This window comes from Microbacterium sp. ARD31, assembly GCF_031844425.1.
Window position 1 is genome coordinate 1 of the sequence record NZ_JAUZVE010000008.1, and the last position, 56,087, is coordinate 56,087.

General features: G+C 68.6%; 55 protein-coding genes and 3 tRNA genes (1 of these 58 running past the window's edge). 23 read left to right on the forward strand and 35 right to left on the reverse strand.

Annotated elements, in window-relative coordinates:
- A partial coding sequence (locus Q9S36_RS20310) for a GNAT family N-acetyltransferase (RefSeq protein ID WP_311286690.1) occupies positions 1-447 on the reverse strand: 447 nt, incomplete at its 3' end.
- A gap of 98 nt (positions 448-545) precedes the next feature.
- Between Q9S36_RS20310 and Q9S36_RS20315 the strand changes: the two genes are divergently transcribed.
- Positions 546-1,244, forward strand: a complete 699-nt coding sequence (locus Q9S36_RS20315) for a Type 1 glutamine amidotransferase-like domain-containing protein (protein WP_311286691.1) — start codon at positions 546-548, stop codon at positions 1,242-1,244.
- A 33-nt stretch (positions 1,245-1,277) separates the two neighbouring features.
- On the opposite strand, the gene Q9S36_RS20320 is transcribed toward Q9S36_RS20315, so the two are convergent.
- Both Q9S36_RS20320 and dnaB read right to left on the reverse strand, forming a co-directional pair.
- Positions 1,278-1,850, reverse strand: coding sequence for a YdeI/OmpD-associated family protein (locus Q9S36_RS20320; protein ID WP_311286692.1), 573 nt, complete (start codon positions 1,848-1,850; stop codon positions 1,278-1,280).
- 230 nt (positions 1,851-2,080) lie between these two features.
- A complete protein-coding gene (gene dnaB, locus Q9S36_RS20325; protein ID WP_251454989.1) occupies positions 2,081-3,445 on the reverse strand; it encodes a replicative DNA helicase in 1,365 nt (454 codons plus the stop codon).
- Positions 3,446-3,885: 440 nt separating this feature from the next.
- Here dnaB and Q9S36_RS20330 point away from each other — a divergent pair, with 440 nt between their 5' ends.
- Both Q9S36_RS20330 and Q9S36_RS20335 read left to right on the forward strand, forming a co-directional pair.
- On the forward strand, positions 3,886-4,917 hold the full coding sequence (locus tag Q9S36_RS20330; protein WP_311286693.1) for a hypothetical protein: 1,032 nt from the start codon (positions 3,886-3,888) through the stop codon (positions 4,915-4,917).
- 92 nt (positions 4,918-5,009) lie between these two features.
- Complete coding sequence (locus Q9S36_RS20335; protein WP_311286694.1) at positions 5,010-6,647, forward strand: chaplin family protein; 1,638 nt, start codon at positions 5,010-5,012, stop codon at positions 6,645-6,647.
- 391 nt (positions 6,648-7,038) lie between these two features.
- Here the strand turns inward: Q9S36_RS20335 and rplI are convergent, their stop codons facing one another.
- Genes rplI through rpsF form a run of 4 tightly spaced genes read right to left on the reverse strand, consistent with a single transcriptional unit; the run spans position 7,039 to position 8,660 of the window.
- On the reverse strand, positions 7,039-7,491 hold the full coding sequence (rplI, locus tag Q9S36_RS20340) for a 50S ribosomal protein L9 (RefSeq protein ID WP_251455008.1): 453 nt from the start codon (positions 7,489-7,491) through the stop codon (positions 7,039-7,041).
- A gap of 11 nt (positions 7,492-7,502) precedes the next feature.
- Positions 7,503-7,757, reverse strand: a complete 255-nt coding sequence (gene rpsR / locus Q9S36_RS20345; RefSeq protein WP_071641238.1) for a 30S ribosomal protein S18 — start codon at positions 7,755-7,757, stop codon at positions 7,503-7,505.
- A gap of 23 nt (positions 7,758-7,780) precedes the next feature.
- Positions 7,781-8,287 carry a single-stranded DNA-binding protein gene (locus Q9S36_RS20350; RefSeq protein WP_311286695.1) on the reverse strand — a complete coding sequence of 169 codons (507 nt, stop codon included), beginning with the start codon at positions 8,285-8,287 and terminating at the stop codon, positions 7,781-7,783.
- Positions 8,288-8,291: 4 nt separating this feature from the next.
- Entirely contained in the window at positions 8,292-8,660 is a 369-nt protein-coding gene (gene rpsF, locus Q9S36_RS20355) for a 30S ribosomal protein S6 (protein ID WP_251455012.1), read from the reverse strand.
- Between the two features lie 219 nt (positions 8,661-8,879).
- On the opposite strand from rpsF, the gene Q9S36_RS20360 reads away from it, so the two are divergent.
- Positions 8,880-10,058 (forward strand): hypothetical protein, encoded by a 1,179-nt coding sequence (locus tag Q9S36_RS20360; protein WP_311286696.1) that lies wholly within the window; start codon positions 8,880-8,882, stop codon positions 10,056-10,058.
- 18 nt (positions 10,059-10,076) lie between these two features.
- Here the strand turns inward: Q9S36_RS20360 and Q9S36_RS20365 are convergent, their stop codons facing one another.
- The 4 genes from Q9S36_RS20365 to Q9S36_RS20380 form a co-directional block, all read right to left on the reverse strand.
- On the reverse strand, positions 10,077-10,475 hold the full coding sequence (locus Q9S36_RS20365) for a DUF779 domain-containing protein (protein ID WP_311286697.1): 399 nt from the start codon (positions 10,473-10,475) through the stop codon (positions 10,077-10,079).
- A gap of 6 nt (positions 10,476-10,481) precedes the next feature.
- Positions 10,482-12,032 carry an aldehyde dehydrogenase family protein gene (locus tag Q9S36_RS20370; RefSeq protein WP_311286698.1) on the reverse strand — a complete coding sequence of 517 codons (1,551 nt, stop codon included), beginning with the start codon at positions 12,030-12,032 and terminating at the stop codon, positions 10,482-10,484.
- 143 nt (positions 12,033-12,175) lie between these two features.
- Positions 12,176-12,412, reverse strand: coding sequence for a hypothetical protein (locus tag Q9S36_RS20375; RefSeq protein WP_311286699.1), 237 nt, complete (start codon positions 12,410-12,412; stop codon positions 12,176-12,178).
- 110 nt (positions 12,413-12,522) lie between these two features.
- Positions 12,523-13,866 carry a GAF domain-containing protein gene (locus Q9S36_RS20380; RefSeq protein ID WP_311286700.1) on the reverse strand — a complete coding sequence of 448 codons (1,344 nt, stop codon included), beginning with the start codon at positions 13,864-13,866 and terminating at the stop codon, positions 12,523-12,525.
- 143 nt (positions 13,867-14,009) lie between these two features.
- On the opposite strand from Q9S36_RS20380, the gene Q9S36_RS20385 reads away from it, so the two are divergent.
- On the forward strand, positions 14,010-15,044 hold the full coding sequence (locus Q9S36_RS20385; RefSeq protein WP_311286701.1) for an NAD(P)-dependent alcohol dehydrogenase: 1,035 nt from the start codon (positions 14,010-14,012) through the stop codon (positions 15,042-15,044).
- Positions 15,045-15,208: 164 nt separating this feature from the next.
- Here the strand turns inward: Q9S36_RS20385 and Q9S36_RS20390 are convergent, their stop codons facing one another.
- Entirely contained in the window at positions 15,209-16,660 is a 1,452-nt protein-coding gene (locus tag Q9S36_RS20390; protein WP_311286702.1) for a CCA tRNA nucleotidyltransferase, read from the reverse strand.
- A gap of 52 nt (positions 16,661-16,712) precedes the next feature.
- On the reverse strand, positions 16,713-18,236 hold the full coding sequence (locus tag Q9S36_RS20395; protein ID WP_311286703.1) for a class I SAM-dependent methyltransferase: 1,524 nt from the start codon (positions 18,234-18,236) through the stop codon (positions 16,713-16,715).
- Between the two features lie 108 nt (positions 18,237-18,344).
- Between Q9S36_RS20395 and Q9S36_RS20400 the strand changes: the two genes are divergently transcribed.
- From Q9S36_RS20400 to trxA, 3 genes are all read left to right on the forward strand, one after another.
- Positions 18,345-20,576: a DUF6049 family protein gene (locus tag Q9S36_RS20400; RefSeq protein ID WP_311286704.1), complete on the forward strand. Its 2,232-nt coding sequence runs from the start codon at positions 18,345-18,347 to the stop codon at positions 20,574-20,576.
- 82 nt (positions 20,577-20,658) lie between these two features.
- Positions 20,659-21,645, forward strand: coding sequence for a thioredoxin-disulfide reductase (gene trxB, locus Q9S36_RS20405; protein WP_311286705.1), 987 nt, complete (start codon positions 20,659-20,661; stop codon positions 21,643-21,645).
- Between the two features lie 93 nt (positions 21,646-21,738).
- Entirely contained in the window at positions 21,739-22,062 is a 324-nt protein-coding gene (gene trxA / locus Q9S36_RS20410; protein ID WP_311286706.1) for a thioredoxin, read from the forward strand.
- Positions 22,063-22,131: 69 nt separating this feature from the next.
- Here trxA and Q9S36_RS20415 read toward each other — a convergent pair whose 3' ends face one another.
- The 9 genes from Q9S36_RS20415 to rpmH all read right to left on the reverse strand — a co-directional run bounded on the left by Q9S36_RS20415 (position 22,132) and on the right by rpmH (position 30,083).
- On the reverse strand, positions 22,132-22,479 hold the full coding sequence (locus tag Q9S36_RS20415) for a tryptophan synthase subunit alpha (protein WP_251455044.1): 348 nt from the start codon (positions 22,477-22,479) through the stop codon (positions 22,132-22,134).
- Between the two features lie 70 nt (positions 22,480-22,549).
- The gene (locus Q9S36_RS20420) at positions 22,550-23,644 is read right to left on the reverse strand and encodes a ParB/RepB/Spo0J family partition protein (RefSeq protein WP_311286707.1); all 1,095 of its coding nucleotides are present in this window, start codon (positions 23,642-23,644) and stop codon (positions 22,550-22,552) included.
- On the reverse strand, positions 23,644-24,582 hold the full coding sequence (locus Q9S36_RS20425) for a ParA family protein (RefSeq protein WP_311286708.1): 939 nt from the start codon (positions 24,580-24,582) through the stop codon (positions 23,644-23,646). The genes Q9S36_RS20420 and Q9S36_RS20425 overlap by 1 nt, the downstream gene beginning before the upstream one ends.
- A 2,389-nt stretch (positions 24,583-26,971) precedes the next feature.
- On the reverse strand, positions 26,972-27,595 hold the full coding sequence (rsmG, locus tag Q9S36_RS20430) for a 16S rRNA (guanine(527)-N(7))-methyltransferase RsmG (protein ID WP_311286709.1): 624 nt from the start codon (positions 27,593-27,595) through the stop codon (positions 26,972-26,974).
- A gap of 21 nt (positions 27,596-27,616) precedes the next feature.
- A complete protein-coding gene (locus tag Q9S36_RS20435; RefSeq protein WP_311286710.1) occupies positions 27,617-28,138 on the reverse strand; it encodes a R3H domain-containing nucleic acid-binding protein in 522 nt (173 codons plus the stop codon).
- 31 nt (positions 28,139-28,169) lie between these two features.
- The gene (yidC, locus tag Q9S36_RS20440) at positions 28,170-29,240 is read right to left on the reverse strand and encodes a membrane protein insertase YidC (protein WP_311286711.1); all 1,071 of its coding nucleotides are present in this window, start codon (positions 29,238-29,240) and stop codon (positions 28,170-28,172) included.
- 8 nt (positions 29,241-29,248) lie between these two features.
- Positions 29,249-29,605 (reverse strand): membrane protein insertion efficiency factor YidD, encoded by a 357-nt coding sequence (gene yidD, locus Q9S36_RS20445; RefSeq protein WP_311286712.1) that lies wholly within the window; start codon positions 29,603-29,605, stop codon positions 29,249-29,251.
- Positions 29,602-29,937 carry a ribonuclease P protein component gene (gene rnpA, locus Q9S36_RS20450; protein ID WP_251455063.1) on the reverse strand — a complete coding sequence of 112 codons (336 nt, stop codon included), beginning with the start codon at positions 29,935-29,937 and terminating at the stop codon, positions 29,602-29,604. Before rnpA ends, yidD begins: the two co-directional genes overlap by 4 nt.
- A gap of 8 nt (positions 29,938-29,945) precedes the next feature.
- Positions 29,946-30,083, reverse strand: a complete 138-nt coding sequence (gene rpmH, locus Q9S36_RS20455) for a 50S ribosomal protein L34 (RefSeq protein ID WP_053546712.1) — start codon at positions 30,081-30,083, stop codon at positions 29,946-29,948.
- Between the two features lie 427 nt (positions 30,084-30,510).
- Here rpmH and dnaA point away from each other — a divergent pair, with 427 nt between their 5' ends.
- The 7 genes from dnaA to Q9S36_RS20490 all read left to right on the forward strand — a co-directional run bounded on the left by dnaA (position 30,511) and on the right by Q9S36_RS20490 (position 40,400).
- Complete coding sequence (dnaA, locus tag Q9S36_RS20460) at positions 30,511-31,857, forward strand: chromosomal replication initiator protein DnaA (RefSeq protein WP_396653808.1); 1,347 nt, start codon at positions 30,511-30,513, stop codon at positions 31,855-31,857.
- 416 nt (positions 31,858-32,273) lie between these two features.
- Complete coding sequence (gene dnaN / locus Q9S36_RS20465; RefSeq protein WP_311286715.1) at positions 32,274-33,425, forward strand: DNA polymerase III subunit beta; 1,152 nt, start codon at positions 32,274-32,276, stop codon at positions 33,423-33,425.
- A gap of 67 nt (positions 33,426-33,492) precedes the next feature.
- The gene (gene recF / locus Q9S36_RS20470; protein ID WP_311286716.1) at positions 33,493-34,677 is read left to right on the forward strand and encodes a DNA replication/repair protein RecF; all 1,185 of its coding nucleotides are present in this window, start codon (positions 33,493-33,495) and stop codon (positions 34,675-34,677) included.
- A complete protein-coding gene (locus Q9S36_RS20475) occupies positions 34,670-35,194 on the forward strand; it encodes a DciA family protein (RefSeq protein WP_311286717.1) in 525 nt (174 codons plus the stop codon). Before recF ends, Q9S36_RS20475 begins: the two co-directional genes overlap by 8 nt.
- Before the next feature lie 122 nt (positions 35,195-35,316).
- Positions 35,317-37,353, forward strand: coding sequence for a DNA topoisomerase (ATP-hydrolyzing) subunit B (gyrB, locus tag Q9S36_RS20480; RefSeq protein ID WP_311286718.1), 2,037 nt, complete (start codon positions 35,317-35,319; stop codon positions 37,351-37,353).
- A gap of 90 nt (positions 37,354-37,443) precedes the next feature.
- Complete coding sequence (gyrA, locus tag Q9S36_RS20485) at positions 37,444-39,999, forward strand: DNA gyrase subunit A (RefSeq protein ID WP_251455086.1); 2,556 nt, start codon at positions 37,444-37,446, stop codon at positions 39,997-39,999.
- Complete coding sequence (locus tag Q9S36_RS20490; RefSeq protein WP_251455089.1) at positions 39,996-40,400, forward strand: DUF3566 domain-containing protein; 405 nt, start codon at positions 39,996-39,998, stop codon at positions 40,398-40,400. The genes gyrA and Q9S36_RS20490 overlap by 4 nt, the downstream gene beginning before the upstream one ends.
- A gap of 27 nt (positions 40,401-40,427) precedes the next feature.
- On the opposite strand, the gene Q9S36_RS20495 is transcribed toward Q9S36_RS20490, so the two are convergent.
- Positions 40,428-41,141 carry a VIT family protein gene (locus Q9S36_RS20495; RefSeq protein ID WP_311286719.1) on the reverse strand — a complete coding sequence of 238 codons (714 nt, stop codon included), beginning with the start codon at positions 41,139-41,141 and terminating at the stop codon, positions 40,428-40,430.
- Positions 41,142-41,247: 106 nt separating this feature from the next.
- Between Q9S36_RS20495 and Q9S36_RS20500 the strand changes: the two genes are divergently transcribed.
- Together Q9S36_RS20500 and Q9S36_RS20505 are read left to right on the forward strand one after the other, a co-directional pair.
- A tRNA-Ile gene (locus Q9S36_RS20500) sits at positions 41,248-41,321 on the forward strand.
- A 12-nt stretch (positions 41,322-41,333) separates the two neighbouring features.
- Positions 41,334-41,406: transfer RNA gene (locus tag Q9S36_RS20505), tRNA-Ala, on the forward strand.
- Between the two features lie 14 nt (positions 41,407-41,420).
- On the opposite strand, the gene Q9S36_RS20510 is transcribed toward Q9S36_RS20505, so the two are convergent.
- Together Q9S36_RS20510 and Q9S36_RS20515 are read right to left on the reverse strand one after the other, a co-directional pair.
- Positions 41,421-41,894, reverse strand: a complete 474-nt coding sequence (locus tag Q9S36_RS20510) for a YbaK/EbsC family protein (RefSeq protein WP_311286720.1) — start codon at positions 41,892-41,894, stop codon at positions 41,421-41,423.
- Positions 41,887-42,465 (reverse strand): DNA helicase, encoded by a 579-nt coding sequence (locus Q9S36_RS20515; RefSeq protein WP_251455095.1) that lies wholly within the window; start codon positions 42,463-42,465, stop codon positions 41,887-41,889. The genes Q9S36_RS20510 and Q9S36_RS20515 overlap by 8 nt, the downstream gene beginning before the upstream one ends.
- A gap of 96 nt (positions 42,466-42,561) precedes the next feature.
- Here Q9S36_RS20515 and Q9S36_RS20520 point away from each other — a divergent pair, with 96 nt between their 5' ends.
- Positions 42,562-43,134 (forward strand): peptidylprolyl isomerase, encoded by a 573-nt coding sequence (locus Q9S36_RS20520; protein ID WP_251455097.1) that lies wholly within the window; start codon positions 42,562-42,564, stop codon positions 43,132-43,134.
- Positions 43,135-43,148: 14 nt separating this feature from the next.
- Complete coding sequence (locus Q9S36_RS20525) at positions 43,149-44,030, forward strand: rhomboid family intramembrane serine protease (RefSeq protein WP_311286721.1); 882 nt, start codon at positions 43,149-43,151, stop codon at positions 44,028-44,030.
- 124 nt (positions 44,031-44,154) lie between these two features.
- Here Q9S36_RS20525 and Q9S36_RS20530 read toward each other — a convergent pair whose 3' ends face one another.
- Positions 44,155-44,391, reverse strand: a complete 237-nt coding sequence (locus Q9S36_RS20530; protein ID WP_251455101.1) for a cell division protein CrgA — start codon at positions 44,389-44,391, stop codon at positions 44,155-44,157.
- A 55-nt stretch (positions 44,392-44,446) separates the two neighbouring features.
- On the opposite strand from Q9S36_RS20530, the gene Q9S36_RS20535 reads away from it, so the two are divergent.
- Genes Q9S36_RS20535 through Q9S36_RS20545 form a run of 3 tightly spaced genes read left to right on the forward strand, consistent with a single transcriptional unit; the run spans position 44,447 to position 46,031 of the window.
- The gene (locus Q9S36_RS20535; RefSeq protein ID WP_311286722.1) at positions 44,447-45,250 is read left to right on the forward strand and encodes a class E sortase; all 804 of its coding nucleotides are present in this window, start codon (positions 44,447-44,449) and stop codon (positions 45,248-45,250) included.
- Positions 45,250-45,405 (forward strand): hypothetical protein, encoded by a 156-nt coding sequence (locus Q9S36_RS20540; protein ID WP_251455105.1) that lies wholly within the window; start codon positions 45,250-45,252, stop codon positions 45,403-45,405. Before Q9S36_RS20535 ends, Q9S36_RS20540 begins: the two co-directional genes overlap by 1 nt.
- Positions 45,402-46,031 (forward strand): glutamine amidotransferase-related protein, encoded by a 630-nt coding sequence (locus Q9S36_RS20545; RefSeq protein WP_311286723.1) that lies wholly within the window; start codon positions 45,402-45,404, stop codon positions 46,029-46,031. Before Q9S36_RS20540 ends, Q9S36_RS20545 begins: the two co-directional genes overlap by 4 nt.
- A 3-nt stretch (positions 46,032-46,034) precedes the next feature.
- Here the strand turns inward: Q9S36_RS20545 and pknB are convergent, their stop codons facing one another.
- The 8 genes from pknB to Q9S36_RS20585 all read right to left on the reverse strand — a co-directional run bounded on the left by pknB (position 46,035) and on the right by Q9S36_RS20585 (position 55,577).
- Positions 46,035-47,729 carry a Stk1 family PASTA domain-containing Ser/Thr kinase gene (gene pknB, locus Q9S36_RS20550; RefSeq protein WP_285814611.1) on the reverse strand — a complete coding sequence of 565 codons (1,695 nt, stop codon included), beginning with the start codon at positions 47,727-47,729 and terminating at the stop codon, positions 46,035-46,037.
- 101 nt (positions 47,730-47,830) lie between these two features.
- Entirely contained in the window at positions 47,831-48,415 is a 585-nt protein-coding gene (locus Q9S36_RS20555; protein WP_311286724.1) for a DUF1349 domain-containing protein, read from the reverse strand.
- A 17-nt stretch (positions 48,416-48,432) separates the two neighbouring features.
- On the reverse strand, positions 48,433-50,226 hold the full coding sequence (locus tag Q9S36_RS20560; protein ID WP_311286725.1) for a serine/threonine protein kinase: 1,794 nt from the start codon (positions 50,224-50,226) through the stop codon (positions 48,433-48,435).
- Positions 50,223-51,677: a penicillin-binding transpeptidase domain-containing protein gene (locus Q9S36_RS20565; protein WP_311286726.1), complete on the reverse strand. Its 1,455-nt coding sequence runs from the start codon at positions 51,675-51,677 to the stop codon at positions 50,223-50,225. Before Q9S36_RS20565 ends, Q9S36_RS20560 begins: the two co-directional genes overlap by 4 nt.
- Positions 51,674-53,059: an FtsW/RodA/SpoVE family cell cycle protein gene (locus Q9S36_RS20570; RefSeq protein WP_311286727.1), complete on the reverse strand. Its 1,386-nt coding sequence runs from the start codon at positions 53,057-53,059 to the stop codon at positions 51,674-51,676. Before Q9S36_RS20570 ends, Q9S36_RS20565 begins: the two co-directional genes overlap by 4 nt.
- Positions 53,059-54,294, reverse strand: coding sequence for a Stp1/IreP family PP2C-type Ser/Thr phosphatase (locus tag Q9S36_RS20575; RefSeq protein WP_311286728.1), 1,236 nt, complete (start codon positions 54,292-54,294; stop codon positions 53,059-53,061). Before Q9S36_RS20575 ends, Q9S36_RS20570 begins: the two co-directional genes overlap by 1 nt.
- A gap of 18 nt (positions 54,295-54,312) precedes the next feature.
- Positions 54,313-54,843: an FHA domain-containing protein gene (locus tag Q9S36_RS20580; protein WP_311286729.1), complete on the reverse strand. Its 531-nt coding sequence runs from the start codon at positions 54,841-54,843 to the stop codon at positions 54,313-54,315.
- Positions 54,840-55,577: a DUF3662 and FHA domain-containing protein gene (locus Q9S36_RS20585; protein ID WP_311286730.1), complete on the reverse strand. Its 738-nt coding sequence runs from the start codon at positions 55,575-55,577 to the stop codon at positions 54,840-54,842. The genes Q9S36_RS20580 and Q9S36_RS20585 overlap by 4 nt, the downstream gene beginning before the upstream one ends.
- A 153-nt stretch (positions 55,578-55,730) precedes the next feature.
- On the opposite strand from Q9S36_RS20585, the gene Q9S36_RS20590 reads away from it, so the two are divergent.
- A tRNA-Leu gene (locus Q9S36_RS20590) sits at positions 55,731-55,814 on the forward strand.
- Between the two features lie 61 nt (positions 55,815-55,875).
- On the opposite strand, the gene Q9S36_RS20595 is transcribed toward Q9S36_RS20590, so the two are convergent.
- Positions 55,876-56,087, reverse strand: the end of a protein-coding gene (locus Q9S36_RS20595; protein WP_251455118.1) for a GNAT family N-acetyltransferase. 280 nt of this gene lie beyond the right edge of the window; only the last 212 of its 492 coding nucleotides appear in the window; the start codon falls outside the window, past its right edge; its stop codon occupies positions 55,876-55,878.

Below are 56,087 nucleotides of genomic sequence, written 5' to 3' on the forward strand. Positions count from 1 at the left end.
AGACGGGGAGATCGGGTTCGGCGCGTAGCCCTTGCCCCATCGCAGCATCCATGAATCCGGGTCCGTGAGCCGCTGGAAACCGTACTGCTCGTACAGTCCGTGGGCATCCTCGGTGAACAGGGCTGTGCGCTTCAGCCCGAGTGGTTCGAGGTCGTCGATGATGCCCGCCATGATGCGCTTGCCGATGCCTCGACCACGCGCAATCGGATCGACGAAGACATCGGCGATCCACGCGAACGTCGCACCGTCGGTGATGGCACGGGCATACGCGACCTGCTGCCCTGTGACCGCGTCGAAGACGCCGTAGTTGCGAGAGCCCGCCATGGCAGCCTCATGGGCCTCGCGCGTCCGTCCGCGGGCCCAGTAGGACTCCTCTGCGAGCCAGCGATGCACGCGCTCGACATCCATGGCCGATGCGTCGGCGGAGAAGATCAGATCCTGGACCATGCCCTGATCCAACCAGCCACGGATCGGCCGCCGACAAGGCTGCTTGCGATCAAGTGGACCGACTGCCGAGAGGGGCCTGCCTCCTCTAGCCTTGGCCGATGCGGATGCTGCTCACGTCCAACGGGATCGCGAACCCCCTCATCCACGATGCGCTCGTCGATCTGCTCGGCAAGCCGATCGCGGACTCCCGGATCGTGGTGGTCATCGACGCCATCCTCGGTTTTCCCGGCGACAGCTCCACCCTCGTCGAGCATCTCGAGGGGCTGCGTTCGCTGGGCTGGGCCGAGTTCGACGTGGCGTCGCTGTTCGCCGGACCTCCGACGCTGGTCGAGTCGCGGCTGCGGTCGGCCGATGTGATCCTCGGCTACGGCGGCAGCAACCTGTGGGCGGCGCACGCCTGGCACGCGACCGGCCTTGCGCCGGTGCTCGCGCAGCTTCTCGAAGAGAAGGTGTACGTCGGGTGGAGCGCGGGCTCGATGATCTTCGCGCGCTCGCTGGGCCGCTGGCCGGAAGACTTCGACGATCAGGAGGAGCTCGAGATGTTCGGGCTCGACTCGATCGCCCCTGCCGTTCCGCTCTTCGACTGGTTCTTCATGGGTCATCGCGGCGCGGACTGGATGCCGACGGATGCCGACGCGTGGGCGGCGCGCGGCGCCGGGCGATCACGACAGCCGGTTTGGTTCCTCGACGACGACTCCGCGCTGCTCGTGCGCGACTCCGCGGCTGACCCGGTCGTCGTCTCGTCGGGCCACTGGCGCCGATTCGGTCCCGACGGGTCGGTGGTGGATTCGCGCTGACGCTCGCGCGCACACTCTGCTGTGCAGATCGGCTCAGTGGAGCGTTTCGCCACGCCGAAGCATGGCGACGTACTGGTCGACACGGGCCGCGCGCGTTTCCGGCCGCTTCAAGCTGCTCACCCGGAACGCCATCGCGAAGCGGTTCTGCGCCGATTGCGCAGCGAACGCGGCGGCGAGTGCTGGGTCGGCGTCGAGTGCCGCCTGCAGTTCGGGTGGGACCTCGCCGTCGCTTTGACGATATGCGGCGTCCCACCACCCGTCCGCTTTCGCCCGTTCGATCTCGCGGAGTCCGGCTGGCCGCATCCGACCCGCCTCGATGAGACGGGCGACGTGCTCCCGGTTGACCTTCGACCACAGCCCGCGGGGCCGGCGCGGCGTGAACACCTGCAGGAAGTAGTCCGCGTCCAACGACAGTCTCTGCCCGTCGATCCATCCGAAGCACAGGGCGACGTCCAACGCATCCGCATAGGTGATGCCGGGCCGCTTCGACGGCGCTTTGCGAAGCCGAAGCCTCACCCCGGCGGGATCGGGATCGGACTCCAGCCAGCGCTCCCACTCGCCGACGGTGTCGACATGCAGCTCGGGCTTGGCGGATGCGGCGACCATCTTCGCACCGTAGACCTTGCCCCCGACGTTTTGCTCGGCGGAGTCGCCACCGTCCCGATCAGTCGGGACAGTACTCGACCGCTCGCCCGATACGACGTCTGACGAGTGCGAACTGCGCGATCGATCACGGTGTCTTCTTCCGGTGAGGTCCGGTTCCGTTTCTATCGCGCCGCGGACGCGCTAGCCACGCCTTGCCGATCCACCCCTCCGGTTCGGGCGCCGGTGTGGGATCAGAGGCCGACGGCCATGTCGGCGAAGCGCGAGAAGTGGCCCTGGAACGCGATCTCGAGCGTCGCGGTCGGACCGTTTCTGTGCTTCGCCACGATGAGGTCGGCCTCGCCGGGGCGGACATCCTTGTCGTAGACCGAGTCACGGTGCAGCAGCACGACCATGTCGGCGTCCTGCTCGATCGAGCCCGACTCACGCAGGTCGCTGACCGCGGGGCGCTTGTCGGTGCGCTGCTCAGGACCACGGTTCAGCTGCGACAGCGCGATGACCGGCACCTGCAGTTCCTTCGCCAGGAGCTTGAGGGCACGCGAGAACTCGCTGACCTCCTGCTGACGCGACTCGACCTTCTTGCCGCTCGTCATCAGCTGCAGGTAGTCGATGATGACCATCTTGAGCCCGGCGCGCTGCTTGAGTCGACGGCACTTCGCCCGGATCTCGACGAGCGTCATGTTGGGGCTGTCATCGATGTAGAGCGGAGCATCGTTGATGCGGCCGCGGGTCGAGGCGATCGTCGTCCAGTCGCGCGAGTCGAGCGTGCCCTTTCGCATGTTCTGCAGCGGCACCGACCCCTCGGCGCTCATGAGTCGCATCGCGATCTCGCTGCGCCCCATCTCGAGCGAGAAGAAGATGGTGGGCATCTTGTGCTTGATGGCCGCAGCGCGGGCGAAGTCGAGCGCCAGTGTCGACTTACCCATGGCGGGTCGTGCGGCGACGACGATCATCTGACCGGGGTGCAGACCGTTGGTGAGTTCGTCGAACTGCTGGAAGCCGGTGGGGATGCCGGTCATCTGACCGTCGCGGCCGCGGGCGGCCTCGATCTCGTCGATCGCGGCGCCGACGGCGACCTCGAGCGGCACGTAGTCCTCGACGGTCTCGGCGCCCGTGACACCGTAGATCTCGGCCTGGGCGTTGTTGACCAGATCGACCGCGTCACCCTGACCGGCGTACCCCATCTGCACGATGCGCGTTCCCGCGTCGACCAGGCGACGAAGCAGGGCACGCTCGGCGACGATCGACCCGTAGTAGCCGGCGTTGGCCGCGGTCGGCACGATCGACGTGAGCGAGTGCAGGTAGTCGGCGCCGCCGGCGCGCTGCAGTTCACCGGTCTTGATCAGCTCGTCGGTGACGGCCACCACGTCGGTCGGCTCACCGTGCGAGTAGAGGGAGAGGATCGCTTCGAAGATGAGCTCGTGCTTGGGGATGTAGAAGTCCGAGCCGCGCAAGCCTTCGATGACGTCGGCGACGGCATCCTTCGACAGCAGCATTCCGCCCAGGGCGCTCTGCTCGGCGAGGATGTCGTGCGGAGGGGTGCGCTCGTGCTCGCGGGGTGGGCCAAGTCGTTCTTGCGAGATGTCAGCGATCGACATGACGTACGGAGCCTCCTGACAAGACGAAGTCCTCATCCCCCGATGAGACGAAGTACACGCTATGAAGGGCCTCCGACACCTGCAACACGGCCTGTGGATAAGTGTGTGGAGAGATTGCGTGAAACGCCGTGGCGCATGTGGAGAACCCCTGTGGAGAACCTTCCTAGTTCGGCGAGTTTTTGTCACATAAATAGCCATTGACCGGCGCTTTGTGTTTCCACACTCTGTGGACAAACACGGGCTTGAAGTGCCCATTGAAGGTTGCGCACGAGGGGTTGAGTTATGCACAGATGAGCCTCCCGCGCAACTCGAAAAAATCCCGGGCATTTCGGATCGAGGGGTAGACACCCGATATACCAGTACGCTAGCGTCACTGTTCCAGGCACCCTCAAGGACGATCTTCGCGGATCGAAAGACGCTCTTCGTCGTGGGAGGTGAACGTGGTACCAACAGCAGACAGCCCCATCGAGCGGCTGCGCACTCTGGCCCTGACGGGCGTCGGCATCGCGTTCGCCTGGGTCGCGGTTTCGGTCTTCTTCGGACTGGGATCATCGGACGCCCTCGCGAATGACGATGAGGGTGCCGGCGGACTTCTCGGCGGCGTGACGTCGGTCGTGGATGAGACCGTGTCGACGACCACGGATGCCGTGACCTCGGCCGTCGCAACCGTATCCGAGCCCGTCGCGAAGGTCGTCGAGACCGTGCAGACCACGGCTCCGGCCCCGGTGGCCGAGCCTGTGAAGGACGTCGTGAAGGTCGTCGAGACGGTCGCCGAGACCGTGACCGCACCGGTGGACGAGATCGTGTCGAACGACGTCGTCTCCGCCGTCGTCACGCCTGTCGTCGACGTCGTAGAGAGCGTCCCGGTCGTCGGCGGAATCGTCGAGCAGACCGGCGCGGGCGACGCCGTGAAGGACGTCGCCGAATCCACCGACAAGGCACTGGGCTCGGTGTCCGACTCGACCACCGAGGTCGTCGAGGTGATCGACGGAACCATCGATGTTCCGCCCCTCCCCACAGCACCCGCAGCGCCGTCGACGCCCGTCATTCCCACCGTCCCCGACCTCGATGTGGACGCGGTGACCGGTGAGGGCGCCGGCATCGACGTCGGCGCCGTCAACCACGCGGTCGCCGACCTGAGTTCGCAAGCCGGTACGGCGGAGCTTTCCGCGACCGCCGACGCGGCATCCTTTTCCGGCTTCACCGGTGCGCCGGGCGTAGCCGTCAACGGCGCCACCGCCGTGATCTCGGGCTTCTCGGTCCTTTTCGGTACGACGCTCACCCTGCCTTCCATGGGTGAGCTCTGCCCTGCACAGCTTTCCGCGGGATCCAACGGTGCGGGTCCCGGCGCCTGGGCGTTCCTCGCCCTCTTCCCGTTCGCCGCACACCGTGCCTGGGTGCGCCGACGCGGAGCAGGGGACGACGACGTGCCGCCGGCGCCCTTCTTCGGCACCGACGTCTCTCCCGACTGACGACAGCTGCGTCGCCGATCTTCGGCGACAGAAGCTCATCGACGCGCACTCGCGCGTCCTTCAATCAGTCAATTCAATGGGGAGAACCAATCATGCGTACGTTCATCACGCGAGCCCTGTTGGGCACGCTCGTCGCCGGCGGCATAACGCTGTTCGGCGCAACGGCCGCCAATGCGGCCGAGACCACGGGGGAGGACGGTCTGCTCTCGGGCACCCAGGCCCTCATCGAAGTCGACCTGCCCGTGACGATCGGCGGCAACGCCGTCTCGGGCATCGGCGACTCGAGCAGCGAGTCGTCCACTGTCGAGGTGGCACCGGCGGCGCAGCCCGCTCCGGCACCCGCTCCGGCTCCGGCTCCGGCCCCGGCAGCCGAGCCGGTCGCAACGACAAGCGGTGAGGATGCCGCGGGCTCAGGCTCGCAGGCCATCGTCACCGTCGAGGCGCCCGTGACCGTGAGCGGCAACGCCGTCTCGGTCGTCGGCGACAGCTCGTCGTCCGACAGCGCGACGCACGTCGAGACCGCTCCGGCGGACTCGGGCGACGCCGGGCAGGCCGAGACCACGGGCGAGGACGGGATCCTCTCCGGAACCCAGGGCATCGTCTCGGTCAACGCGCCGGTGACGGTCAGCGGCAACGCCGTGTCGGTTGTGGGCGACAGCCACAGTGAGGGCTCCGACACCGCGGTCGCCTCCGGCAGCGGCGAGGGCGAAGGCACCTCCGGGTCCACCACCGGCGAGGACGGGATCCTCGGCGGCACCCAGGTCGTTGCACCCGTGGAGGCACCGGTCACCATCGGCGGCAACGCCATCTCGGTCATCGGCGACAGCCACACGGAGGGCTCGATGACCGGCGTCATCACCGGCAACGGCGACGGCGCCAGCGGATCCACCACCGGCGAGGACGGCGTTCTCGGCGGCACCCAGATCGTCGCACCCGTGGAGGCACCGGTCACCGTCGGCGGCAACGCCATCTCGGTCATCGGCGACAGCCACACCGAGGGCTCAACGACCGGCGTCATCACCGGCAACGGCGACGGCGCCAGCGGATCCACCACCGGCGAGGACGGCGTTCTCGGCGGCACCCAGGTCCTGGCACCCGTCACCGCACCCGTCACGATCGGCGGCAACGCCATCTCGGTCATCGGCGACAGCCACAGCGAGGACTCGATGACCGGCGTCATCGCCGGCAACGGCGGCACCACCGGATCGACGAACGGCGAGGACGGGATCCTCGGCGGCACGCAGGTCCTCGCGCCCATCACGGCACCGATCACCATCGGCGGCAACGCCATCTCGGTGATCGGCGACAGCACGACCGAGAACTCGACGGTCATCGTGACGCCGACCGACCCCACCGTCCCGACGGATCCGACCGACCCGGTCGACCCGACGGACCCGACCGACCCGGTCGACCCGACGGACCCGGTCGACCCGACGGACCCGGTCGACCCCACGGACCCGACGGACCCCACCACCCCGGTGAACCCGACGGACCCGACCAACCCCACCACCCCGGTGAACCCGACCGACCCGATGATGCCCGCCAACCCGGGCTCGAACGGCGGAAGCTCCACCGGTACTGACGGCATGACCGGTTCGCCGGCTGCCACCACCGCCACGGCCCTGGCGATGACCGGAGGCAACGACGGTCTCGCAGCGCTCTTCAGCGGTGTGCTGATGCTCCTCGCAGGAATCGGAGGCCTGCTCTTCGCGCGCCGCCGCACCGCCTGACGCGTGACGTCGGGCGTACCGTGCCTGGACGCCCGACCACCACGTGAGGGAACTCACGGATGCCGCGGCCTTCCGCTCCACCGGAGGGGAGGTCGCGGCATCCGTCGTGCACGCTTGGCGCTGGATGCGGGTATCTGCGCGGGTGGCAGCAGACTGCGACGAGCTCCCGCGAGCAACGGCGGCTCGGTTGGCGCCATGTGCGGTCACCGAGGAGGATGAGCGCAGACAGCGTCAAGTTAGAGGGCGCCGCGCGGAACTCGTCCCCGTGCTACCGCTGCGCGGGGTACTCGATCACCCCGATTCCGGCCGCCCGAGACCCACGCGAAACGACGGATGCCGCGCCCCCTACTCCCGAGGGAGCAGAGGACGCGGCATCCGCGGGTGTCGGGCCTTACTTGGCGGCGACGACCTGAAGGTTGATCACAGCGGTGAGGTCGTCGCGCAGACGGACCGTCGCCTCGTGCTCGCCGACCGACTTGATCGGCGACGTGATGTGGATCTTGCGCTTGTCGAGCTCGCCCAGACCGGCAGCCTTGACGGCGTCGGCCACATCGACGGTCTTGACCGAACCGAAGAGGCGTCCTTCGTTGCCGGCCTTGACCGACAGACGAACGGTGTTCGACTCGAGCTTGTTCTTGAGGGCCACGGCCTCTTCGTGGTCGTGGATCGCGCGCGACTCGCGAGCGGCGCGGATGGACGCCACCTGCTTCTCGCCGCCGCGGCTCCACGCCACTGCGAAGCCCTGGGGGATGAGGTAGTTACGGGCGTACCCGTTCTTGACCTCGACCACGTCACCGGCGCTACCGAGCCCGGTGACCTCGTTCGTGAGGATCAGCTTTGCCATTCCGGTGCTCCTTAGCGGCCAGCGCCGGCGTAGGGCAGGAGCGCCATCTCGCGTGCGTTCTTGATCGCCTTGGCGATCAGACGCTGCTCCTGAACCGAAACTCCGGTGATACGACGGGCGCGGATCTTCCCGCGCTCCGAGATGAACTTGCGAAGCGTGGCGACGTCCTTGTAATCAATGACGCCGACCCGGATCGACTTCGCGGGAGCGGTGGGCTTGCCACCCTTCCGCGGCTTGCGGCGGTCGCCGCTCGACTTTCCAGCCATGGTGATTCCTTAAAAAGATGTGTTCAGAACGGGGTGTCGTCGCCGTAGGCGCCGGGGGCGCTCCACGCGTCGGCGTTGGCGTTGGTGTTCGAGGAACCGGGGGTCGACCACGGCTCGTCGGCGACCTGCGCCTGCTGACGGGGCGCTCCGCCACCGCCGCCGCCACCCGCTGCACGGGTGACCTGCGCGGTCGCGTAACGCAGCGACGGGCCGATCTCGTCGACCTCGAGCTCGATCGCGGTGCGGTTGTTGCCCTCGCGGTCCTGGTAGGAGCGCTGCTTCAGGCGGCCGGTCGCGACGACCCGCATGCCCTTGGTCAGCGAACCCGCCACGTGCTCGGCGAACTCGCGCCACACGCTCGCGCGGAGGAACAGCGCTTCGCCGTCCTTCCACTCGTTCGCCTGACGGTCGAAGTTGCGCGGCGTCGACGCGATCGTGAAGTTCGCGACGGGCAGGCCGTTCTGCGTGTAACGCAGTTCGGGATCAGCCGTGAGGTTGCCCACGACGGTGATGATCGTTTCGCCTGCCATCAGCTCAAGCCTTCGCAGCCTTGGCGGACTTGCGAGCAGCCTTCTCTTCCGAGCGCTTCGCCTCAGCAGCGACCATCGCCTGCGCCTCTTCGGCACGGAGGACCTTGGTGCGCATGATCTGCTCGCTCAGCTTCAGCTGGCGGTCGAGCTCCTGCGTGGCCTCGGCGGTCGCGGTGAAGTTGACGACGGCGTAGATGCCCTCGGTCTTCTTCTGGATCTCGTAGGCGAGACGGCGGCGACCCCAGATGTCGACGTTGTCGATCGAGCCACCATCATTCGTGATGACCTTCAAGAACTTGTCGAGGTTCGGGGCGACCTGGCGCTCGTCGATCTCGGGGCTCAGAATGACCATGAGTTCGTACTGGTGCGTCACTAACCCACCTCCTTCGGACTAGAACGGCTCCCGGGCATTTCCCGGAAGCAGGAGGGTGTGGTGCACGTCATCCGACTTCTCGCGCACATGGGCGCGTGCGGACAACCCTCCTATGGTACCGGACGCCAGGTCAGCCGCCGAATCCGAGACTCTGGGGGATCCCCGACACCCGCGCCGCCGGTCGAGAGACCACACGCCGGCCGCAGGTAGGTTGGCGGCATGGCTGCTGCTCCCGCACCGTTCGACGCGCGCCCGCTGACCGAGCCGGTGGACAAACAGGCGGTGCGCGCCTTCGCCCACGAGATGAAGCGGACGGGCCGTGCGCCGTCGACCAGCCCGCTCTCGATCGTGATCATCTCGATCGCGGGAGTGTTCTTCCTGTCGGTGTTCGGGTCGGTCTTCGCGTCGATCTTCGGCGCGTTCATCGTCGCCGGAGACAGCGGACCGCGGGCGATGTTCGCCGTCATCCCGTTCATCCTCATCCTCGCGGTGATCGCCATGGTCGCCGTCGCGATCGTGCGCGGCTTCGGCGGGCAGAGCGAGCGCTGGTACCGCCTCGACCGCTTCGCGCGCGCGAATGCGATGTCCTACGTGCCGGCCTTCACGAATCCCGATCTGCCGGGGATGATCTTCAGCATCGGCAGCAGCCGCCGCTCATCCGACCTCGTCCGCGGCGAGCGCCCCCGGTTCGTCGAGTTCGGCAACTACCGGTACACGACCGGATCGGGCAAGAACCGCACGACCCACAAGTGGGGATACGTCGCGGTCAAGCTCGATGTGCCCCTGCCCCACATCGTGCTGGACGCCACAGGCAACAACGGCCTGTTCGGCTCGAACCTGCCGGCCACCTTCCAAAAGGACCAGCGGCTGAGCCTCGAGGGCGACTTCGACCGCTACTTCGCGCTGTACTGCCCCGCCGGCTACGAACGCGACGCGCTCTACCTCTTCACGCCCGACATCATGGCGCGCTTCATCGACAACGCCGCCGCCCTCGACGTCGAGATCGTCGACGACTGGCTCTTCCTGTACGCCAAGCGCGACTTCTCGACCCTCGACCCCCGCACGTGGGCGTGGCTGTTCTCGGTCGTCGGGGCCCTCCTCGACAAGCTCGCCCAGTGGGCGCGGTGGCGCGACGACCGTCTGCGGGCGGATGCCGCGCGAGCAGCATCCGCGTCCGTACACGGCGCCGAGGTCGCACCCGCCGCCCAGGCCGGGCATGATTCGGTGCCGTTCACCCCACCGCTCGAGCAGCTGCGGCCTCCGCCCGGCGTCGCCACGCCGGGGCGCCGACTGCAGAAGGGCGTGCCGTGGGTGGCGATCGTCATCGGCGTCGTCGTGGTCGGCGTGTGGCTGCTGCAGTTCTTCGGCGGCTTCGTCAGCATGCTCTTCGACCGCTGAGCCCGCCGCGGGCGTTCGTCAGGGGGATGCCGCGAGACCGAAGTGCGCGAGCTCGGACTCGTCCAGCATCCGGGAGCGGATGAGGAAGCGAAGGCCCGTCGGCGACTCGACACTGAACCCGGCGCCGCGGCCCGGGACGACGTCGATGGTGAGGTGCGTGTACTTCCAGTACTCGAACTGGGCTGCCGACATCCACACGTCGATCGGCTCGGGCAGGCCCGCGTCGACGACGCCGAGGTGGACGTCGCCGGGCCCGGTCTGGAACATGCCGACGGGGAAGCACATCGGGGCGCTGCCGTCGCAGCATCCGCCCGACTGGTGGAACATCAGCGGGCCGTGCTGCGCTGCGAGGTCGCGCAGCAGGGCGGCCGCAGCGTCGGTCACGGCCACCCTGCTGTACGTCGTGGTGTGGGACATCGGGGATCAGAAGAAGCCCATCGAACCCTCGGCGTACGACACCAGGAGGTTCTTGGTCTGCTGGTAGTGGTCGAGCATCTTCAGGTGATTCTCGCGGCCGATGCCCGACTGCTTGTACCCGCCGAACGCCGCGTGCGCGGGGTACTGGTGGTACGTGTTCGTCCACACGCGTCCGGCTTCGATGGCGCGTCCGGCGCGGTAGGCGGTGTCGCCGGAGCGGCTCCAGACGCCCGCGCCCAGACCGTAGAGGGTGTCGTTGGCGATCGAGATGGCGTCGTCGAAGTCCTGGAACGACGTCACCGAGACGACCGGCCCGAAGATCTCCTCCTGGAAGATGCGCATGTCGTTCGTGCCCTCGAACACCGTGGGCGCGATGTAGAAGCCGTCCGACAGGTCGCCGCCGAGGTCGACCCGCTCGCCTCCGGTGAGCAGCTTCGCCCCGCCTGCCTTGCCGATGTCGATGTAGCTGAGGATCTTCTCGAGCTGATCGTTGGACGCCTGGGCGCCGATCATCGTCTCGGGGTCGAGCGGGTTGCCCTGCCGGATCCTCGACACCCGCTCGAGGCCGTCGCCGAGGAACCGGTCGTAGATCGAGCGCTGGATGAGCGCGCGCGACGGGCACGTGCAGACCTCGCCCTGGTTGAGCGCGAAGAAGCTGAAGCCCTCGAGCGCCTTGTCGTAGTACGCATCCGACGTGTCGCGGGCGACGTCGTCGAAGAACACGTTGGCGCTCTTCCCGCCGAGTTCGAGCGTGACGGGGATGAGGTTCTGCGAGGCGTACTGCATGATGAGGCGGCCCGTGGTGGTCTCACCGGTGAACGCGACCTTGCGGATGCGCTTGTGCTGAGCGAGCGGGGCACCGGCCTCGATGCCGAACCCGTTGACGATGTTCACCACACCGGCCGGCAGCAGGTCGCCGATGATCTCGAAGAGGAACAGGATCGACGCGGGCGTCTGCTCTGCGGGCTTGAGAACGACGCAGTTGCCGGCGGCGAGGGCCGGGGCGAGCTTCCATGTGGCCATGAGGATCGGGAAGTTCCACGGGATGATCTGGCCGACCACGCCGAGCGGCTCGTGGAAGTGGTACGCGACGGTGTCGTCGTCGAGCTGGCTGAGCGAGCCCTCCTGCGCCCGCAGCACACCGGCGAAGTACCGGAAGTGGTCGACGGCCAGGGGGATGTCGGCGGCGAGCGTCTCGCGGACCGGCTTGCCGTTCTCCCAGGTCTCGGCGACCGCGATCTTCTCGAGGTTCTGCTCGATGCGGTCGGCGATCCTGTTGAGGATGACGGCGCGCTCGGCAGGGGTCGTCCGCTTCCACGACGCGAACGCCTGCCATGCGACCTCGACGGCCCGGTCGACGTCTTCGACGGTGCCGCGGCCGACCTCGCAGAACGGCTTGCCGTTGACCGGCGAGATGTTCTCGAAGTACTGGCCTTTGATCGGCTCGACGAACTCGCCGCCGATGTAGTGGCCGTAGCGGGGGCGGTAGTCCGCGACCGATCCGCGCTGGCCCGGGGCTGCGTAGACGCTCGAGACGCCTTCTTCGACGATGGTCATGTGCTGTCTCCTTCGACGTGCTCGCGACGGTCCTCGTCGCGTGTGGTCGAAGGTAGAGGGCGCAACGTTGCAGAACGTTGCGCCCTCCGTGGGCCCAGGGGGCAGGCCCGGATGCGGGCTCTGGGGGATTGCCCGCGAGACGGTCAGCTGCAGCCGTGGGCTGCGGCGAGTCCGCTGTCGACGAAGTTCATCGCCCCGCTCACGGAACCGGTCACGTGACCGATGGCGCGGGCGCCGGAGACGAGCTGGCCGTAGCTGGCGCCGCATCCGTCGTTGATCTGCTTGCCGTAGCCGGAGGCGTTCGCCGCGGTCGGAACCGCCACGGATGCCATCGCGGCGATCGTCAACGCCGTCAGCGTCATCACGATCTTCCTGCGCATGTCATTCTCCTTCGAATCACAAACGAGCACTCGGGTGTGCTCGCTCTCACGGTACTCCGGATTTCGCTAGCCCGGCTAGGAATCCGGATGCCGCTGCACGAGAGCGCGCGTCAGCCGGACTCGTCGGCTTCCCACCGCTCGAGCCGCGCCACGAGAGCGGCGCGCCTCGGCGACCGAGGCGGGAGCATCTGCAGGCACAGCCGCCAGAGATCGGGGTCCTCGGCCGCGGCATCCGTCTCGGCATACGCCAGAAGGACCTCGACTGACGCCTCGGACATCAGCGCCTCGCGCAGGGTCGTTCGCATGGTGTCGCGCAGCTCGTCAACCCCGGGTGCGATCGAGTCGGGCAGCACGTCGCCGCGGTAGGCCGCGAGCGCGACGCGATGGGCCCCGCGGTCCAGCAGCGACAGCACCTGCTGCGCGTCGGTCTCGAGGTCGGCGGTGAGGCGGTAGGGGCGGGATGCCGGGACGAGCGCGGGCGCGGACTTCGCCAGTGCCCGGCGCAGCCGCACCATCTCGGGGCGGAGCGTGTCCGCGGCATCCGGATCGCCGTAGACGAGTTCGCCGAGCCGTTCGGCGGACAGGCCCTGGCGATGTGTGGCGAGCATGAGCAGGATCTCGGCGTGGCGGGTGGTCAGTTCGATGGTGGTGGCGGGGGATCCGTCGGCGGCGCCGGCGAGTTCGAGCAGGCCCCGGTCGCGCCCGAGCACGCGCAGCGTCGCACGGTCGGTCTCGACCCGCGGTGCGTTTCGGCGCGGGCGGGAGCGGCTCTGGGCACGTTCGCGCAGCCGGGCGACCATGAGCTCCCCCTCGATCGCCCGAGCGGTGGCGTCGACGAGCAGCTGCGCCTGGGGGCTGACCGCCTCGGTGCCGCCCGTGACGTCGATGACCCCGAGGATGCGGCGCGTCTCGGGATCATGGACGGGAGCCGCGGTGCACGACCAGGGCTGGACCAGCCGGTTGAAGTGTTCGGCGCCGTGGATCTGCACCGACCGGTCGAGCCGTAGGGCGGTGCCCGGAGCCGCAGTGCCCACGGCGTCTTCCGACCAGTTGGCACCCTCGACGAAGCCCATGTCCCCGGTGAGTGCGCGGATGGAGCGGTCGCCCTCGACCCACAGCAGCCGGCCGGCCGCGTCGCCGACGGCCACCACGACGCCGGACCGGCTCGCCTCGCCCGGCAGCAGCAGCCCGCGCACCATGTCGATCACACCGGCCAGCGGGTGAGCCCGCCGGTACTCGTCGAGTTCGTCGGCCGAGAGGTCGAGCGGCGGAAGGGCCTCGGCGCCGACCAGCTGCGCGAGCGCGCGACGCCACGAATCCCGTACGAGTGGCCGGACGTCGAGCAGACGCCGGTCGGCGTCGTTGCCGGCGAGGATCTCTTCGTGCGCACGCTCGATGAGCAGACGGGAGGTCTCGGGCGACACCTCGCGTCGGGGCGACCACGGCGATGACATGCGGCTCCGATCGGCGTCGGTGGAGCGTGCGTCAAGTGTAGGGGGCGGATGCCGCAGGGTAGGCGGCCGGACGACGGGACGGAAGACCCTGTCCGCGCGGACTGCGGAATGTGAGTCTGAAGGCACCCACGAAAGGAGTCGCCATGAAGGCTGTGCAGTACCGAGAGATCGGCAAGGGACCCGAGGTCGTCGAGGTCGACGTGCCCGAACCCGGTCCGGGACAGATCCGACTCAAGGTGACCGCCGCAGGGCTCTGCCACTCCGACTGGTTCGTCATGGACCTCCCCGAGGAGCAGTACATCTACGGCCTGCCGCTCACCCTCGGCCACGAGGGCGCCGGCATCGTCGACAAGCTCGGCGAGGGCGTCGAGGGCATCGAGGTCGGCGGCTCCTACGCCGTCTACGGACCCTGGGGCTGCGGACTCTGCCACGCCTGCTCGCGCGGCGCCGAGAACTACTGCTCGCACGCGGCGGAGCTGGGCATCGCCCCTCCGGGACTCGGCGCGCCGGGAGCCATGGCCGAGTACCTGATCGTCGACGACAAGCGCCACCTCATCCCCCTGGGGGACCTCGATCCGGTCGAGACGGTGTCGCTGACGGATGCCGGACTGACGCCGTACCACGCCATCAAGAACGCGCTCCCGAAACTCGTCCCCGGATCCACCGCCGTCGTGATCGGGGTCGGCGGGCTCGGCCACGTCGGCGTGCAGATCATCCGCGCCATCAGCCAGGCGCGCGTGATCGCGCTGGACCTCAGCGACGAGAAGCTCGCCCTGGCCCGCGAAGTCGGCGCTCACGACATCGTCGTGTCGGGGCCGGATGCCGCGGAACGGGTCCGCGACCTCACGAACGGCCTCGGCGCCGACGTCGTGTTCGACTTCGTTGGCGCACAGCCCACCCTCGACACTGCTCGCGCCGTCGTCGCGGTGGACGGACACATCGAGATCGTCGGCATCGGCGGCGGACTGCTGCCGACCGGGTTCTTCTCGACGCCGTTCGGGGCCTCGGCCCGCGCGCCCTACTGGGGCACGCGCTCGGAGCTGATGGAAGTGATCGACCTCGCCCGGTCGGGTGCCGTGTCGGTGCACGTGGAACAGTTCGGCATCGACGACGCCGTCGCCGCGTACGGCAAGCTGCACGACGGAACGGTCCGCGGCCGCGCGGTGATCGTGCCGTAACGGCGTTTCGTCTCGCTTCGCTCGCTCAACGTCCGGGGCGGCGGCGGTCGTGCCGTGCCGGCGTTTCGTCTCGCTTCGCTCGCTCAACGTCCGGGGGCGGCTTCCCGCTCAGCGCGGGTTCCGGACGTTGAGCGAGGGAGCGGAGCGACCGAGACGAAACGCGCTCAGTCCCCGGAACTCCGGCCCGCCCACCAGGCGCGGAGCCGCTCCTCAGCGGCCTCGGGCCCGATGATGCCCTCGTCGAGCCGGATGTCGAGCAGGTACCGGTACGCCTCGCCGACCTCGCGGCCGGGGCGGATGCCCAGCACCTCCTGGATGCGGTTGCCGTCCAGTTCGGGCCGCATGGCCTCGAGCTCCTCCTGCGCGGCGAGCTCGTCGATGCGGCGCTCGATGTCGTCGTAAGCGGTGCGCAGCCGGGTCGCCTTGCGCTTGTTGCGCGTGGTGACGTCGGCGCGCGTGAGGATGTGCAGGCGCTCCAGGTCGCCCTCCGCATCCCGCACGTAGCGCCGGACGGCCGAATCGGTCCACGCGCCCTCGGCGTAGCCGAAGAAGCGCAGGTGCAGCTCGATCAGGTGCGTCACGGCGCGGATCGTCTCGGAGTCGAAGCGCAGCGCGTTCAGCCGCTTCTTCGCCAGCCGGGCGCCCTTGATGTCGTGGTGGTGGAAGGTGACCCCACCTCCGGGTTCGAGCCGCCGCGTCGCCGGCTTGCCGATGTCGTGCAGCAGGGCCGCCAGGCGCAGGGGGACGTCGGGCGCGGTATCCGGATGCCGGGTCTGCTCGAGCGCGATCGCCTGACGCAGCACCGTGAGCGAGTGCTCGTACACGTCTTTGTGGTGGTGGTGCTCGTCGACCTCGAGCCGCAGCGCGGGGATCTCGGGGAGGAACTCGTCCATGAGGCCGGTGTCGACCATGAGCCGGATGCCGCGGACCGGGTCGGCCGTCTGCAGCAGTCGCACGAGCTCGCCCTGGATGCGCTCGGGGCTGACGATCGACAGTGTCTGACGCAGCCGCGCCATGGCCTCGACGGTGCCATCGTCGACGTCGAACTCGAGCTGCGACGCGAAGCGCGCGGCCCGCAGCATCCGCAGGGGGTCGTCGCCGAAGCTCACGCCGGGGTCGGCGGGGGTCCGCAGCCGTCGGGCGATGAGATCCTCGACACCGCCGGTCGGGTCGACGAGCGCCTTGGCGGGCACGCGCAGCGCCATCGCGTTGACGGTGAAGTCGCGCCGCACGAGGTCGCCCTCGAGGGTGTCGCCGAACTCGACGGTCGGCTTGCGCGTGGTGCCGTCGTAGCTGTCGGCGCGGAACGTCGTGATCTCGACCTGCTCGGTGCGTCCGCCGGTCGAGCGCACGCGGGCGCCGATCGTGCCGAACGCGCGCCCGATGTCCCACTGGGCGGTCGAGATCGGCGTGACGATCCGCAGGATGTCGTCGGGGCGGGCGTCGGTGGTGAAATCGAGGTCGTGCGTCTCGCGGCCGAGCAGCGCGTCACGCACCGGCCCTCCGACGATCGCGAGATCGAAGCCGGCATCGGCGAAGGCCGCAGCGACCGTCGCGACGATCGGCGACTCGGCGAGCGCGCCGAGGCGCGCGACACCCTCGGCCATGTTGAGCATGGCTTCCAGCCTACCGAGGCCCCGCGCCGGGCTCCTGCCGACACCGGGGCGGTCAGTCCTGCGCGAACGTGAGGATGCCGGTCACCAGCAGGTCGCGCACGCGTGGCAGCAGCTCGCGGCGGAGCCTCGGCGCATCGGCGTCGAGCAGCTGCGCGATGGCGTCGATCAGCACGCCCAGGGCGAGGTCGCCGTCGCAGGCGCCGACGAGTGCGGCCAGGCCCGGGTCGACCGAAAGGGTGCGGGCGAAGCCGCCGCCCTGCCGGAGTTCGATGACGGTGGGATCGGCCTCACCGGGCATGTGGTGCCGCGCTTCGGTCACATCGGGAGCGACCGCCAGCACCGCCGCGGCGAGCGCCTCGTCCGACATCGCCGCCGCCCGGTCGTGTGCGGCCAGCGCAGCCGCGAGGTGCGCGCCGAGTCCGTCGGCGACGGGATGCGACAGAGCCTCGTATCGGGCGAGCGTCGGCACACCCGACACCGGTCGGCGCAGCAGCAGGTAGCCGAAGCCGACGGCGGTGACGCCGCGCTCTTCGAAGTCCACCAGCCACGCATCCAGCATCCGGGCATGTTCGGGCGTGCCGGGAACGGTGCCGCCGTCGCGCACCCACAGCTGCGCGTACGCGAGCGGGTCGAGCGACTCGCGCTCGACGATCCACGCGTCCAGCGGCACGTCCGAGGACTCGACCCACGCACGCACCCGATCGAGCCCGGCACGCCCCTCGCGCGACTCCCAGTTGCCCAGCAGCTGCGCCACCCCGCCCGGCGCGAGGTGCGCCCCGACGCCGCGGACGACGGCGGCCACCAGGTCATCGCCGTCCATGCCGCCGTCACGGTATTCGTACCTCGGCACACCGGCCACGCGCGGGGTGATCACGAACGGCGGGTTCGACACGATCCGGTCGAACACCTCGCCCGCAACCGGCTCGAACAGACTGCCCTCGCGCACGTCGATATCGTCCACACCGTTCAGCAGGGCGTTCAGCCGCGTGAAGCGCAGCGCGCGCCGTGAGATGTCGGTCGCGATCACCTCGTCGACATCGCGTCGCGCCCGCAGCGATTGGATGCCGCAGCCGGCGCCGAGATCCAGCGCGCGGTGCGCCGCGGTCGGCAGCTGGAGCCCCGCGAGCGTCAACGAAGCCCCTCCCACTCCGAGCACATGGTCCTCGGCGATCGGCCCGCCGAGCGCGGCCTCATCGAGGTCGCTCGCGACCCACCATTGTCCGGCGCCCCGCTCATCGGCGAACGACTGCGGCCGAAGGAGCGCGGTGGGAACGCACTCGTCGTCCTCCCGTCGCGCGAGTCCCAGGCGGACCAGGCCCGCGGTGCGCGTGCGGGGAAGGGCGCGATCGACGGATGCCGCGGGTTGCGGCATCCCGAGCATGAGGGTGCGGGCGAGAACGGCAAGCGCGTCGTCGCGGTCGGCGATGGCGCGCAGGGCGGGTTCGCGGAGTCCGCGGGCGATGGCGTCGTCGGCGAGAGGCCCCCACGCGGTGCGCACCGCTTCGGAGTGGTAGCCGGCGGCGGCGAGGTCGGCGGCGAGCGCGGCGCACCGGTCGGCGTCTGGTTCGGGGAGCACGAATCCATTCAACCGCGCCGGGCCTCGGAAGGCTCGGAGGAAGCGTTCCGTAGAATCGCACCTGATCGTGCGGTCCGGTCCGGATTTCGCACAGAAGCGAACCTGGTCATGACCGTCACCCTCCCTCTTTATCGCCGCGCCGCGCGCCGGGCTCTGGCGACGCTCGCGGTGGTGACGGCTCTCGTGCTGGCGCCCGTCGTCACGGGGCCGGCGGCAGCGGGGGGCGCAGCCACTGCCGGAGCGGCGACCTCGGCCGACACGGCCACGGCGACCCCGGTTCCCGCCCCGACACCGTCGATCGCCGCGACTCCCGGCGCCACCCCGACGCCGACTCCGACACCGACCGCCGAGCTCTCCGCCGACGCCGTCGCGTTCACACTCGCCCCCGTCGGCAACGGCATCCTCGAGGCCGGGCAGAACCTCACCGCGTCGGTGAGCCTCACGAACGAGGCGAGCGTCGCCGTCGCCGGAACCGACGTCGCCCTGTTCCTCGGCACCCGCCCGCTGGCGGATCGCGCGGCCCTGGCATCGTGGCTGGGCGGCGAGACGAGCCGCGTGGCCACGCGCGAGGTCGCCGAGACCGTCTTCGAGCCGCTCCTGGCCGGCGAGGCCGTAGTGCGTGGACTCACGGTCGAGGCCGACGACCCCGCGCTGCGGGGCCTCGATCCCGGCGTGTACCCGCTCGTCGCCTCGTTCACCGCCGGCGACGAGGTGGTGTCGTCGACGAGCGTCATCACCGTGCCCGACCCCGAGGCGGAGGCCGTCGACGTCGGCCTTGTCGTGCCCCTGACCGCCGGCGCCCTCACCGAGGGGTTGCTGACCGCCGAAGAGCTCGAGACCCTCACTGCTCCCGGTGGCGCACTCGCCGACCAGCTCGACGCGGTCGACGGTTCGGACGCCATCCTCGCGGTCGACCCGGCGATCGCCGCGGCCATCCGCGTCCTCGGCATCGCCGCTCCCGAGACCGCCCGCGAGTGGCTCACCCGGCTCGAGGCGCTCCCGAACCCCCGCTTCGCGCTGCAGTTCGGCGATGCCGATGTCGCGGTGCAGCTCGCGGCCGGAACCGGCACTCCCTTGCAGCCCCGCGCGCTCACCGCCTACATCGACCCCGAGAACTTCGTCGGCGGGCCCGAGCCGACTGCCCTCCCGACGCCCACCCCCACGCCGACGTCCGACCCCGAGACGCCCGCGGTTCCCGATCTGGACGCCCTCCTCGCCGTCGGCGAGGCGCGAGACGACGTGTACTGGCCGGCGCGCGGCATCGCCCCCGACAGCGTCGTGGCCGAGCTCGGCGATCTGGGCGACGACGAGACCGCCTCGCTCACGCTGCTGAACTCCCGTGCGACCCGTCAGGGCGTCGATGGCCGAACCGTGCCCGCTCGGGGTTCGGCGGGCGATGCCGCCGTGGTCGTCTACGACGCCGACATCTCGGCCGCGCTCACCGAGGCTGCGGCGCTCGACGAGACCCTGCCGCGCGGCGCCGCCCTCACGGCCGCCACGGCCCACCTGGCGTTCGCCGCCGACGAGGCGGGCGGGCGACCTGTGGCCATCGCGCTCGACAGGTCCACCGAGAGGTCGCGTGTGGGGCTCGGCACCGCCATAAGCGCGATCACGCAGGCGCCCGGCGTGCGCGCCGTAGACCTCGACACGCTCACGGATGCCGCACCCCGTCCGGTTGCGATCGCCGACAGCGACACCGACGAGGAACGCCGCGCTGCGGCATCCGCTCTCTTAGCCGCGGAAGAGGACCTCGCCCGCTTCGCGACCATCCTCGACGACTCGAGCCTGCTGACCGGTCCCGAACGGGCCGAGATCCTGCAGCTGCTGGGCACCGCGTGGCTGAGCCAGCCGTTCGCGTTCGACGTCGCCGTCGCCGAGCACCGCCTCGCCACCCGGGCGACGATCGGATCGGTCGAGCTGCTGCCCACGAGCGACATCACCCTCGCCGGCTCGACCGCCGACCTGCGGTTCTGGGTGCGCAACGACCTGCCCTATCCGGTCGAGCTGGTGCTGTACGCCTCGCCCGACGACCTGCGCCTGAATGTGCAGCGCGCGACGCCGATCATCGCGACCGCGCAGAGCAACACCCGCGTCGTGGTGCCGGTGCAGGCCCGACTGGGCAGCGGTGACGTCGCGCTCGATCTGCAGCTGCGGAGCCCGTCGGCCATCGCCGTCGGCTCGGCCGAGCGCGTGAACGTCAACGTGCGCGCCGAGTGGGAGGGCGTCGGGATCGTCGCGCTGAGCGTCATCGTCGGAGTGATGCTGGTGCTCGGCGCCATCCGCACGGTGCTGCGGGTGCGCGCGCGACGGGCACGCCGGGCTGAGGTTACGCGCGCCTGACCATCCGGTGACGCACAGGGGATGCGGAATGCCCCGCCGTTACCATGTGTTGAGCACTGGGTACCAAGCGAAAGGGGCGCACGTGCGTCAGGTCATCATCATCGGATCAGGCCCCGCGGGCTACACCGCGGCGATCTACGCAGCGCGCGCCAATCTGTCGCCGCTCGTCGTGGCCAGCTCGGTCGAAGCCGGCGGTGAGCTGATGAACACCACCGAGGTCGAGAACTTCCCCGGATTCCCCGAGGGCATCCAGGGACCGGACCTCATGGCGAAGATGCAGGAGCAGGCCGAGAAGTTCGGCGCCGAGGTGCTCTACGACGACGTCGTGTCGCTCGACATCGACGGGCCTGTCAAGAAGGTCTCACTCGGCAGCGGCGCGTCGCACGAAGCCGACGCGATCGTGTTCGCCACCGGCTCGGCCCCTCGCAAGATCGGCATCGAGGGCGAGACCCGCCTCTCCGGCCGTGGCGTGTCGTACTGCGCCACGTGCGACGGCTTCTTCTTCCGCGAGCGCGTCATCGCCGTCGTCGGTGGCGGGGATTCGGCCATGGAAGAGGCGACGTTCCTGACGAAGTTCGCGTCGAAGGTGTACGTCATCCACCGCCGCGACGAGTTGCGCGCATCCAAGATCATGCAGGAGCGGGCGTTCAAGAACGACAAGATCGAGTTCGTCTGGAACAGCGAGGTCGTCGACATCCTCGGTGAGGACGCCGTCAGCGGTCTCGTGCTCGAGAACACCGTCGACGGCACGCGTCGCGAGCTGCCCCTCGACGGCGTCTTCGTCGCGATCGGCTACGACCCGCGCACCCACCTCGTGCACGGCAAGCTCGACCTGACCCCCGAGGGCACCATCGCCGTCGAGGGACGCTCCTCGCGCACCTCGGTGCCCGGTGTCTTCGCCGCCGGCGACGTCATCGACCCCACGTACCGTCAGGCCGTCACCGCGGCCGGCAGCGGCACCGTGGCGGCACTCGACCTCGAGCACTACCTCGCCGGACTCGGCGAGGCAGGCGAGCCGGCACCCCACGCCGACCCCATCGAAGGCCTCCCCGAGGTCACCACCGTCTGATCCGGCATCCGGGCCCGCCGAGGGTCGCGGAACAATCGGGAGCGACGGTGCGTTCCACCCACCGAGAATCGTTCCTCACGAAGGAGTAAACCCATGACCGCCAAGGCAACGTCTTCCTCCACTTGGGACCAGGACGTCCTGAACGCCGACGGGCCCGTGCTCGTCGACTTCTGGGCAGCGTGGTGCGGTCCGTGCCGCATGGTCGCGCCCGTCCTCGACGAGATCCAGAGGGAGCACCCTGACAAGATCACGGTGCTCAAGCTCAACGTCGACGAGAACCCCGACCTCGCGATGAAGTACCAGATCACGTCGATCCCGGCGATGAAGGTCTTCAACAAGGGCCAGGTCGAGACGACCATCATCGGCGCCAAGCCGAAGTTCGCTCTCGAGCAGGACCTCGCCGCCTACATCGGCTGATCCGACATCTTCGAGCCCCGGTGGCTGCCCGTGAGGGCGGTCGCCGGGGCTTCGTCGTGCGGGCCGGGGTCAGGGAACGTCCGCGCGGACCGTCGCGTCCCATCGGCGATGCGTGTTGGCGTCCCCCAGCAGGCGCCAGACCGCGGGGGTCAGCGCCGGGTAGTCCAGAGCGATCTGCCGAAGGACCCGGTAGTGCCGGGACGCACCCGGGCGGACCCCGCCGTTCGCGGCGATGTTCTCGGCCCGCAGCATGAAGACGACGAGTTCGTCGACGCTGGGCAGGTCCTCCATGAAGTCCCACGGATCCTCGCCGCCCCGGAGCCTCTCGGCGATGAGCGCCGAAAGCTCGTCACCCGCCTCCGCACGCAGGAGCTCGAGACTCGCGCGTCGCGCGGGGGTCTGGTCCGAATTCGCCACCAATCCAGGGTACGACGGGTCGTCGCGATGAGGCGCGGCGACTGTTCGCCTGTGGAGGATCCGGGCGGGGTCAGGCGGACCCGTACCCTGATTCGCCGAGCTCCTCGAGGATCCGGTTGAGGTCCTGGATGCTTGCGAATTCAATGCTGACCTGGCCTTTTCGTGCACCCAGTGCGACTCGGACCCGCGTGTTGAGGCGGTCACCGAGCCTGTCGGCCACCTCGTTCAGGTAGGCGCGGCGAGCCCCGGCCTGCGGTTTCGGGGAGCGCTGCGTCCCGGCATCCGACATCTTGGCGGCAGCCTCGGCCGCTCGCACCGAGAGGTCTTCGTTGACGATCTTGTCGGCCAGGCGCTGCATGTCCTCGGCCTCGGTCAGCGACAAGATGGCGCGCGCGTGGCCCGCGCTCAGCACACCGGCGGCGACGCGCTGCTGCACCGGCACGGGGAGCTTCAGCAGGCGGATGGTGTTGCTGATCTGCGGCCGGGATCGCCCGATGCGCGTCGCCAGCTCTTCCTGCGTGATGCCGAAGTCCTCGAGCAGCTGCTGGTAGGCGGACGCCTCTTCGAGCGGGTTCAGCTCGGAGCGGTGGAGATTCTCGAGCAGTGCATCGCGCAGCAGGTGCTCGTCGGCAGTCTCGCGGATGATCGCCGGGATCGACGTCAGGCCCGCCTCGCGGGCGGCTCGCGTGCGACGCTCCCCCATGATGAGCTCGTACTCGCCGTCGTCGTTCGCGCGGACGACCACGGGCTGCAGGACGCCGAACTCGCGGACACTGTGGATGAGCTCGGCGAGGTCGTCCTGGTCGAAGTGGGTTCGCGGCTGACGGGGGTTGGGGACGATCGCGTGCGGGTCGATGTGCTCGAGCCGGGCTCCCGGGACAGCCAGCAGTTCGGTCTCGGCGGCGTCCTCGTCCACCGAAGTCTCCGCTGACCCGGGGCTATCGTCCTGGCGCTTCGGCGTCGAACCGTCCGCAGCACTGTCGTCAGCGGCGTTCTGGTCGGCGGTCGGGTCATCGGCGGCGGTCGCCGTCGTCGAAACCCCGTCGCCGGCGCGGTCCGTCTCGGTAGAACGGGGGAAGAAGACATCGGCCGGACGGGATTCCGTCGGCTCGCTCGTGGGGATGAGCGCCCCGATTCCCCGGCCCAGGCCTGTGCGCTTGGCCATCAGGACTCCTCTGTGGTGGTGGTGTGCGCGTGGTCGCGCTGGATGATCTCGACTGCTGCTTCTTTGTAAGCGATCGCACCGGCTGACTGCCCGTCGTATGCGATGACGGTCTGCCCGAAGCTCGGCGCCTCCGACACCCGGACCGAGCGCGGGATGACGGTGCGCAGGACTTCCTTGGGGAAGTGCTGGCGCACTTCGTCTGCCACCTGCTGGGCGAGTCGGGTGCGACCGTCGTACATGGTGAGCATGATCGTCGACAGACGCAGGCTCGGGTTGAGGTGCTTCTGGATCATGCGCACTGTACCGAGCAACTGGCTGAGCCCCTCGAGCGCGTAGTACTCGCACTGGATGGGGATGAGCAGCTCGTCGGCAGCGGTGAAGGCGTTGATCGTGAGCAGGCCCAGGGACGGAGGGCAATCGATGATCACGAAGTCCACGTGCTCGGCATCTTCCCGCCCCACCCAATCCTCGAGCGCGGTGCGTAGGCGATGTTCCCGAGCGACCTGCGAAACCAGCTCGATCTCGGCGCCCGCGAGGTGGATGGTGCTCGGTGCACACAGCAGATTCGGCGACTCGGGGCTGGCCTGAATGACCTCAGCCAGAGGGAACTCGTCGATGAGCACGTCGTAGACGCTCGGCGTCTCCGCCGTATGCGGCACCCCGAGCGCCGTCGAGGCATTTCCCTGCGGATCCAGGTCGATGACGAGAACCCGAGCACCCACAGCGACCAGCGCGGCGGCCAGATTGACCGCACTCGTGGTCTTTCCGACGCCGCCCTTCTGGTTCGACACCGTCAGGATGCGGGTGCGGCCGGTGAGTTCGACGTCCACCTTGTCGAGCGCGCGGCGTCGGGCGGAAAGGTCAGCCAGTTCGCGGGCAAGAGGTGTGTCTTCGAACGAGAATGCGCCGCCGGAGCCGGTCTCGTCGGATTGTTTCACGTGAAACGCGCTCCCTTTCCCGGCGAACAACAACGTCCTCCACTCTAGTCGCCGCATCCGACTCCCCCTTCCCGCCTCGCCCACTGCGCGGACGTGTTCACGCCGCACGCTCGAGTCCCGTGTCGGCGGTCGACCGAGCGGGTGATACGGGTTGGCCGATCTGCGCCGCGGAGCGTGAGCCCGAGCCAGCGACCAGTCCGTCCACATCCTTCGCCAGCGGATGCAGCGGTGCGGTGAACCATGATGTTTCACGTGAAACTGCGGGGGAAAATGCTCCACGTGAACCGCCGGCGCACTATTGGGGATGCTGCTCTAGTAGATTGGACCCGCGCGACCACACGAATGTTCCGGTGAAATGACAGGCTTGGTGCTGTACCCACGAGTCCTGAGCGAATCCGCAGTGTGTTTCACGTGAAACGGCGCGGGGTTGCGCGGTTCCGCGGTCATGCGGGCGTGCACCTGCTCGGCGTGACCAGCGTGCCGGGTACGCTCACGGCATTCGGTGGCCGCTCACGTCACGTTTGTCGTTCAGGCTCGACTCGAGCAGCATCTCGGCATAGCCCTGTAGAACTTCCCGATGGAGAGCACCGCTTCGTGGTGAGACCGGACCCCGGGTATCGCGCACCTGCGCCGTGGTGGCGCACCGGAGCCCGCACTCGAGGGCCCCTTACCCACCACGTGCGGAAACCGGTCCTCCTTCCCGAGCATGAACATGCAGCCATGAGGCAAGCAAGCGCCGTTCATGACGCGCCACCGACTCGAGGCACGGCCCTGCGTCCGCGCCCGCAGCCGACGCCTCTGTACGAAGGAGCATCCGTGACCTACGCGACCGCCATCTTTCTGGCCGCGACGCCCGGAGGCCGAGCAGACAAGCAACAGTCTGCGGGCTGAGTGGGGCTTAGCACGAACCCGTTTCACGTGAAACATCTGCGCACGCCCGCCGGCAGCATCGTCTACCACTTCGACGTTCGCGCGGCGGAAGCCGACGCGTTCGCGGCACAGCGCTTCCCTGAGGAACCGGTCATGGTCCGTGACACGAGTCATCCACGGGCCCGGTTTCACGTGAAACATTGAGTCCGTCCGTGTGGGACCACGTTGGCACCTGCGCTGCCCGCCAGGCCGTCATCCCGCACGCCCGCGCGACAGCGGCCCCCTGACCGGCCGCTGGATCCCATCTGACTCGCGTTTGAAGCTCCACGATCCGGTTTCACGTGAAACATCTGGCTGGCGCACCCCGTATGGCCTACGGACGACTGCACGTGCGGAGCGGGTCGCGACCGACAGGACAGACGGGCGGCAACGTTCTGCGCCGCTGCCTTCACGCACGCGCAACGGCCGGTCTCACGTGAAGAGTTGCTTGCTGCGCACGAGGATGACGGACGGTAGGCCACGCACGTCGGGGCGATAGTCACGTCGGTCGGTTCGGTACGTCAAGAGAGGCCTGCATTTACTCGGCCCAGAGGAGCGGCGAACGCTCTGTTTCACGTGAATCATCGGGTACGCGAGGATCGGATAACACCATGCAGCCCGTGAGCGTCGCAGGCGGCCCGTATATGTAGCCGCCGACCTGAGATTGCACCCGCCCGACCCCAGCGTCGGGTCAGCAGATGCACCTCTTGTCCGCGGAGCGCGGCGTTTCACGTAAAACGGCGGTTGAGAGGATCAGCTGAGACGCCGGCGGCGCCGTTTCCGCGGGATCCGCCCTCGATATCGTCCGTTGCGCTGCAAGATGCCGACCGTGGGGCGGACATCCGTCAGTGGTGCCGGCGCTTCCGCACCACTGATTGACAGCCAATACCGTCACGTGCGTTCGACTCTTGATGTTTCCGGGCGCTCGAGACTTGATGCTGCCGGGGTGGCACGCCCGGTAGACGAATCACCCGCCGACAGACCTGGCGTCCGGGACAGAGCTAATCCAGCGGCAGCCCGGCCACGGTCTGACTGCCCCCGCGCAGCCCGAAGGGACCTCGGGCGCTTACGCGATAAGCCGGGTTCCCTGTGCCCTGCGGCTAACCCCCGGACCCGGGAATCCGTACGCACAGCTATGTCATCCGCAACGACACCCCGACGGGAGTTCTGGTTCGTGTACAGAGCCTCATACGCACTCACCGGTGCAGGCGGGTGTCGCCGGTCCTCACAACGGGCGCAGAGCGTTGTTTCACGTGAAACGACATGCAGACACTCGCCACGTCCGCCTTCACGCGCCGCCGTCACCTGGATTGCACACACGGCACCCTCGGCGTCGGGCCGCACCAGAAGCCCGCCCGTCAGCAGGAAATGCACCGATGGCATTCCGTTTCACGTGAAACACTGAAGCGAGCTCCATCGGATGCCCGCCGGTGGCGCTACCTGACCTTCGCGCCGAAGCGGTACTCGATGATCGCGCTGATCAGCGCACGGTCGCCCGGAGGACCCGAGTCGGCTCGTCGAGGACACCCTCACCGAGGATCTCAACACGCGCGTTGCTGACCTTGTACTTACGGAGTTGCTTCTCAGCCGCTTCGATCTCGTTCGCCACGGAAGCCCCCTTGAGCAGAATGAGCTCACCGCCGTCACGCACCAGGGGAGCGGTGATCGGCACAAGGGTGCGCAAGGCGCTCACCGCGCGTGCGGTCACTGCATCCAGTACCCGACCTCGCCGCCAGTCCTCCGCGCGTGCGCGCAGCACCTCCACGTTGTCGAGACCGAGCTCAGCGACCTGCTCGTTCAGCCACGTGACCCGACGCTCCATGGGCTCGATCAAGACCCACTGAACGTCAGGCCGGGCAATCGCGAGCACGAGCCCGGGCAGCCCCGCACCAGACCCGACGTCCCCCACCACTCCGGAGAAGAGCGGTGCGGCGATCGCGCTGTTCAGGATGTGCCGGCTCCACAGCCGCGGCGGCTCGAGCGGGCCGATGAGACCGCGCTCCTCACCCTGCGCCCCCAGTGTCGCGGTGAATCGACGCGCGAGGTCGATCCGGTCGCCGAAGATGGATGCCGCTGCGGCCGGTTCCTGCTCGAGTTCGGTCATCGATGTTTCACGTGAAACGGTTCAGCCGCGGCGCACGACGGTGTGACGTGCCGCACCTTCACCGTACGACTCGGAGATGAAGCCCCGCTCGCTCACGATGTCGTGCACCAGCTTGCGCTCATAGCTCGACATAGCCGGCAGCGAGGCCTGCGAAGCACCCTCGTCCAGCTTCACGATCGCACGGTCCACCAGGTCGGCAAGCTCCTGCTGCCGGGCATCCCGCGAACCACCGATGTCGAGGATCAGCCGCGAGAAGCGGCCTGTCTTGTTCTGCACCGCGATGCGCGTGATCTCCTGCAGAGCCTGCACGGTGTCGGGATCTGCGATGTTAGCCACCGCGGCCGCGTCGTCGGCTTCGACGGACACGTACGCGCGACCGGCGCGTACGTCGAGCGCCAGGTCACCGTCGATGTCGGCGATGTCGAGCAGACCCTCGATGAAGTCCGCGGCGATGTCGCCTTCTTCTTCGAGCTGCTCCACCGTCGCCGGCGTGCGGTCGTGGCGGGCCGAGTCTTCGGAGGCGTACTCAGGGGTAGCGGTCATTGAGGTTCCAAACCGGGTGAAGTGACGGAAATCAGGATGCCGAGCCGGGCGAGCCTTCGGCGGCGTCGGCCGGCCGCGGCGTGGACCCGGGCTTCTTCTGCGCCTGCTTCTTGGCGCGCTGCTTGCTCACCGGCTGCTGGCGCTTCGGAGCGGCAAGGCGTGCCTTCTCGGCCTCCTCGAACAGTCGCTGCTGCTCGGCCACGTACTTGTCCATGGGGACGACCTTGCCCTGCGCGTCGATCGCCTTGCCCTTGCGAGCGAGGCGCTCTTCGCGGGCCTTCGCCGCATCCGACCCGGGAGTGGGCATCTCGCGGATGACGAGGAACTGCTGGCCCATGGTCCACAGGTTCGACACGAACCAGTAGATGACGACACCGAGCGGGAAGAACACACCCGAGAAGACGAACGCGAAAGGCAGGACGTACAGCATGATCTTCTGCATCTGGTACGCCTGGCCGGTCTTGGCCTCGGGGGACAGGTTCTTGGAGATGATCTGCAGCTGCGTGAAGAACTGCGAAGCGATCATGAGCACGACGAGGATGAGCAGGATGACGATCGCAACGGTGTTGTTGCTCTCGATCGCATTGATCAGGGTCTCGTGGAGCGAGGCGACACCAAACAGTTTGGCGTCGTAGAACTGCTGGGTGAGCTCATTGTTGAGAAGCCCCACACCACTGAAGTCCGGATCGGCGCCGATCTTCTGGACATCGTTCAGCACGCTGAAGAGCGCGAAGAAGATCGGCATCTGCACGAGCAGCGGCAGGCAGCTCGAGACCGGCGTGGTGCCGTGCTTCTTGTACAGCGCCATGGTCTCGCGACTCATCGCCTCGCGCGACAGCTGGTCGCGCTTGCCCTTGTACTTCTCCTGAACTTTTCGCAGTTCAGGGGCGATTTCCATCATCTTGCGCTGGCTCTTGATCTGCCGCACGAACAGCGGGATCAGCGCCGCGCGAACCACGATCACCAGACCGACGATGGCGAAGACCCAGGTGAACCCGTCAGCCGGCGGAAGGCCGACGGCGGTGAAGAACCAGTGCCACGCGACGAGCACGGCCTCGACCGCCCATTTGAGCGGCCAGAGGATGATGCCGATGAGATCCATGGGGTGGATCAGTCCTTTCCGGTGGTACCCGGCACGACGAACCCGTGACGGGTGAGTTCATGGCGGAAGCGAGGGTGGAGCGGAACATCGTCGACGCCGCCCTCCGCCCAGGGGTGGCAGCGAGCAAGCCGAGCGGCGGTCAGCGCCACGCCCTTCGCGAGTCCGTGCTGCTGTACCGCGCCGACGGCGTAGGCGGAGCACGACGGATAGTACTTGCAGACGTCGCCGTAGGTGTGCGAGATCGTGGCGCGGTAACCGTGCAGGAGCGCGAGCCCGGCGTTCCTCGGCATGAGCGGCAGCGCGCGGACGACATCCGCCGGCTCGAGGTGCCCCTCACCGAAGGCGTACGCGGGGAGCACGCTCATGCGGCCCTCCGGGCAAGACAGCGAACGACCTCGTCGCGCAGATCACCGAAAGATGCGGATGCCGCGCTCGGCAGCGCACGGATGACGACGTCGCTGCCGGGCCGAACCCCGGGCAGCGACTGTGCACAGACGGCTTTGAGCCGCCGGCGCACGGTGTTGCGTACGACGGCCGATCCGACCTGACGGCTCACGATGAATCCGAAACGCGACGTCGTCCCCTCATCAGAGGAGACGACGTAGGTCACCGTGTGCGCGCCCGCGCAACGACGACCCCGGCGGACGACGGCCTTGTAATCCGATCCGCGGGTGATTCGGTTCGGCCTCGCGAGCACCGCTCGGCTCAGGCCGAGAGCTCGGTGCGACCCTTGGAACGGCGGGCCGCCAGGATCGAACGGCCGGCGCGGGTGCGCATGCGGGCACGGAAGCCGTGCTTCTTGGCGCGACGGCGGTTGTTGGGCTGGAAGGTGCGCTTGCTCATTGGGGATCACTTCCGGATCAGGTGTCACCGGGACGCTCAGACCGGGGACGACGTACACAGGGGACTGCCACGAGGGCATAAGTCAACCGATTAAGGCTACGTCGAGTCGGCCGATAACTCAAACCGAGAACCACCCGCGGCATTATCCGCATCCCGAGCATTGGCCCTGGCAATGACACGCGGGGCGGTTCTACAGTGGAGTTTGCTCCGGACAGGCCCGCTGACTAGCGTTGCTCCGGCAGTTATCCACAGGTCGCGTGAACACTCCGCCTCGCCTGTGACGCACACATTCACCGGGGGGCCCATGTCATCGCACGAGATTCCAGATGTACCCGTCTGGACGGCCGTGCTGCGCGAGCTCGACGGCGATGACCGCATCAGCCCGCAGTTGCAGGGATTCCTCAATCTCGCCGTCCCGCAAGGGGTCATGGGCGGAACCCTCTACCTCGACGTGCCCAACGACCTCACGGCCGCGCAGTTCACCAAGCGCATGCGGAACTCGATCATGGAGGCCCTGTCGCAGGTCGAGGACCAGGTCGCAGAACCCGCGAGCACGTTCCGCGTGGTCGTGAATCCCGAGCTCGTCGACGCGCAGCTGCATCGGGCATCCACAACGTCATCCACAGCTTCATCCACAGTCGACGCCTCGCCCGCGGCGGCCTCGGTTCCGTCGATCGGCCAGACGATCGGCCGCGTCGGCCTCGACGACGCCCCGGATGCCGCTCCCTCCGGGTCCCGCAGCGATACGCGACTGAATCCCAAGTACACCTTCGACAACTTCGTCATCGGCCAGTCCAACCGCTTCGCCCACGCCGCTGCCGTGGCCGTCGCCGAAGCGCCGGCCAAGGCGTATAACCCGCTGTTCATCTACGGCGACTCGGGCCTGGGCAAGACACACCTCCTGCACGCCATCGGCGATTACGCGATGAGTCTGTACTCCGGCATCCGCGTGAGGTACGTCTCGAGCGAGGAGTTCACGAACGACTTCATCAACTCGATCGCCAACAACCGCGGCTCGGCTTTCCAGGCGCGGTATCGCGACGTGGACATCCTCCTGATCGACGACATCCAGTTCCTGCAGGGGCGTGCCGAGACGCAGGAGGCGTTCTTCCACACCTTCAACACGCTCCACGATCACGACAAGCAGGTCGTGATCACCAGCGATGTCCCCCCGAAGCACCTCACCGGCTTCGAAGACCGCATGCGCAGCCGGTTCGAATGGGGCCTCATCACCGATGTGCAGGCGCCGGACCTCGAGACGCGCATAGCGATCCTGCGCAAGAAGGCGCAGAGCGAGCGCCTCCACATCCCCGACGAGGTGCTGGAATACATCGCCACCGTCGTCTCGTCGAACATCCGCGAGCTCGAGGGCGCGCTCATCCGGGTGTCGGCCTTCGCGAGTCTCAACCGCTCCACCCTGGACATGTCGCTCGCGCAGACGGTGCTGCGCGACATCGTCGACCAGGACGACGCCAACGTCATCTCACCGACCGACATCATCAGCGCGACCGCGCAGTACTTCAAACTCACCGTCGACGACCTCTACGGCTCGAGCCGTTCGCAATCCGTCGCCACCGCGCGACAGATCGCCATGTACCTGTGCCGCGAACGCACGAGCCTTTCGCTGCCCAAGATCGGCCAGCTCTTCGGCAACCGCGACCACACCACGGTGATGTACGCCTACAAGAAGATCAGCGACCTCATGAAAGAGCGCCGCTCGATCTACAACCAGGTCTCCGAGATCACCACGCAGCTCGGCCGCAACGGGCGCTGACGACGCGCCGGCATTCCGGAACCGGCACTTGACAGTGCTCGTCGCCGAGGCCATCATGCGCGGTTCTACACAGTGTGGAAAACCTGTGGATAACTTGCCGCGCATGCGGACAAGATGTGAGCGGCCGGCGGACAACCTGTGGACGAGAGGGGGACGGGCGCCGATCGCGTCGAGGTCCTCCCCGGGTGAATCCGCAGGCGTTCCACAACTCACAACTTTGTAGTTCCCGTGTCCGCGCTGGGATCCACCGACTTATCCACAGTTTCCACACCTGTTAACAAGATGACAGAGAGAAACATGAAGAGAGAGATCCGATCACCTTGACGGCGGTGGAGGACTTCGGATGCCGCGGCTCTGGCGTCGCGGGTTCGTACCACTAGCATGAGAGGGCCCAACCCGCTGCCGAGGGAGCATCTGTGAAGTTCCACGTCAATCGCGATGTGTTCAGCGAAGCCGTGTCGTTCGTCGTCAAGCTGCTGCCTCAGCGCAATCCGCAGCCGATCCTGGCCGGCGTCCTGATCGAGGCTTCGCAGGACGGTCTGTCGCTGGCCGCCTTCGACTACGAAGCATCGGCGCGCACGACCATCGAGGCGACGGTGGACGAGCCCGGCACGATCCTCGTCCATGGGCGACTGCTTTCCGACATCGCGAGCCGGCTTCCCAACGCGCCCATCCAGATCGAGGTGGATGCCGACGGCGGCATCCTGCTCTCCTGCGGTTCCGCACGCTTCACGCTCGCGTCGATGCCGGTGCAGGAGTATCCCGCGATCCCGGAGGTCAGCGGCGGTTCGGGCGTTGTTCCGGCAGAGGATTTCGCCACGGCCATCGCGCAGGTCGCCTTCGCAGCTTCGCGCGATGACGTGACCCCGGTCCTGACCGGCGTGCAGCTGGAAGCATCCGGAACCCAGCTCAGCCTGGTCGCGACCGACCGTTACCGCGTCGCGCTGCGCGAGATCCCGTGGGACGGCGGCGCGGACGCGCAGGATGAGCCGACGACCGCCCTCGTGCCGGCGCGGACGCTGACCGAGGTGGGAAAGACCTTCGCCCACTCCGGTGACATCTCGATCGCCTTCTCGGGTTCGGGTGACCGCGAGATCATCGCCTTCACCGCCGGCAACAAGACCGTGACGTCGCTGCTCATCAAGGGCAACTTCCCGCCGGTGCGGCGCCTCTTCCCCGAGCAGAACGAGCACCACGCGGTGGTGAACACCGCAGAGCTCGCCGAGGCGGTGCGTCGTGTGTCGCTGGTCCTCGACCGTTCGGCGCCGCTGCGCTTCACGTTCACGACCGACAGCGTCTCGATGGACGCCTCGGGCACCGAGCAGGCCCGGGCGACCGAGTCCGTCGACGCCCACCTCGTCGGCGACGACGTCACCCTCGGTCTGAACCCGCAGTATCTGCTCGAGTCGCTGGGCGCGGTCAAGAGCGAATTCGCCCGCATCACCTTCACTTCGAGCGACAACGCGAACAAGCTGAGCCCGGTGCTCATCACGCCGCAGACGTCGGTGGACACCTCCGGCGAGCAGTCGTTCAAGTACCTGTTGCAGCCCAACCTGCTGCTGCGGTGACCCGGCGCTGCGGCCCCCGCCCGAGCCCGGGCGGCACAAGGTCGCAGCCGCCACGTAAGGTGTTCCGGTGATCGTGGAGCAGCTCAGCCTCGTCGACTTCCGCAACTATGCGGTGGCCGATGTCGCGCTCCACCCCGGGCCCAACATCTTCGTCGGAAGCAACGGCCAGGGAAAGACGAACCTGGCCGAGGCGATCGCCTACTTCGCGACGCTGGGTTCGCACCGGGTCACCAATGACGCCCCGATGGTGCGAGACGGCGCGGATGCCGCGATCATCCGTGCCCGACTCGCACACGGCGAGCGACGGGTGCTCCTCGAGATGCAGCTCAACCGGCAGGGCGCGAACAAGGCGCGGGTCAACGGCGCGCCGGTGAAGCCCGCAGAGCTTCCGCGCTATGCGCAGGTCGTGCTCTTCGCACCGGAGGACCTGCAGATCGTCCGCGGAGACCCGTCCGCCCGTCGCCGGTTCGTCGACCAGCTGCTGATCCAGCGTGCACCGCGCCTGGCCGGCGTCCTCGCCGACTACGACCGGGTGCTCAAACAGCGGACCGCGCTGCTGAAGTCCGCGCGGGCGCGTGGGCTCCGCGGCGACGCGCTGCCCACGCTCGACGTGTGGGACGACAAGCTCATCGCCCTCGGCACCGAGGTGATCCGCGCCCGCCTGTCCCTGACCGCCGAGCTCGCCGACCCGGTCTCGCACGCGTACACCGCGATCGCCGGGGCCGACCACCGGCCCGAGCTCGACTGGTCACTGTCGGTCGCCGGTGCCGGAGACCCCGGCGACCCGCTCGACGCCGACGACGAAGCGTCCGGTCCGGCATCCTCGCCCCTGGACCCTGCGCGCATCGAGGAGCTCTTCCGGCGCGCGCTCGCCGACCGCCGCGCCGCGGAGTTCGATCGCGGCATCACCCTGGTCGGCCCCCATCGCGATGACCTGCGGCTCTCGGTGCGCGGACTGCCCGTCAAGGGATACGCCTCGCACGGCGAATCGTGGTCGGTGGCCCTCTCCCTGCGCCTGGCCTCGGCGGAGCTGCTTCGCGCCGAGTCGCGGCTCGGTGACCCCGTGCTCATCCTCGACGACGTGTTCGCCGAACTCGACGCCGATCGTCGTCTGCGGCTGTCGCAGCTGGTCGCCGGATTCGAACAGGTCATCGTGACGGCGGCCGTCGAGGCGGACGTGCCCGACCCGCTGCGTGCCCGCATGGTGCGTGTCGAGGCGGGCACGATCCAGGGTGGAGTCGACGATGACTGACGGCGTCGACCCTCCGGTGCTCCCGGCATCCGTCCCCGATCGCATTCCCGAGACGGTCGCGACGTACCTCCGCCTGCGCGGACTCGATCCCTCGCCGCGCGCGTACCGCAAGCGCCGGCGCCGCAGGGGGGAAGACGACGAGAACCAGCCGTTCACGCCGGGCCGCGACCCGCACGGGATCGGCGACGTGCTCTCGGCCCTCACTCGCGAGTCCGGCTGGGAACCGCAGCTCGCGCGGGAGGACGTCGTCCGGGCGTGGGACGAGGTCGCCGGTGCCGACACCGCCAAGCGCACCCGCCCGGTCGCCTTCGCCGACGGTGTGCTCACGGTTCAGGCGGACTCGACGGCATGGGCCAAGCAGCTCCAGCTCATGCGCGCGCAGATCCTCTCCGAGATCGTCCGCCGGTACCCTGAGGCCGGGGTGGACTCGATCAGATTCCTGGGCCCGGACGTCCCCTCCTGGAAATGGGGTCCCAGAACGATTCCAGGCAGGGGCCCGCGCGATACCTACGGGTGACGTACGTCCGGGATCGTTCCGGCTGATTTCCTCGCTCCAGAGGGCCTCAGAGCGTGGATTAGCGGGTCCCGCTTGTTAGACTGTGGGGGAATCCCTCTCGAAGATGTGGAGCGCCTGATCGTATGACGTCCGTTAACCCCGACAGCGTTCCCGAGGAACCCGAAACGCCTCCCACCGAGAAGGCTCCCAACGCATACGGGGCAGACGAGATCCAGGTGCTCGAGGGTCTCGAGGCCGTCCGCAAGCGCCCGGGCATGTACATCGGCTCGACCGGTGAGCGCGGGCTGCACCACCTCGTGTACGAGATCGTCGACAATTCCGTCGACGAGGCCCTCGCCGGCTACTGCGACGCGATCCAGGTGACGATCCTCGCCGACGGCGCGGTCCGCGTGGTCGACAACGGCCGCGGCATCCCCGTCGACATGCACCGCACCGAGGGCAAGTCGACCGTCGAGGTCGTCCTCACCGTCCTCCATGCCGGCGGCAAGTTCGGCGGCGGCGGGTACGCGGTCTCGGGCGGTCTCCACGGCGTCGGATCCTCCGTCGTGAACGCGCTGTCGAGCCGGCTCGACGTCGAGGTCCGCCGACAGGGTCACGTGTGGCGGCAGTCGTACCGCGACGGCGGAGTGCCCCAGGCACCGCTGGCCCAGGGCGAAGAGAGCAGCGAGACCGGCACGACGATCACGTTCTGGCCGGATGAGTCCATCTTCGACACGGTCGACTTCGACTACGACACGCTGCGCACGCGCTTCCAGCAGATGGCGTTCCTGAACAAGGGTCTGCGCATCGACCTGCGCGACGAACGGGCCGAAGAGGTCATCGACGACGTGGATGCCGTCGACGCCGAGCCGCAGGCGCGGCACGACAGCTTCCTGTACGAGCGGGGCCTCGTCGACTACGTCGAGTACCTCAACCGCGTGCGCCACGCCGACGTCGTCAACGACGAGATCATCGAAGTGGAATCCGAGGACACCGACCGCCGCATCGCCATGGAGATGGCCATGCAGTGGACGACGAACTACACCGAGAACGTCTTCACCTTCGCCAACACCATCAACACCCACGAGGGCGGCACGCACGAAGAGGGTTTCCGTGCGGCACTCACCGCGCTGGTGAACCGGTACGCCCGGGCGAACAACATCCTCAAGGAGAAGGAGGAGAACCTCACCGGAGAGGACATCCGCGAGGGTCTCACCGCGGTCATCTCTGTGAAGCTGTCCGAGCCGCAGTTCGAGGGGCAGACCAAGACCAAGCTCGGCAACACCGAGGCGAAGGCGTTCGTGCAGAAGGTCGTGGGCGATCAGCTGGGCGACTGGTTCGACCGCAACCCCGCCCAGGCGAAGAACGTGATCCGCAAGGCGATCGATGCCGCGACCGCGCGCCTGGCCGCGCGCAAGGCCCGTGAGACAGCCCGCCGCAAGAGCGTCTTCGAGTCGGCGGCGATGCCCGACAAGCTCAAGGACTGCACGAGCAAGGACCCGTCGATCAGCGAGATCTTCCTCGTCGAGGGAGACTCCGCCGGCGGCTCGGCCGTGCAGGGCCGCGACCCGCACACGCAGGCGATCCTGGCCCTGCGCGGAAAGATCCTCAACGTCGAGCGCGCCAGGCTCGACAAGGCCCTCGCCAACAAAGAGGTCCAGGCGATGATCCAGGCCTTCGGCACGGGCATCGGCGAGGACTTCGACATCGACAAGGCGCGGTATCACAAGATCGTGCTGATGGCCGATGCCGACGTCGACGGCCAGCACATCACGACCCTGCTCCTGACGCTGCTCTTCCGCTACATGCGCGGCCTCATCGAAGCCGGATTCGTGTACCTCGCCCAGCCGCCGCTGTATCGCATCAAGTGGTCCAACGCCGCGCACGAGTACGCCTACAGCGACCGTGAGCGCGACGCGCTCATCGTCGAGGGGCAGGCCCAGGGCCGCCGAATCCCCAAGGACAACGCGATCCAGCGCTACAAGGGTCTCGGTGAGATGAACGACCACGAGCTGTGGGAGACGACCATGAATCCGCAGTCGCGGACTCTGCGTCAGGTGACGATCGACGATGCGGCCGCCGCCGACGAGATCTTCACCATCCTCATGGGTGAGGACGTCGAGTCCCGCCGCGGCTTCATTCAGCGCAACGCCAAGGACGTTCGCTTCCTCGACATCTGATGCTTCGTCTCGGCGGCGATGCCGCCTCGCTCAGCAACCGGTCCCTGAGCGGGAGAATCGAGACGAAGGGCCGACAGAAAGTCCGAAGACATGGCTGACGAAGAACGCCCCGTTACCCCGCACGATCACGGCAAGATCGATCAGGTCGATCTGCAGCTCGAGATGCAGCGCAGCTACCTCGACTACGCGATGAGCGTCATCATCGGGCGCGCGCTGCCCGACGTGCGCGACGGTCTCAAGCCCGTGCACCGCCGTGTGCTGTACGGCATGTACGACGGCGGGTTCCGTCCCGACAAGTCGTTCTCGAAGTGCTCCCGCGTCGTCGGCGAGGTGATGGGTCAGTACCACCCGCACGGCGACACCGCGATCTACGACGCCCTGGTGCGCCTGGTCCAGCCGTGGTCGCTGCGCTACCCCCTCGCGCAGGGGCAGGGCAACTTCGGATCGCCCGGAAACCAGGGTGCGGCCGCCCCCCGGTACACCGAGACCAAGATGTCGCAGCTCGCCCTCGAGATGGTGCGCGACATCGAAGAGGAGACGGTCGACTTCCAGGACAACTACGACGGCCAGACGCAGGAGCCGACGGTCCTGCCGGCGCGCTTCCCCAACCTGCTCGTCAACGGCTCGGTCGGCATCGCCGTCGGCATGGCCACCAACATCCCCCCGCACAACCTCCGCGAGGTCTCATCCGGTGCGCTGTGGGCCCTCGAACATCCCGAGGCCACGCGCGAGGAGCTGCTCGAGGCGCTGATGGAGCGCATCCCCGGCCCCGACTTCCCCACGGCGGCGCAGATCCTCGGCACCCGCGGCATCCGAGAGGCCTATCGCACCGGGCGCGGGTCGATCACGATGCGCGCCGTCGTCAACGTCGAAGAGATCCAGGGCCGCACGTGCCTGGTCATCACCGAGCTGCCGTACCAGGTCAACCCCGACAACGTCGCGGTGAAGATCAGCGACCTCGCCCGTGAGGGGAAGATCACCGGCATCGCCGACATCCGCGACGAAACGTCGGGTCGCACCGGACAGCGCCTGGTCATCGTGCTCAAACGGGATGCCGTCGCGAAGGTCGTGCTCAACAACCTGTACAAGCACACGCAGCTGCAGGAGAACTTCGGCGCCAACATGCTGGCGATCGTCGACGGCGTGCCGCGGACCCTCCCGCTGGACGGGTTCATCTCGCTGTGGATCGACCACCAGGTCGAGGTCATCGTCCGCCGCACGCGATACCGCCTGCGCAAGGCGGAGGAGCGCATGCACATCCTGCGCGGCTACCTCAAGGCGCTGGATGCGCTGGACGAGGTCATCGCGCTCATCCGCCGGTCGCCGACCGTGCAGGATGCCAACGAGGGCCTGCAGAAGCTCCTCGACATCGACGACATCCAGGCGCAGGCGATCCTCGACATGCAGCTGCGCCGCCTGGCCGCGCTGGAACGGCAGAAGATCGTCGACGAGGCGACCGAGCTCGAAGCCCGGATCGCCGACTACAACGACATCCTCGGCGACCCGGCCCGGCAGCGGATCATCATCCGCGACGAGCTGACCGGCATCGTCGAGCGCTTCGGCGACGACCGCCGCACCCACATCCTCCACGGGTTCGACGGCGACATGTCGATGGAAGACCTCATCCCCGAAGAAGAGATGGTGGTCACCGTCACGCGCGACGGCTACATCAAGCGCACGCGCAGCGACAACTATCGGCAGCAGCACCGCGGCGGCAAGGGTGTCAAGGGCGCCCAGCTGCGCGCCGACGACGTCGTCGAGCACTTCTTCGTCACGACGACCCACCACTGGCTGCTGTACTTCACCACGAAGGGGCGCGTCTACCGGACGAAGGCGTACGAGGTCCCCGAGGCCGGCCGCGATGCCAAGGGCCAGCACGTGGCGAACCTCCTCGCCCTGCAGCCCGATGAGGAGATCGCGCAGATCCTCGACATCCGCGACTACTCCGTCAGCACCTACCTGGTGCTCGCGACCCGCAGCGGACTGGTCAAGAAGACCCGTCTGACCGAGTACGACACCAACCGCCAGGGCGGCGTGATCGCGATCCGTCTGCGCGAGGGCGACGAGGTCGTCAGCGCGATGCTCGTCGACGAGGGCGACGAGATCCTCCTCATCAGCCGGCAGGGCATGTCGCTGCGCTTCACCGCCACCGACGAGGCCCTGCGTCCGATGGGCCGCTCCACCGAGGGCGTCAAGGGCATGTCGTTCCGCGAGCGCGACAGTCTGCTCTCTGCATCGGTCGCCCGGGACGACGGGTTCGTGTTCGTCGTCACCGAGGGCGGGTACGCCAAGCGCACTGCGGTCGACCAGTACCGCACCCAGAGCCGAGGCGGACTCGGCATCAAGGTGGCGCGTCTGAGCGACGATCGAGGCAACCTCGCAGGCGGTCTGATCGTCGGAACCGACGACGAGGTCTTGGTGGTTCTTGCCAGCGGCAAGGTGGTACGCTCTGCCGTGGCCGAGGTGCCTGCCAAGGGTCGCGACACCATGGGTGTCGTGTTCGCCCGTGCCGGCGACGAGGATCGCATCATCGCGATCGCGCGCAACGGCGAGCGGCGCCTGGCCGAGACGGCGGAGTCTGAGGATTCCACCTCCGGCACCCCTGACGCCGCATCCCCGATCCCCGAAGAAGGTACTGACGCATGAGCACGGTAGCCGACAAGCTCGCGAAGAAGTCCAGTGGGCGCACCAGCGCCAAGCAGGTCCGCCTGCGTCTGGTGTATGTGGACTTCTGGTCCGCGGTCAAGCTCTCGTTCCTCGCGGCGATCGCGATCGCGATCGTCACCGTGGTGTCGCTGGTCATGATCTACCTCGTGGTGCAGACGACGGGACTCATCGCGCAGGCCGATGACTTCCTCGGCAGCTTCTCGGACGGCAGCCTGCTCGTCTCGCAGTTCGTGAGCCTGCCGCAGGTCCTCGCGTTCTCGGCGATCGTGGCGATCCTGAACCTGATCGTGATCACGGTGCTCGGCGCCGTGATCGCGGGCATCTACAACCTCGCGGTCAAGGTCACCGGCGGACTGCTGGTGGGCTTCACCTCCAACTGACCGGATGCCGGGGTTTCCGGCATCCGCTCACACCACGGTCGTTCCCAGCAGGGTTCCGATCGCCCAGGTCACGGCGAGGGCGAGCGCCCCGCCGACCACCAGCCGCATCACCGCGCGGCCGACCGGCGCGTCGCCCAGACGTGCCGAGACGGTGCCCGTCACGGCAAGCGCCACCACCACCGCGACGAACGTGATCGGCACGCGCAACCCGGGCGGCGGGAGCAGGATCGCCAGCAGGGGAAGAAGCGCTCCCAGCGTGAAGGCGACCGCCGAGGAGAGGGCCGCCTGCCACGGGCTGACCAGATCGTCGCGATCGATGTGCAGCTCCACCTCGAGATGTGCGGCGAGGGCATCGTGCGCGGTGAGTTCTTCGGCCACGACCCGCGCCGTCGCCTCGCTCAGACCCCGCTGGCGGTAGAGCTCTGCGAGTTCGGCGAGCTCTTCGTCCGGCTGCTCGCGCAGCTCGCGCTCCTCCTTCGCGATGAGCGCCCGCTCGGTGTCGCGCTGGCTGCTCACCGAGACGTACTCGCCGAGAGCCATCGAGATCGCCCCGCCGACGACGCCGGCGACACCGGCGGTCAGGATCGCAGGGATCTCGGTCGTGGCCCCCGCCACACCGACGACCAACGCGGCCACCGAGACGATGCCGTCGTTGGCGCCGAGAACGCCCGCGCGCAGCCAATTCAGACGCTGGCCGATGCCGCCGAGATGCGTCTCTCCGGCGTGGGTGGGCTCCGTCATGCGCTCAGTCAACCACCGCGGCTCAGGCTTGGCGCCACGATTCGAGAATCCGCGCCGATTCGGGTAAAGTCTTGGAGGTTGCCGACGCCCCCGCGTCGCAGCAGACGGGGCTATAGCTCAGGCGGTTAGAGCGCTTCACTGATAATGAAGAGGTCCCAGGTTCAAGTCCTGGTAGCCCCACACGTAAGCCCCGGGGCCTTAGCTCAGTTGGTAGAGCGCCTGCTTTGCAAGCAGGATGTCAGGAGTTCGAATCTCCTAGGCTCCACTCCCCGCCTCCGCTCAGGAGGCCTCTTGCGAGATGTCGGCCACGGTCGCGCTGTACGCAGCGATCAGCGCGTCCGCGTCGACGAAGAGACTGTAGCCGTGGGCTCCCGCTCCCATCGCGATCCGCTCGCCGACGATCCGCTCGTCGGCGTAGACCGGCCAGTCGTGGGTGCTGCCGATCGGCACGATCGTCCCGCGCTCGTAGCCGGTGGCCTCGAGGGCCCGCTCGGGTTCGGGCAGTCGCAGCTTGTTGACGCCGACGACCGCCCGCAGCTTCGGCCACGAGATCGCGCGATCTCCGGGGACGAGGGCGAACAGGTAGGTGTCGTCGCTGCGCTTGACCACGAGCGTCTTCACGATGCCCGAGGGGTGGACACCAAGAAGCGCCGCCGCCTCGGGAAGACTGTTCGCGACCGGGCGCTCTCGCACCTCGATCGCCAGTCCCCGGGCGGCGGCGGCTTCGTTGACCCGATGAAGCGGATCAGGCATCCGGTGCGCGCAGCGGGTCGTCCGCCACCCACAGCTCGTCGTCGGCGCGCAGTGTCTGCCACGCGGCGTAGAGGACTCCGGCTGCGGCGGCGACGCCGAGGATGATCGCGATCACGCCACCGGCGCCGATCCCGTCACGTCCAGAGTCGGTGTGCAGCTTGCGCGACAGGTTCTTCGTCGCCTGCTTGGAGTACTTGTCGGCCTTCTTGGCGTACTTGCCGCGGTCGAGTTCGAAGCCCTTGCCCTTGGCCAGGCGGGCGCGGGTGTCATTCGCGGCATCCCAGACCGACATCGCGCTGCCGACGACGGTGCCCGCGGTGGGGACGACCTTGTCGGCGAGGACGTGCTTGGAGAAGGCGACGCTGCGGTCGACGTAGGGTGCGGCGTACTTGTCATAGCCGTGCTTGACGGTCGGACCGAGGTCCTCGCGACCGTAGGTGCCCAGCTGGCGTCCCGCCTCGCGGGCGACGGCTCCGGCCTCGCCGACCAGGATCTGCTGCGACTCCCAAAGATTGTTGGCCTGCTTCTGCAGCTTACGGAGTTGCTTCTTGCGCTTGCGGCTCAGGCTCACAATGCCCTCCCAGGGTGTGGGGATGTCGGATTCCCCATCTTGCCAGACCATCTCTGTCGCGGGAGGGGTTGCGACGAACTCTGAGACAATGTACGCATGCCGATTCACACTGCTGTCGCCACGTTCCACACCAATCACGGCGACATCGTCGTCAACCTCTTCGGAGACCACGCCCCCCGCACCGTCCAGAACTTCATCGGCCTCGCCGACGGTTCGGGCTCGTGGACGCACCCCGCGACGGGCAAGCCCGGCGAGGGTCCGCTCTACAAGGACGTCATCTTCCACCGCATCATCAGCGGCTTCATGATCCAGGGCGGCGACCCGCTCGGCCAGGGCACCGGCGGACCGGGATACAACTTCAACGACGAGATCAGCCCCGAGCTGACCTTCACCGAGCCTTACAAGCTGGCCATGGCCAACGCAGGGCTCCGCCGCAATTCGATCACCGGCAAGGCCGAGGGCACGAACGGATCGCAGTTCTTCATCACCGTTCCCGGCCAGGGCGGCCGCGGACCCGAGTGGCTGCAGGGCAAGCACACGATCTTCGGCGAGGTCGCCGACGACGCCTCGAAGGCCGTCGTCGACGCGATCGCCGAGGTTCCCACCGCCGCCGGCGACCGCCCCCTCGAGCCGGTGGTCATCGAGTCCATCGACATCGCCACGGTCTGACAGGACCGGGGCGCGTGACCACCGACGATTTCCGTCGCAACCGAGAGAACTTCTGCTACCGGCATCCCGACCGTCAGAGCTTCGTGCTCTGCCAGCGGTGCCTCCGTACGATCTGCCCCGAGTGCCAGACCCCGGCGGCCGTCGGCGTGATCTGCCCCGAGTGCCTGCAGGCGCAGCAGAAGAACCAGTCTCCCGCGCAGCGCAAGGCGGAGCGTCGGTGGTCACGCCCCCGCGTACTTGCCGCGACGTCGGACGGACGGCCGGTCGTCAGCTACGCGATCATCGCGATCACGGCGCTGGCGTTCCTCATCGGCCTGGTCCCCGGCGCCGGGGCGCTCGTGCAGGGCGCCCTCCTCTTCTGGGCGCCGGCGCTCTACCCGGATCTCACCGGAGCCTTCCAGCCGTGGCGGCTCCTCACCGTCGCGCTCGTGCACTCCGGGTTCTGGCACGTCGGCCTCAACATGCTGGCGCTGTGGCTGCTCGGACGCAGCCTCGAACCGCTGCTGGGCAGATGGCGTTTCCTCACCCTCTACCTGATGGGTGCGCTGGGTGGTTCGGTCGCCGTCGCGCTGCTGTCGTTCACCACGCAGGTCGTGGGGGCCTCCGGCGCGATCTTCGCCCTCTTCGGCGCGATGCTGGTGATCGGCCGGCACCTCGGCGCGAACATCACCGGTATCGCCATCATCCTCGGCATCAACCTGGTCATCGGCTTCATCCCGGGCTTCAACGTCTCGTGGCAGGCGCACATCGGCGGACTCGTCACCGGCGCGCTCGTGGGCCTCATCTTCGCCCGCACCCGCTCGGTGCGCCGTCGCCGACTGCAGATCGCGCTGCTCGCCGCGCTGGGTGCAGCGCTCGTGGGGTTGCTTCTCGTGCCCCCGCTGCTGTTCTTCTGACACGAATTACACGCGTGTGATTCATCCCCAGGTGTGGATGAACCTGTGGATAACTCCGCAGCGCGCTCCAATGACGAGAGCGCAGGACCCGAAGGCCCTGCGCTCTCGTCGCTGGTAGCGCTGACTACCGCCAGCGCGTGGTCATGAGAAAGCCGATGAAGGCGATGCCGAAGCCGATCACGAGGTTCCAGGCGTCGATGCCGGGGATCGGATACTGCATGCCGCTCAGGTAGAAGACCAGCACCCACACCAACCCGACGAGCATGAGCCCGATCATGATCGGCTTGAACCACACCGGGTTGGGGGCGGCTTCGCCCTCTGCGCGCTCCACGAGCTCGTCGTCATTGCCTGGTCGTGCCATGCCGAACAGTCTAACTGCCAGTAAGCGCGAAACATGTGCTGACTAGAATCCCCCTGTGTCCCACGCCACGAGTGACCGCACGGCCCGCCGCCGGTCCGCTCGGCGCGCCGAAGGGTCGCCGCCGCGTCGCCGGGTCTCGGTCGTGGGCGTCTTCGGCGAGCTGCTCATCACCGCGGGCGTGCTGGTGTTCCTCTACGTCGGATGGCAGCTGTGGCTGGGCGATGTCATCTACGGCGCGCAGGCCAACGCCGAAGGTGCTGAGCTCAGCGAGACGTGGGCCGAGCAGTACGAGCCGACCGAGCCGGCGCCGAGCGCGACGCCCGACGACACCGCCGACCCCGCGGCGGTCGAGCCTGTGGTGCTGCCCGAGCCGCAGGGCACCGAGGACTTCGCGGTCATGCGCGTCCCCCGCTTCGGCGACGACTACGCCGTGACGATGGCCGGCGGCGTCACCCGCGCGGGAACCCTCGACCGCGCGCGGATCGGCCACTACCCGGGCTCGAAGATGCCCGGCGAGGTCGGCAACTTCGCCGTCGCCGCCCACCGCACCACGTACGGCGCACCGTTCAACCGCATCGCCGAGCTGCGCGTCGGCGACGCGATCGTCGTCGAGACCGAAGCCGGCTGGTACACCTACCGCTTCCGCACGCTCGAGTACGTGACCCCCGACGAGGTGGAGGTCCTCCTCCCCGTCCCGCAAGAGATGGACGCCCCCGCGGGCACCAGGTACCTGACCATGACCAGCTGCAGTCCTCTCTACTCCCTCGCCGAGCGGATCGTCGCGTACAGCGTGTTCGAGTCCTTCACACCCCGCTCGGACGGACCCCCCTCCTCGCTCATCGACGCGGCGGGCGCCTGATGTACGCGGCGCTGTGGCGGGTGCTCCCCGGTCCCTGGTGGGTGCGGGTCCTGATCCTGCTCGTGCTCATCGCGGCCGTACTGTACGGACTGTTCTTCTACGCCTTCCCCTGGGTGAGCGAGTTCGTCAACCCGCAAGAGGTCACCGTCGAGTGACCGTCCCGCCGGTGCTGGTCGTCGACAACCACGACAGCTTCGTCCACACGCTCGTCGGCTACCTGCACGAGCTCGGTGCCGACACAGAGGTGGTCGAGGCCGACAGCATCCTCGATCCGGATGCCGCTCTCGAGAGTCGCCGCGGCATCCTCATCTCTCCCGGGCCCGGAACGCCCGCGGCCGCCGGTGCCTCGATCGCCGTCGTCCACGCGGCCGCGCGGCGAGGCACCCCCCTGCTCGGTGTCTGCCTCGGCCACCAGGCCATCGCCGAGGCCTTCGGCGCCCGCGTCGACCACGCGCCCGAGCTCATGCACGGGATCACCTCGGCCGTGCACCACGACGGCTCTGCGCTGTATGCAGGACTCCCCGATCCGTTCACCGCGACGCGGTACCACTCCCTGGCGGTCGTGCCCGAGACCGTGCCCCACGATCTGATCGTCACCGGCCGCACCGGCAGCGGTGTCATCATGGGCCTCGCGCATCGCACCCTGCCCATCGTGGGCGTGCAGTTCCACCCGGAGAGCGTGCTCACCGAGGGCGGACATCTGCTGCTCGGCAACTGGCTGGGCCAGGCGGGATATCCGGATGCCGCCGCGCGCGGCGCCCGGCTTCATCCGCGTCGGTGAGGCCTACTCTCCCGAGCAGAACGTCAGCGTGATCGTCGAGCGCACCGGCACGTCTCCGGGAGCCAGCGACTGGCCCGACACGGTCGGCGGCGCCGACGCCGGGCACGCGGTGTCTTCTTCGGTCAGGACCTCGAGCCCCAGCGCCTCGAGCTCGCGCTGCGCGGCGTCGACGGTGTAGCCGCGGACGTCGTTGATCGCGATGCGGCCGGACGCGACGATGAGGTTGACGGTCGTGCCTGCGGGGACCGAGATGCCCGGGCTCTGGTCTGCCGAGATGACGGTGCCCTCGGTGAGATCGGCGTCGTTCTGCCGGCGCACCGAGCCCAGCGACAGTCCCGCATCGGCGATCGCCTGTTCGGCGGCCTCCTGACCCAGGCCCTCGAGCGCGGGAACCGTGGCCATCTCCTGCCCCTCCGACACGAAGACGCGGACCTGCTGGCCGGGATTCACCGACTCCCCCGCTGCGGGGTCGGTGCGAATGACGTTGCCGGCGGCGACCTCGGTGTTGGCCTCGTCGATCCGGAACGACACCAGATCCTCGCCGCCCAGCTCGCTGCTGGCGCGCTCGTACGTCATGCCCGTGACGTCGGGGACGATGCGGGCGATGCTGGGCACCTCGGCGCGCGGCTGGATGGAGAGCACCCAGAAGAGCATCGACACCAGGAGGACCGCCAGCAGTGCGACGCCGGTCCAGATCCACGCGACCGGGGGTCCGGGCTGCGTCCGCTTCATGGTCGTGTCGGTGGTCAGCTGCCGCAGAGACCGAGCCGTCTCGGCCGCCTGCCGCGGATTCGGACCGTACAGCTCACTGGTCAGCGCGCCGAGCTGCCGCTTCGACGGAGCCTTGCCGTCGATGGCCGCGTCGAGCGACTCGCGGAACCCCGCAGCGTCCTGATAGCGCTGGAACGGATCCTTCGCCAGCGCGCGAAGCGCCACGGCGTCCATGGCGCGGGGCACCGACTCGTTGATCTCGGAGGGCGGCAGGGGCGCTTCGCTGACGTGCTGGTACGCCACCGCGACCGGCGACTCACCGCGGAAGGGGGTGCGGCCGGCGAGCAGCTCGTAGAGCACGACGCCGGTGGAATACAGGTCGGCGCGCCCGTCGACGGGCTCGCCCTTGGCCTGCTCGGGTGAGAAGTAGGCGGCGGTGCCCAGGATGGTCGTCGTCTCGGCGACGGTGGACGAGCTGTCCGACACGGCGCGGGCGATGCCGAAGTCCATGACCTTGACCTGGCCCGCGGGGGTGACCATGACGTTGCCGGGTTTGATGTCGCGGTGCACGACGCCGGCCCGGTGCGAATACTCCAGGGCCTCCAGGATGCCGTCGACGTAGCGCGCGGCATCCGTGACCGGCACCGGTCCCTCGGCGATGATCTCCTTCAGCAGCCTGCCGCGAACGAGCTCCATGACGATGTACGGAACAGCGCGAACGGTGCCGTCGGGAAGGGTCTCGGAGTCCTCCCCGGCGTCGTAGACCCGCACGATCGTGGGGTGCGACATGCGGGACGCGGCCTGCGCCTCGAGGCGGAACCGGGTGCGGAAGGCGTTGTCGCCGGCGAGCTCGCGGTCGAGGACCTTGATGGCCACCTCGCGGCCCAGCGTGAGGTCGTAGCCGCGGAACACCCGGGCCATGCCACCTCGGCCGATGGGCTCGTCGACGCGGTAGCGCCCGCCGAGTACGCGCGGCTCAGCAGTCACGGAAACCCCCCTGATGGAACATCAGCCAGACTATCCGAGGGTCCAGGTCCTGGACGCCGGACTCCCCGGGGTCGCCTGCCGGCGGTGACGGTCCGGGCGGATCACCCGGGGTGGAGCGACTCGTCGGCTGCCGTGGTGCGCCATCCGAGGAAGTGAACCGTCAGCCCGGCGCGAGTCGGTGCGCAGCAGAACGGTCCGGCGTGAACGGCTGCGCCCGAGCGCAAGGGCGCGACTCTGACGAGCCGCCAGGGCTCGTCATCCGCGCGGGCCCGGATCGTCACCGCGCCCGCGGACCAGCTCGCTCGCGTCGTGACGATTCTTCCGGACCACTCGGGCACGGGCGAGAGCGACCAATCGGACTCCCCGCGGGTGACCACCGCTCCGAGGCTGTCCTGGCCGTCGCTGTGCTCGATTCCGGCCTTGATCCAGTTCTCGTCGTCGATCTTGAGGAACACCCCGGCTTGGTCGAACTGCGAGGAGAAGTCAGCGCGGAAGGTGACCTCGACGGCCCGACCTTCGTTCAGCGGTGTCAGAAGCGCGTGCTCGGTGTCGTGGATGAACCCGTACGACGTCGTCCGCCACGCATCGCTGCCTTCCTTCGCGGTCACGAAGAGGCCGTTCTCGGCGACGCGCGTCTGTTCGGGCTCCGTCGTCCAGCGACCCTCGGTCCATGCCACGTCGGTCATCGCACCGCCCCGCTCTCTCAGGGGGTCGTCTCGCCCTCGCCCGAGCCTTCGCCCTCGCCGTTCCCGTTGCCGTTACCGGGATCCGTCGTCGGCACCGCCTCGATCGTCGCGGCCGCCTCCGGCGATGCCGGAGATGTGCGCTCGCCGGACGGGCCTCCGGTGCAGGTGACGGTGTACGACACCGTCACCTGGCCGGTGGCGTCGGCGGGGACGGTGAGCTGGGTCGTGCGGTCGCCCGCGCCGAACGAGGACTCCGTGCCGCCGTTCGGGAAGGTGCCGTTGGTGGCCGTGAAGTTGTAGGAGCTCGGCGATCCCTCGCCGGACGGGCAGGAGTACTGCGACCAGTTCACCGTGATGACGCCGCCCGCCGGCGTGGTCGACGGTGTGAGGGTCGCCGCACCCGGCGCTTCGAGCGGCACCTGCGCGCCGTAGAACGTCAGGTCGATGGTCGTGCCCTCGGGCACGCGGCCGGTCGGGTTCACCTCGTACACGAGTCCCTGCTGGCCCTCGGTGGGCGCGGCGTTGCCTTCGACGCAGTTCGCGACCAGACCGGCGTCTTCGACGATGACGCGGGCGTCGTCGCACGAGATGTCGGTGAGTGCGAGCGAGCGCACGTCCACGAGCTCCTCTGCGGGCTCGGTCGGCGTCGGGGTCTGGCTCGGCGTCGACCGCGGCGTCGTCGACGATGCGGTGGGACTCGACGTCGGCTCGTCGCCCTGGTTCGCCAGCAGCGCCCAGATCGTGCCGCCGAGGATCAGCAGCAGCAGCAGGATGAGCGCGATGAGCGGCCACGTCCACGGGCTGCGCTTCTTCTTCTCGGGCTCGGCGTCCTCGGCCGTCTCGGTGAGCGTCGTGGCGCCCATCGGGACCGCACCGGGCAGCAGCTGCGTGGTCGCAGCGGTTCCGCCTGCGGCGGTGAGCAGCTGCGTGGCCTCATCGGCGAGCACGGCGCCCCCGGCGACGGCGGGCACAGCGGCCGCGGCGGCGGCGAGGTCGCCGCGGCGCATAGCGGTGGCGGCCCGCGCGACGGCGGCGGTCGAGGCGGGACGCTCGTCGGGCTTCTTGGCGATCATCGCCATCACGAGGTTCTGCACCGGCTCGGCCACCGTCGGCGGCAGGGGCGGCGGCTGCTCGTTGATCTGCGCCATGGCGATCGCCACCTGCGACTCGCCCGTGAAGGGGCGCTTGCCGGCGAGCGACTCGTAGGCGACGATGCCGAGCGAATAGATGTCGGTGGCCGGGGATGCCGGGTGACCGGAGGCCTGCTCGGGCGACAGGTACTGCACCGTGCCCATGACCTGGCCGGTCGCCGTCAGCGGCACCTGGTCGGCGATACGGGCGATGCCGAAGTCGGTGATCTTGACTCGGCCGTCCGGGGTGATGAGGAGGTTTCCGGGCTTGATGTCGCGGTGGACCAGGCCGGCGGCATGTGCGGCCTGCAGCGCCGCCGACGTCTGCGCTACGACATCGAGGGTCTTGTCGGTAGACAGCGTGCCGTCGCGTTCGAGGATGGTCGACAGGGCCTCGCCGGGCACGAGCTCCATGACCAGGAACGCACTTCCGGCCTCCTCGCCGTAGTCGAACACGCTGGCGATGCCTTCGTGGTTGACGAGCGCGGCGTGACGGGCCTCGGCGCGGAAGCGCTCGAGGAAGCCCGGATCCCCCATGTACTCGTCTTTGAGGATCTTGATGGCGACGGTGCGGCCGATCACGTGATCGGTCGCCTCCCAGACTTCGCCCATGCCGCCGATGGCGATCCGCGATTCCAGCTCGTAGCGGCCGCCGAAGGTCACTCCCTGCGTCGGTCTCATCTGCCCAGCACCGCCTCCATGACCGTCTTCGCGATAGGCGCGGCGATCGTGTTGCCGCTGCCCGATTGTCCTTGGCCTCCGCCGTTCTCGACGACCACCGCAACGGCCACCTGGGGGTCTTCCGCCGGGGCGAATCCGGTGAACCACAAGGTGTACGGTGCGTCGGATCCGTTCTCGGCGGTGCCGGTCTTACCGGCTACTTCGACCCCGTCTATTCTTGCACCCGACGCCGCGCCGTCACTGACATTGGCGACCATCATCTGCACCATCTCCTCGGCGAGGTCCTCTTCCAGCGCCCGGCCGAACTCGACGTCGTCGAACGTCTGCTGCACCGAGAGGTCGGGGGCGATCACCTGGTCGACGAGGCGCGGGCTCATCACGACACCTCCGTTGGCGATCCCGGCCGAGACCATGGCGATCTGCAGCGGCGTCGCGGTCACCTGACCCTGCCCGAACCCCGAGAGCGCGGTCTGCGCGTCGTCGAGGCCGGTGGGGTAGCTCGAGGCGGTGGACGACTGCGGCACCTCGAACGAGAGGTTGAACCCGTACTTCTCGGCCTCGGCGCGGATGGCCTCATCGCCGAGTTCGACCGCGAGCTCGGCGAACGGGATGTTGCAGCTCAGCCGCAGGGCGTCGGCGATCGTGACCTCGTCACCCGAGCCGCATCGGCCGCCACTCGCGTTGTAGACCACCGCGCTCGACTGCGGGAGGGTGTACGAGGCCGGGTTCGGCAGCTCGGACTCGGGCGTGTACTCCCCCGAGGCCAGGGCGGCCGAGGCGACGACCAGCTTGAACGTCGAGCCCGGGGGATTCAGATCGCCGGCGATGGCCCGGTTCGACAGCGGGTCCGCCGGGTCGGCGACCAGTTCGTCGAAGACGCGATTGACCTCGGCGGTGTCGTGCGATGCCAGCAGGTTCGTGTCGAAGCTCGGGCTGGTCACCATCGCGAGGATGCGGCCGGTGTCGGGCTCGATCGCCACGACGGCGCCTTCGAGGTCGCCGAGCGCTTCGAACGCCGCGCGCTGCACGTCGGGGTCGACCGAGACCTCGACGTTCGAGCCGCGCGGCGGCTGTCCGGTGAAGATCCGCTCCATCCGCGTCAGGAACTGGGAGTCGTCGGTGCCGCTGAGCATCTGGTTCAACGCCAGCTCGATGCCCGTCGCTTCGCCGAGCGGGGGGAGGTAGCCGGTGACGGGAGCCCACATGGGGGCGTCGGCGTACTGCCGCTGCCAGCTGTAGATGTCGTCGGAGGGCACCGAGGACGCGATCGCGGCACCGCCCGCGATGATCGAGCCGCGCTGCACCTCGTACGAGTCGTACAGCGCCCGCGTGTTGGCGGGGTGGTCGGCCAGGGTGTCGGCCTGGACGACCTGGATCACGCTCGTCGAGGCGAAGAGCGCGAAGAACATCAGCATCATGATGATGCTGAGCCGGCGCAGTTCCTTGGTCATCCGATCACCACCCGCGGGCGTGAGCGCACGGCATCCGAGATCCGCAGCAGCAGGGCGACGATGATCCAGTTGGCGATGAGCGAGGAACCGCCCGCCGCCAGGAAGGGGGTGGTCAGTCCGGTCAGGGGGATGACCCGGGTCACGCCGCCGACCATGATGAACACCTGCAGCGCGATGGTGAACGACAGCCCCGTGGCCAGCAGCTTCCCGAAGTCGTCCTGGCCGGCCAGGCCGATGCGGATGCCGCGACTGGTGAACACCATGTACAGGCACAGGATCGCGAACAGGCCCACGAGGCCGAGCTCCTCGCCGAGGCTCGGGAAGATGTAGTCGCTCTCGGCGACCGGCGTCAGGTAGGGACGGCCGAGTCCCAGCCCGGTGCCGATCAGGCCTCCCTGCGCGAGGCCGAAGATGCCCTGCACGAGCTGGAAGCTGCTGTTGTCCATGAGCGCCGGGTTGAACGCGTCGAGCCAGTTGGTGAAGCGGCCCTGCACGTACGGCAGCACGCGCGAGGCGAGCAGCGCACCCGCGGCGGCGAGGATCACGCCGAGGAGCACCCAGCTGGTCTTGCCGGTGGCGACGTAGAGCATGGCGACGAACATGCCGAAGATCAGCAGGCCGGTCCCGAGGTCGCGCTGCATGACGATGATGCCGAGAGAGACGAGCCAGATCACCAGCAGCGGACCGAGTTCGCGCGCGCGCGGCCAGGTCATGCCGAGGAAGCGGGTGCCGACCGAGGTGAGGCTCTCGCGGGTGCGGACCAGATAGCCGGCGAAGAAGACGGCCAGTGCCAGCTTGGCCAACTCACCGGGCTGGAAGGTGAAGAACCCGACGTCGACCCACACGTCGGCGTTGCCGCCGCCGCTGAGGCCGGGGATCACGGGGAGGATCAGCAGGCCGATGCCGGCGAATCCGAAGATGTAGGTGTAGCGGAACAGCACGCGGTAGTTGCGCAGGAGGATGACCACGACGATGGCCAGCACGAGGGCGATAGCCGCCCACGCGAGCTGCCGGGTCGAGAAGGCCTCCCAGCCGTTGCGGTCGCGCGCCAGATCGATGCGGTAGATCATCGCGATGCCGAGGCCGGTCAGGAGCGTCGCGATGGGGACGACGAAGGGGTCGGCCGCACGCGCCTTCAACCGCAGCACGATGTGCAGCGCCACGATGAGCGCCGTCGGGCCGCCGCAGTAGACGACGAACGTCCAGTCGACGGCACCCAGTTCGCCCAGCTGCACCAGCACGAGGGCGCCGGCATTGATGGCGAAGGCGAACACGAGCAGGAAGAGCTCGCGGTTCCGCTGGGTCTGCGGCACGCGGATGCGCTTGAGCGCGCGGATCACCGCCGTGTCGGTCGACAGCTGGTCAGTGGCCGGTGCGGACATCAGTCACCTCCCGAGACGGCGCGGAGCCGATCGACGATCGCGCGGGCGTCGTCCAGCGACGACGCGCTGATGGTGCGCTCGACCGTGGCCCTGGTGAACGGCGAGAGAGCGTCGAGTTCGATGCCGGTCTCCTCGTACGTGGTCGACAGCGAGATCGGCCCGATGTCCTGCTGGATGCCGCGGAAGATGACGACCGAGTCGGTGTCGGCCCCCACGTAGTACCGCGTCTGCGTGAACTGGTAGACGCCGAACATGCCGGCGGCCAGGAGCGCGAGGACGAGCACGAGGCCGGCTATCCAGCCCCAGCGACGACGACGCGCGCGTCGGCGGTCCTCCTCGATCAGCTCCTCGAGGAACTCCGCGGCCGGCTCGAAGTGGGTCGGCTCGTTCGCGGCCTGGCGGTTCGGGTGCAGCCAGCTCGTGCGCCCGGGACGGGCGGCGGGCACCTCGACCCCGATCGGGTTCGACGCCGATCCGACGATCGTGGGTGTGCCCGAGAAGACCGGATGCGCTCCCCCGACGTCGATGATCACGATCGTGACGTTGTCGGGGGCGCCGCCGTCGAGCGCCTGACGCAGCAGGTTGTCAGCCGTCCGGCCCGGCGCCTGGCCCGCGGCCATCGCCTTCGCGGTGTGCGGGTCGTCGACGACGCCCGAGAGGCCGTCCGAGCACAGCAGCCAGCGATCCCCCGGCTGGGTGGGCATGATGAACGTGTCGACCTCGGGGTCGGGATCCATGTCGCCGAGCACCCGCATGAGGACCGAGCGGCGCGGGTGGAAGCGCGCCTCTTCGGGCGTGATGCGACCGGAGTCGACCAGACGCTGCACGAACGTGTGGTCGGTCGTGATCTGGGTGAGCGCCTCGTCGCGGAAGAGGTAGATCCGCGAGTCGCCGATGTGGGCGATGACGGCGTACTCGTCGACCATGAGCAGCGCGCTGACCGTGGTGCCCATGCCGGCGAGCTCGGGGCGCTGGTGGACGGTGTCGATCAGGTCGGCGGCGGTGTCGGTGATCGCCTCGCGGAGGACCCGCTCGGCGGTCGAGGTGGAGTCGTACGGCACGTCGATCCGCTGCAGGCGGTTGACGGCGAGGCTCGAGGCGACGTCGCCTCCGGCGTGACCGCCCATGCCGTCGGCGACCACGAACAGGTTCGATCCGGCGTAACCGGAGTCCTGGTTGTTGGAGCGCACCTTGCCGGTGTGCGAGATCGCGGCGCTCGAGCCCTGGAAGACCATGAAGAGAGGTCCGCCCGTCTACTTCCGCAGCTCGAAGGTCGTCGCGCCGACCTTGATCGGGGCGCCCACGACCACGGGCACCGGCGTCGAGACCCGGGCGCCGTCGTGCCACGTGCCGTTCGTCGAGTCGAGGTCCTGGATCATCCACTGGTCGCCCCACAGCAGCAGGCGCGCGTGGTGGCTGGAGGTGTAGTCGTCGCGGATGACGAGTCCCGATTCGCTCGAGCGCCCGATCGTGAGGGGCTCCGACCCCAGCGGCAGCTCCAGTCCGGCTTTCGGGCCCGACGTGATGACGATGCGGGCGACCGCGTCCACCGTGGCCTTGCCGCCCTTCGAGGCCGCGGGCATCGCGCGCGGCGGGGTCGAGGGCGACGAGGTTCGCGCAGCGGTCTGGCCGACCGGCGCCGCGGCGGCGGGTGCGGCATCCGGCATCTTGCGCACCTTCACGCCGAACAGATCCGCCCGCAGCGAGTAGATGACGGCGAACACGAAGAACCACAGCACCAGCAGGAAGCCGATGCGCAGCAGCAGGAACGTCAGTTCGCTCACGTCAGCGGCCCCTGCTCTCGGACGTCGTAGGCGCGGGTGACGTCGTCGGGCAACGGGGGCTTCGGTGGGGTCGCCTGCGCTATCACGCGGAACACGATATCGGTGCGGCCTATGGTGACGGTGGAATCCGGTGACAGGGGCGCTTCGGTGACCGGGCGTCCGTCGAGCTTCGTGCCGTTGGTGGACTTCATGTCGCGCACCATGGCGCGCTCGCCGTCCCACAGGATCTCGACGTGGCGGCGGCTCGTTCCGGAGTCCGGGATCGTGATGTCGGCGTCGCTGCCGCGCCCGATGACCGTGCGGGATTTGACGAGCGGATGCCGCTTGCCGGCGATCTCGACAACGCCGCGCCACGCCACGCGACCCTGGGCGGCCGAGCTGTCCACCCGCAGGGTGCCGGTGGCGACCTGCTCGTCGCGGCGCAGCTCGATGGTCACCGGACCGGCGAAGGAGTACCCCTGCGCCCGGGCGTGCGAGTGGACGAGGGAGTCGAGCTCCTCGGGCAGCGCGTTGCCGAGCGCGGACATCTTCTCGTGGTCGTCGGGCGACAGCAGCACCACGAACGTGTGCGGAGCGAGGATGCGCTCGCGGCTGACCACGGCGGCCTTCTTGTCGAGCTCGCTGCGCAGCGCGGAAGCGATTTCTACGGGCTGGATGCCGCTGCGGAAGGTCTTGGCGAACGCGCTGTTGACGGCGCGCTCAAGACCTTTCTCGAAGCTGTCAAGTAGTCCCACGGGGCTCCTCGGAGGGCGGTGCCGGATCGCTACATGCTAATTGCACAGTCTGTACGGGGTGTGGACGCGGTGCGGCTCCGCGCGGGATCGGGGCACCTCCGACCCCGTGATACGATCGGGAGTCGAGTTCGGAGCGCCCCGGTGCACCGACTCGCGCGAGTGGCGGAATAGGCAGACGCGCTGGCTTCAGGTGCCAGTGCCCGAAAGGGCGTGGGGGTTCAACTCCCCCCTCGCGCACAGCGAGATGAAGGGCTCCCGAGAGGGGGCCCTTCATCGTTTCCGGCTGCGGCCTCGGTCCTCAGACGCCGTCGAGGGCCGGCACCAGAGTGAAGACGATCTCCTCCACCTCGCGCCCCACACCCGGTGCGAACGCGACGTTCCGCGACACCTCGGTGAAGCCGTTCCGCTCGAGCACGGCGATGGAGCCCGCATTGTGGGTCGCGGCCCGGGCGAAGAGCGGGCGGATCGGCTCGCGCGCGACGAGTTGCCGCAGCGCCTCGGTTGCGACGC

Coding starts and splice junctions, on each gene's coding strand:
- Q9S36_RS20315 (WP_311286691.1), top strand. CDS start 546: ATGCGGATGCTGCTCACGTCCAACGGGATCGCGAACCCCCTCATCCAC.
- Q9S36_RS20320 (WP_311286692.1), bottom strand. CDS start 1,850: ATGGTCGCCGCATCCGCCAAGCCCGAGCTGCATGTCGACACCGTCGGC.
- dnaB (WP_251454989.1), bottom strand. CDS start 3,445: ATGTCGATCGCTGACATCTCGCAAGAACGACTTGGCCCACCCCGCGAG.
- Q9S36_RS20335 (WP_311286694.1), top strand. CDS start 5,010: ATGCGTACGTTCATCACGCGAGCCCTGTTGGGCACGCTCGTCGCCGGC.
- rplI (WP_251455008.1), bottom strand. CDS start 7,491: ATGGCAAAGCTGATCCTCACGAACGAGGTCACCGGGCTCGGTAGCGCC.
- rpsR (WP_071641238.1), bottom strand. CDS start 7,757: ATGGCTGGAAAGTCGAGCGGCGACCGCCGCAAGCCGCGGAAGGGTGGC.
- Q9S36_RS20350 (WP_311286695.1), bottom strand. CDS start 8,287: ATGGCAGGCGAAACGATCATCACCGTCGTGGGCAACCTCACGGCTGAT.
- Q9S36_RS20360 (WP_311286696.1), top strand. CDS start 8,880: ATGGCTGCTGCTCCCGCACCGTTCGACGCGCGCCCGCTGACCGAGCCG.
- Q9S36_RS20365 (WP_311286697.1), bottom strand. CDS start 10,475: ATGTCCCACACCACGACGTACAGCAGGGTGGCCGTGACCGACGCTGCG.
- Q9S36_RS20370 (WP_311286698.1), bottom strand. CDS start 12,032: ATGACCATCGTCGAAGAAGGCGTCTCGAGCGTCTACGCAGCCCCGGGC.
- Q9S36_RS20375 (WP_311286699.1), bottom strand. CDS start 12,412: ATGCGCAGGAAGATCGTGATGACGCTGACGGCGTTGACGATCGCCGCG.
- Q9S36_RS20380 (WP_311286700.1), bottom strand. CDS start 13,866: ATGTCATCGCCGTGGTCGCCCCGACGCGAGGTGTCGCCCGAGACCTCC.
- Q9S36_RS20385 (WP_311286701.1), top strand. CDS start 14,010: ATGAAGGCTGTGCAGTACCGAGAGATCGGCAAGGGACCCGAGGTCGTC.
- Q9S36_RS20390 (WP_311286702.1), bottom strand. CDS start 16,660: ATGCTCAACATGGCCGAGGGTGTCGCGCGCCTCGGCGCGCTCGCCGAG.
- Q9S36_RS20400 (WP_311286704.1), top strand. CDS start 18,345: ATGACCGTCACCCTCCCTCTTTATCGCCGCGCCGCGCGCCGGGCTCTG.
- trxA (WP_311286706.1), top strand. CDS start 21,739: ATGACCGCCAAGGCAACGTCTTCCTCCACTTGGGACCAGGACGTCCTG.
- Q9S36_RS20420 (WP_311286707.1), bottom strand. CDS start 23,644: ATGGCCAAGCGCACAGGCCTGGGCCGGGGAATCGGGGCGCTCATCCCC.
- rsmG (WP_311286709.1), bottom strand. CDS start 27,595: ATGACCGAACTCGAGCAGGAACCGGCCGCAGCGGCATCCATCTTCGGC.
- Q9S36_RS20435 (WP_311286710.1), bottom strand. CDS start 28,138: ATGACCGCTACCCCTGAGTACGCCTCCGAAGACTCGGCCCGCCACGAC.
- yidC (WP_311286711.1), bottom strand. CDS start 29,240: ATGGATCTCATCGGCATCATCCTCTGGCCGCTCAAATGGGCGGTCGAG.
- yidD (WP_311286712.1), bottom strand. CDS start 29,605: ATGAGCGTGCTCCCCGCGTACGCCTTCGGTGAGGGGCACCTCGAGCCG.
- rpmH (WP_053546712.1), bottom strand. CDS start 30,083: ATGAGCAAGCGCACCTTCCAGCCCAACAACCGCCGTCGCGCCAAGAAG.
- dnaA (WP_396653808.1), top strand. CDS start 30,511: ATGGGCGGAACCCTCTACCTCGACGTGCCCAACGACCTCACGGCCGCG.
- Q9S36_RS20475 (WP_311286717.1), top strand. CDS start 34,670: ATGACTGACGGCGTCGACCCTCCGGTGCTCCCGGCATCCGTCCCCGAT.
- gyrB (WP_311286718.1), top strand. CDS start 35,317: ATGACGTCCGTTAACCCCGACAGCGTTCCCGAGGAACCCGAAACGCCT.
- gyrA (WP_251455086.1), top strand. CDS start 37,444: ATGGCTGACGAAGAACGCCCCGTTACCCCGCACGATCACGGCAAGATC.
- Q9S36_RS20490 (WP_251455089.1), top strand. CDS start 39,996: ATGAGCACGGTAGCCGACAAGCTCGCGAAGAAGTCCAGTGGGCGCACC.
- Q9S36_RS20495 (WP_311286719.1), bottom strand. CDS start 41,141: ATGACGGAGCCCACCCACGCCGGAGAGACGCATCTCGGCGGCATCGGC.
- Q9S36_RS20510 (WP_311286720.1), bottom strand. CDS start 41,894: ATGCCTGATCCGCTTCATCGGGTCAACGAAGCCGCCGCCGCCCGGGGA.
- Q9S36_RS20520 (WP_251455097.1), top strand. CDS start 42,562: ATGCCGATTCACACTGCTGTCGCCACGTTCCACACCAATCACGGCGAC.
- Q9S36_RS20530 (WP_251455101.1), bottom strand. CDS start 44,391: ATGGCACGACCAGGCAATGACGACGAGCTCGTGGAGCGCGCAGAGGGC.
- Q9S36_RS20540 (WP_251455105.1), top strand. CDS start 45,250: ATGTACGCGGCGCTGTGGCGGGTGCTCCCCGGTCCCTGGTGGGTGCGG.
- Q9S36_RS20555 (WP_311286724.1), bottom strand. CDS start 48,415: ATGACCGACGTGGCATGGACCGAGGGTCGCTGGACGACGGAGCCCGAA.
- Q9S36_RS20560 (WP_311286725.1), bottom strand. CDS start 50,226: ATGAGACCGACGCAGGGAGTGACCTTCGGCGGCCGCTACGAGCTGGAA.
- Q9S36_RS20565 (WP_311286726.1), bottom strand. CDS start 51,677: ATGACCAAGGAACTGCGCCGGCTCAGCATCATCATGATGCTGATGTTC.
- Q9S36_RS20570 (WP_311286727.1), bottom strand. CDS start 53,059: ATGTCCGCACCGGCCACTGACCAGCTGTCGACCGACACGGCGGTGATC.
- Q9S36_RS20575 (WP_311286728.1), bottom strand. CDS start 54,294: ATGGTCTTCCAGGGCTCGAGCGCCGCGATCTCGCACACCGGCAAGGTG.